The following is a 55,945-nucleotide window of genomic DNA, read 5'->3' as shown; positions in this document are numbered from 1 at the left end:
TCGCTCGCGGGGATGCGGGCGGCGCTGACCGCCTCGGGCTACCGAGCGATGGCGCTCGACTATCCCTCGACCCGCCACGCCCTGCCGGACCTCACGGCCTCACTCGGCCCCCGCATCGCCGAGATCGCGCGCGGGACCCCGGGGGATCTGCACTTCGTCGGGCATTCGATGGGCGGGCTCCTCGCCCGGGCCCTGATCGCCCAGGCGCGGCCGGAGCGGCTCGGCCGGCTGGTCATGCTCGGGCCGCCCAATCGCGGCAGCGAGATCGCGGACCGGCTGGGTCATCTCGGGCTCTACCGCCGGGTCTTCGGGCCGGCGGGTCTCACGCTCGGGACCCGCAGCGTCCCGGTCTGGCCCGATCCGGATTACCCGGTCGGCGTTATCGCCGGCACCCGCACCGTCGATCCGATCGGCTGGCTGATGCTGCCCCGGCCCAATGACGGCCGGGTCAGCGTGGCCGCGACCCGGATCGCCGGTCTGCAGGGTCATCTGGTCCTGCCGGTGAGCCACGCGCTGATGATGCATCATCCCACCGTCATCGCGCAGACTTTGCGGTTCCTGGCGGGCGGCGGATTCGGTACTGGCAGGTGAATGCAGAATGCCACCGCGAGCGCGCGAGGATCGATGGCCGTCACGCTGGAAGCCCCGGGATCGGCACCCGGGAAGAGCCAGTCGACGCGGGCGGCGGTGGCGGCCTTCGTGGGCACCACCATCGAGTGGTACGATTTCTTCATCTACGGCACCGCGGCGGCCCTGGTGTTCGGGCCGCTCTTCTTCACGGCGGAATCGCCCTACATCGCGACGCTTGCGGCCTTCGGCACGTTCGCGGTCGGCTTCCTGGCCCGGCCCCTCGGCGGGGTAATCTTCGGGCATCTCGGCGACCGCTTCGGGCGCAAGCGCGCCCTGGTGGCGACCCTGGTGATGATGGGCATCGCCACGTCCGGGATCGGGCTGCTGCCGACCTACGCGTCGGTCGGCCTGTGGGCGCCGGTGCTGTTGGTCGTGCTGCGGCTGGTGCAGGGTATCGCGGTCGGCGGCGAGTGGGGCGGGGCCGTGCTTATGGCCGCCGAGCACGCGCCGGCCGGGCGCAACACCTTCTTCGCCTCGTTCGCGCAGCTCGGCAGCCCCGCCGGGCAGATCCTGTCGCTCCTGGCTTTCCGGCTCGCCAGCCTGCTGGACAAGGAGACCTTCCTGGCCTGGGGCTGGCGCCTGCCGTTCCTGGTGAGCGTTCTGCTGCTGGGCGTCGGCCTCGCGATCCGGCTCGGCGTCGCCGAATCGCCCGCCTTCGAGAAGACCCGGGCCGCGGGTGGGCCGCCGCAGGCCCCCGTGCGCGAGGTGCTGTCGTCCTTCCTCAAGCCGGTGCTGCTGGCGGCCGGCGCCAACACCTTCGCGATCGCCTCGGTCTACCTGTTCAACACCTTCATGATCGCGTTCACGACGCAGTATCTCGGGATCGCCCGCGCGACGATCCTGGACGCGCTGCTGATCGCGGCCGTGGTGCAGCTGGTGATGACCCCGGTGGGCGCCCGTATCGCGGAGCTCATCCGCAACGAGCGGCTGTTCCTGCAGGGCGCGCTGGTCTGGGCGATGCTGGCCCCCTACCCGCTGTTCTGGCTGGTCGAGACCCGGTCGGTGAGCTTGATCATCCTCGGGCTCGCCCTGAACGTCGTCGGCACCGCGACCTTCTACGCGGTGATCGCCGGCTACCTCGCGGGCGCCTTCCCGGCCCGGGTGCGCTATACGGCGATCTCGATCGCCTACCAGTTCTGCGGGGCGCTGGCCGGTGGCCTGACACCGATCGTCGGCACGGTGCTGGCCGAGCGCTTCCAGGGGCATTGGTGGCCGATCGCCGTGTTCGGGACGGTCCTTGCCGGGATCTCCTTCCTCTGCGTGACGCTGATCGGCGGCTACCGGGCGCGCCAGCGCGGCTTTCAGGACGACTGAGGGTCCCGGGTTTTCACTCAAAGGCGGCGGATCCGGCTAACGCCGGATTCAAGGGCTCGCGTTAGAACGGTCGCATGAGCACCCTCGCCGCCACGGCCAGCCAGATGCTGGCGACGTCCCAGAACCAGGCGATCGGCACCGCGGTGGCGCGCCAGCAGATCGCCGCCGAGAAGGCGGTGGCCGGCTTGGTGGCGGAGACCGCCCAGGGCGGCGCCGCATCCGGGCCGCCGGCGCCTCCCGGCCAGGGCCAGCGCCTCGACCTACGGGTCTGAGATCGCCTACCCGAAGCCGTAGAGCCGGCGCGGGTTGTCGACGAAGAGCCGGCGGCGCCTGTCCGCGTCCGGCACCCACTCGGCCATCAGGTCGAGGAGGTCGGACAGGCGCGGCGGGCCGTCCCAGGCGGCGACGTGCGGCCAGTCCGAGCCCCAGACGCAGCGCTCGGGGGCGGCCTCGTTGAGGGCGCGGGCGAAGGGAATTGTGTCGGCATAGGGCGGCCCGGCCACCGAGTCCCGGAAGGCGCCCGACAGCTTCACCCAATGGCCGTCGCGCACGAGGCCGAGCAGGGTCTGGAAGCCTGGATGCTCCACCCCGGCCGAGGCCGGCATGTGGCCCATATGGTCGAACACCAGGGGCACCGGCAGCCGCGACAGGCGGCTCGCAATCGGCGGCAGGTCGCGGGCGTCGAGCAGGAACTGGAGGTGCCAGCCCATCTCGCGGGCCAGCGCCCCGTAGGCCTCCACCGCATCGAGGCCGATGCCGCCGCCGAACAGCACGTTGAGGCGCAGGCCCACCACCCCGGCCTCCTTCAGGGCGGCGAGGTCCGCATCGGGGAGGCCCAGCGGGATCACCGCGATGCCGCGCAGGCGCTGCCGGTTGGCCCGGAGCGTCTCCACCATCAGGCGGTTGTCGGTGCCGTGGACGCTGACCTGGACCAGCACGCCGTTGGCCATGCCGGTGGCGTCGAGCATCGCGAGGTACCGGTCCGCGGGGGCGGCCGGGGGCGTGTAGCTGCGGTCGGCCACGAGCGGATAGGCCGGTGGCAGGCCGATCACGTGGGCATGGGTGTCGACCGCGCCCTCCGGCACCCGGTAGCGCGTCGGGCCGCCGGGGTGCGGATCGGGGGCCGGGCAGTCTCTGATCTCCGCCATGATCAGGTATCCGCGTGCAGGACCCGGCCGCGGGTCTCGGGCAGCGCGAAGGCCGCCAGGAAGAAGATCCCGTAGGCGATGGCCGCGAAGATCGCGATGGCCGAGGCGAGGCCGGCGCGCTCGGCGAGGTAGCCGACGAGCGCTGGGAACAGGGCGCCGATGCCCCGGCCGAAATTGTAGCAGAACCCCTGCCCCGAGCCGCGCAAACGGGTCGGGTAGAGTTCGGTCAGGAACGCGCCCATTCCGGAGAAGTAGCCGGAGGCGAAGAAGCCGAGCGGGAAGCCCAGCACCCAGAGCACGCCGTTGGAGAGCGGGATCTGCGTGTAGGCGACGATCACCGCGATGGCGCCGAGCGAAAAGATCAGGAACAGCGGCCGGCGCCCGAGCCGGTCGGCCAGCCACGCGCCCACGAGATAGCCGGCGAACGAGCCGACGATCAGGGCCGCGAGGTAGCCCGTGGAGGACACCACCGACAGGCCGCGCTCCGTGGTCAGGAAGCGCGGCACCCAGGTGGTGATCGCGTAGTAGCCGCCCTGGCATCCGGCCGCCGCCAGCGAGGCGAGCAGGGTGGTCTTGAGGATCGGCCCGGAGAAGATCTCCCAGATCTTCGGCCGGTCGCCGGTCGCGATGGCCCGGGCACGAGTCTCGGCGGCGACCTGCGGCTCCTGGACGTAGCGGCGCAGGTAGAAGATCAGCAGGGCCGGGAGCGCACCGATCGCGAACATCCAGCGCCAGGCGATCTCGGGGGGCAGCAGCGAGAAGGTCACGGCCTGTGCGAGCACCGCCATGCCCCAGCCGATCGCCCAGCCGGACTGGACCGAGCCGACCGCGCGGCCGCGATATTCGGCCCGGATGGTCTCGCCGATCAGCACGGCGCCGGCCGCCCACTCGCCACCGAAGCCGAGCCCCAGGATCGCCCGGGCGATGAGCAGCTGCTCGAAGTTCTGCACGAAGGCGCAGAGCAGCGAGAACACCGAGAACCACAGGATGGTGATCTGGAGGGTGAGCACCCGGCCGATCCGGTCGGCGACGAAGCCCGCGAGCCAGCCGCCCAGGGCCGAGGCCAGCAGCGTCACCGTGGCGGCGAGGCCGGCCGTGCCGGAATCGACATGCCAGAGGGCCATGATCGTCCCGATCACCAGCGGGTAGATCATGAAGTCCATGCCGTCGAGGCACCACCCGGCAGCGCAGGCCCAGAAGGTGTGCCGCTCCGTCGACGTCATGGAGCGGTAGAAGGCCATCAGGCTGGCATCGCGGATTTCCACCGCCTCCACGCCCGGATGTCCCGGCCCTGCTTCCGTCCGCATCACACTCTCCCGTCAGCGGATACCAATATCGGCGCCAATAGCCGAGCTGTGCAACCGTGGGGAGGTGCTACGCAAGGAAAAGGCCGCCCTGAGGCGGCCTTTTCCGAGACGTTCCGGTTCAGGCGTCGCTCAGTAGCAGCGCTCCACCAGAACCCGGCGGTAGCCGTAGGGGGTCCAGCGCACCCGCGGGACCGTGTAGCAGCCGCCGCCGTAGCCGTAGTCGCCGGCGAAGCCGACCGGGGCGTAGCCGCCGCCATAGCCGTAGCCCGGATAGCCGTAGCCGCCGCCGTAACCGCCGTAGCCACCATAGAGGCCGCCGGCCGCCAGACCCAGGCCGACGCCGAGACCCAGGCCGCCGAGCCCGTAGCCGTAGCCGCCGCGATAGCCGTAGCCGCGGCCGTAGAAGCCCCGGCCGTAGCCACCGCGGAAGCCGGCGCCGCGGAACCCGCCGTAGCCGCCCCGGAACCCGCCGAAGCCACCGCCGCGGAACCCGCCGAATCCGCCGCCTCGAAACCCGCCGCCGAATCCACCACCGTGGAACCCGCCGCCGTGGAAGCCGCCTCCGCCGAAGCCACGCGCGTCGGCGCTGGCCGGCATCACGACCAGGGCACCCGCCGCCAGCATGGCCGAGCCAAGCACTGCACCCTTCATCATGTATCTCCGTGGATCTAGACCGCCCTCGTGGCTAAGAAACGCCGAGTACTGAAAACAGTTCAGCCGCCCCCCGCGGCGCGCCGCCGCTCCCGCAAGGCGCAAGCCCGGCGCCATCCTGACCGTGGACGGTGCGGTTCCGGACACCAAAATCGCCGTTTTCCCAGGTGAGAGCCCCTGCGTCGGCCCGCGTCTCCGCCTGTGGGCATCACGGAACCCTCGATGACGACGCGCCCGGTTCACGCCTTCTTGATCGCGCTCCTGGCGCTGGTCGCCCTCGGCCGCGGAGCCGCGGCGGCGCCGGCCGCCCCGGACCTCTGCCGCGCCGTCCAGGCGCAGGGCGAGAGCTTCACGGTCTGCACCGTCGACCTGCGGCGCCAGCGGGTGCGGCTGTTCTGGCTTCAGGAGGACGGCCGGCCCTACGGTGCCCTGGGGACCCTCGCCGAGAAGCAGGGCGGCCGCCTCGGCTTCGCGATGAATGCCGGCATGTACGACAAGGAGCAGGCGCCGGTGGGCCTCTACGTCGAGGACGGGCGCGAGATGAAGCACGTCTCGACCGCGGACGGGCCGGGCAACTTCCACCTCAAGCCCAACGGCGTGTTCTGGCTGAAGGGCGACAAGGCCGGCGTGCTCGACACCGGACATTATCTCCGGGCGAAGATCCGGCCCGACTTCGCGACCCAATCCGGCCCGATGCTGGTGATCGACGGCCAGATCCACCCGAAAATCTCGGCGGACGGGCCTAGCCAGAAGATCCGCAACGGCGTCGGGGTACAGGAGGACGGCCGCGTGGCGGTGTTCGCCATCTCCGAGCGCCCGGTGACGTTCGGGGCCTTCGCCCGCTTGTTCCGGGACGACCTCGGCTGCCGCAACGCCCTGTTCCTCGACGGAACGGTGTCCAGCCTCTACGCGCCGAATCTCGGCCGCTCCGACATCAGCCGGCCGCTGGGGCCGCTGGTCGGGGCGATGGCGCGCTGACGGCGCGCGCTCGGCATCCTGCGTCACCGCGGATCCGATCCCGGACCACATCACGGTACGCCCACGAGGCCCCACGTGGCCGGACACCGGCAGGCATGCGAGCCGGGGCCGTGAGGTCGATTGCCCGGCGGTCCGGAACCCCCGTCAGCGCTTGAACGCGCGCCCAACCCCGATATACTCAGACAAAATAAAGGGGGGCAACATGAGTCGGTCGAGGCTTTTCGGCAGCGTCGCAGCTGTGCTGATCGCGACGAGTTCGGCGGGGGCGCAAGTCCCGCAAACGATTCTGTACGGCGCGGCCTATTACGATGAGTATACGCCGGTCGATCGGGTCGACGAAGACGCCAGGATGATGAAGGCGGCGGGCATCACCGTCGTCCGGATCGCCGAATCCACGTGGGGCACGTTGGAGCCTCAGCCAAACGTCTTCAATTTCACCCCGATCGACAGGACCCTCGCGGCGATGAACCGTGAAGGCATCAAGGTCATCATCGGCACGCCGACCTATGCCGTGCCGACGTGGTTGGCGCGTCAGCACCCCGACATCCTGCTGCAGCCGGGCGCCTACGGTCCGCGGCAGAATATGGACATCACCAATCCCCATTATCGCGCAGCCGCCGAGCGCGTCATTGCGGCCCTGATCGCCCACGTGAAGGACGATCCGGCGGTCATCGGCTACCAGGTCGACAACGAGACCAAGTCGTTCGGAACCAGCGGCCCCAACGTCCAGGCCGCCTTCGTTGCGGCCCTGAAAAGAAAGTGGTCGAGCCTCGACGAGCTCAACAAGGCTTGGGGGCTCGACTACTGGAGCAACCGGATCAACAGCTGGGACGATTTCCCGTCGGTCAACGCGTCGATCAACGCCAGTTTGACGAACGCCTTCCAGGCTTTCCAGCGGGGGCTCGTGACCGACTTCCTCGCGTGGCAGGCTGATCTGGTCCGTCGTCACGCCCGTCCCGGCCAGTTCGTCACCCAGAATTTCGACCTCGACTGGCGCGGCTATTCCTACGGCATCCAGCCGGACGTCAACCATTGGGAAGCCGCCAAGGCGCTCGATGTGGCCGGCATCGACATCTACCATCCCAGCCAGGAGAAGCTGACCGGGACCGAGATCGCCTTCGGCGGCGACGTGGCCCGCTCGCTGCGCGGCGGCGAGAATTACCTGGTGATCGAGACTCAGGCGCAGGGATTCCCGGAATGGACGCCCTTTCCTGGCCAGCTTCGCCTGCAGGCCTTCAGCCACCTCGCCTCGGGTGCGAAGATGGTCGAGTACTGGCACTGGGCCACGACCACGAACGCGTTCGAGACCTACTGGCGCGGGCTGCTGACGCAGGACTACAAGCCCAACCCGGTCTACGACGAGGCGAAGACGATCGGCGCCGATCTCAAGCGGCTCGGGCCGAAGCTCGCCGACATGAAGAAGAAGAACCGCGTCGCCCTCTACGTCAGCAACGCCGCGTTGAGCGCCTTCGATTCGTTCAAGATCAACACGCACGACTTCAAGGCCAATGCCGATCGGAAGCCCGTCACCTACAACGAGGTGGTGCGAGGATTCTACGATGCGCTTTACCGGCAGAACATCGAGGTGGATCTGATCTCTCCGTCCTCCACGGTACCGCTCGATCAATACAAGCTGATCGTGGTGCCGGCGCTCTACGCGGCGAGCGATGCTGAGATCGCCAAGCTCAATGAATGCGCCAAGGCGGGCGCCCACGTGCTCTACAGCTTCAAGAGCGGCTTCTCCGACGAGAACACGAAGGTGCGCTTCGCGGCGCAGCCGGGCGGGATCGCGCAGGCGGCAGGGGTGACCTATCAGCTGTTCACGGTTCCCGAGGGCGTATCCCTCGCCGGCGACCCGTTCGGCGTCGGCGCTGTCGACAACAAGGCCCGCTGGTGGATGGAGATGTTGACCCCGACCACGGCAACGGTGGTGGCGCGCTACCAGAGCCCGTCCTGGCCCGCCGCCGCCGCGGTGACGCGCAACAGCTGGGGCGCGGGCGAGGTCACCTATGTGGGCTTCATGCCGACAGATGCCCTGGCGGAGAAAATCCTGGCGGATGCGGCCACGCGCGCCGGGATCGACGTTCCCGCGGCGCACTGGCCGATCGTCGTTCGCGGGGGCACCCTGTCGAACGGGCATCCGGTTCGCTACGTGTTGAACTACTCCGCGGCGGCACGGGCCACGCCCGCGATGATGAACGGCACCGAACTCCTCGGCGGTCGGGCGGTCACGCGCGGCAAGCCGATCGACCTGCCGGCTTGGGGCGTCGCGATCCTCGAAGGCGAGTCCGCGGCGCCCTGATCGACCCGCGCTCGGCTTCGGAGCCGGGCGCGGTCTGATCGGGAGCGGCGCCAGAGCCGCTCCCGATCGCGCTGCAATCCGGGACGGCTCTCAGTCCTCGATGCAACGCGATCGCTTGCGCCGAACCGGTAACTACGCCGGCTGCGCGCGCTCTAGCGCTGCCCGAACGCCGTATCCTTGAACAGGTCCTTGTATTCCCGCGGCTGCGAGCGCCAGTACTGCTTCGGGGCGTGCACCTTGGCGCCGAGCTCGGCCGCCGCGTGCCAGGGCCAGCGGGGGTCGTACATTATGGCCCGGGCCAGCGAGATCGCGTCGGCCTTGCCCTCGGCCAGGATCGTCTCGGCCTGCTGCGCCTCAGTGATGAGGCCGACCGCGATGGTGGTCAGCCCGGTCTCGGCCTTGATCCGCTCGGCATAGGGCACTTGGTAGCCCGGCCCGAGCTTGATCGCCTGCTTCGGCGAGACGCCACCCGTCGAGACGTGGAGCGCGGGTGAGCCGGCGCGCTTGAGCGCCTGTCCCAGGGCCACGGTCTCGTCGAGGTCCCAGCCGTCCTCGACCCAGTCGGTGGCCGAGACCCGCAGCCAGACCGGGCTGCCCGCCGGGACGACGTCGCGCACGGCATCGTAGACTTCGAGGGGGAAGCGCATCCGGTTCTCGAGGCTGCCGCCATAGGCATCGGTGCGCTTGTTGGCGATCGGCGATAGGAATTGGTGCAGCAGGTAGCCGTGGGCGCCGTGCAGCTCCACGGCCTCGATGCCCAGGCGCACGGCGCGCTTGGCGGTAGCCACGAACTGCTCGCGGACGCGCTTCAGGTCGGCGGCGTCGAGGGCGTGGGGCGGGACCTCGGCCTCGCCGTGCGCGACCGCCGAGGGCGCCTCCGTGCGCCAGCCATAGGCCTGCTCGGGCGGGATCTGCTGGCCGCCGGCCCAGGGCGCCTCGCTCGATGCCTTGCGGCCGGCATGGGCGATCTGGATGCAGATCGGGATCGGGGCGTATTCGCGCACCGCCTCGAGCACCCGGCCGAGCGCCCGCTCGCAGCCGTCATTGTAGAGGCCGAGGTCCCAGGCGGTGATCCGGGCCTCGGGCGAGACTGCGGTGGCCTCCAGGGTCAGCAGGCCGGCCCCCGACATCGCCAGCTGGCCGAGATGCATCATGTGCCAGTCTGTGGCCTCGCCGTCCCGGGCCGAATACTGGCACATCGGTGCGATCAGGATGCGGTTCTCGAGCGTGAGGGCGTCGAGGGTGAGCGGTTCGAACAGGCGGGCGGTCATGGGCGGCTCCGTTACGCGCCGGACCTATGTGGCGCAGGCGCGCGGCCGAGGCCAGCATCGGCATGTGCGCAAGCCCACCCGCCATGCGGCCACGGCACGGTCGCAAGGGAACCGACCACGCGTTCGGTAACTTCTGGCTGAATGACGGTCTGATACCGCCGATGCGAACCGCCTGAGGGGGCGAGATCGCGCGAGGTCCACGCCATGTTGCTCCCGAACCGTTCCACCCGATTTGCCGCCCTGGCCGCGGCTCCGTTCGCCCTGGCGGCGTTCCTGGCCGTCCCCGCCGATGCCCAGCCGGCGGCGTTCGGTGGCCCGAAGATCTTGATTCACGGCAACTATTGCGGCCCCGGCAACAACGCGCCGCTGCCGCCGATCGATGCCCTCGACGCCGCCTGCGCCCGCCACGACGCCTGCACGCCGGCAGGCGGTCTGCCGTCGCAGGCCTGCAACCTGCGCCTGCAGCACGACGCGGCGCTCGTCTCACGCGACCCGCGCCAGCCCGAGGATCTGCGGGCGCTGGCGGGCTTCGTCGCGGCAAGCGCGACGCTGATCCCCGCCGAGCCGGGCCCACGGCGCCTACCCGCCTCGGTCACGACCGCCACGATGCCGGGGGCCTATGCGCCGGCCCTGTCGCGGCCGGTCCCCTCGGCCGACCTCTCGGACGAGGCACCCGAGGGGGGTGAGGCCGACTGAACCTCGTCCCGCCCGGACGGTCAGGCTCGGCCACCCGCCTTGCGCGCATGGCCGAGGAAGAACCGGACCATCTCGGCGCTCGCATCCGGCCCGCGAGGCTCGGTGAACGAGCCGTCCGGGCTGCCGCCCGACCAAGCATGCCCGGCCCCGTGCAAGATCCAGTATTCCAGCTGGGTCCCGCCGGCGGCGTCCTTGCGGACCGTTCGGGTGTAGGCGACGCCCCCCGGGCTCGTGCCCCGGTCGACCGTCTCGGCGAGGCCCGTGGGCGCCATGGCCTGGGCGACCACCTGATCGCCGTTGGCCGGGTGCACGGTGCGATCGATGTCGCCGTGGAACACGATGGTCGGGACCGCCTGCCGGTTGCGGCCCGGGGCGCTGCCCTGCCCCTTCATGGCGGCGAAGGCCGAGGGAACGTCCCGGGCCGCGCCGCAGGCCAGGCCCGAATGGACGCCCACCGCCGCGAACAGGTCCGGATAGGTCGCCGCCAGGATCGCCGCCGTAGCACCCCCGGCCGAGAGACCCGCAGCGTAGACCCGGTTCGGGTCGGCCGAGAACTCCTCCACCACCGCCCGGGCGATGCCGGCGAGCAGGGCCGGCTCTCCGGCGTCGCGGGTCTGGTCGCTGGTGGCGTACCAGTTCCAGCAGCGCTGCATGTTTGCCGACTGGGGTTGCTCCGGATAGGCGACCAGGAAGGTCTGCGCCTCGGCGAGGCGGTTCATCCGCGTCCCGGCGGCGAAGTCGTCCGGGTTCTGGGTGCAGCCGTGCAGCATCAGGAGGACGGGCAGCGCCTGGCCGGTGTAGCCGCTCGGCACGAACACCTTGTAGCGGCGGCTGCCCGCGGCGGTCGTGAAGGTTCTGTCCTCGAACCGGGCGCCGGCCGGCACGGTCGCAGTGGCGGGCCGTCCGGGCTGCACGGGGGCTCCCGCGAAGCCCTCCGCGAAACCACCGGTGGAGAGTCCGCTCCGCGCGAGGCCGTCGCGCACGGTCCGCATCACCGCCGCGGCGATGTCGGCGGCGTGTGGGGACGTGTGGGGCGGCGTGGTCCGGCTCGGCACTCGGCTTGGGGGCCGTCCAGGCGTCGCCGGGGCCTGCGGCGCCTCCATGTCGATGATCGGGGCGCCCCCGGTCGTCTCGGCCGGGCGCTCGCGCGCCTCGGCCCAGCGGGCGAAGGCGTCGGCCTGCTGGCTCTGGAACCGGCCCATGGCGGCCGTCATCCGGGCGGCTCGGGCCGCGCGCTTGCCCTCGGCCTCGGCCGAGCCGGGGGCTCCGAACCCGCCGAGCTTCATCTTGGACAGGTCGAAGTTCAAAAAGTCCAGCTTGGGGAAGTGCTTCATCGGGTCGTTCCTTGCGGGCGGGGTTCGGACACGGCCGGCGGCTGCGCCCGGCTGTGCGGTCGGGAAATTCTTCAGGCGATCCGGTCGGCCAGGGCGGCCTTGACCGCGGGGCTGGCCTGGAACGCCCCCAGCACCTCCACGGAGGCGATGGCGGCGCGCGCCAATTCGGGTGTGACGTCCGTCGCCACCGTGGCGAGGCCGAGGACCTGGATGTGCAGGGGCACGCCGGCATCCCGGGCGGCCTCCAGGGCGGCGCGGGAATAGTGTGAGACGCCCAGGCGCAGCTGGCGGCGGGCCACGGATTGGCGCACCGCCTCCTCCTGCCGGTCCAGCTGGTTGCGCACCGCGGTGCGGATGAAGTCGGCGCGGTTGGCGTAGAACCCATCGCGGACCATCAGGTCGACCCGGCCGAGATCGACGAAGCCCAGGTTGATCGTGATCTTCTCGCTATCCGGCACCTTGGGCCGGAGTTCCGGTACGGTGTCTGCCATCGCCTCGCCCTCTCCAGCCCATCCGGTTGGATGGTTTAGAGATGGTGAGCGGATGCCGCAGCGCAAGATACGGTCGCGACGCGTCTCGAAACGGTCGCGGTTTCAAAGGGTCGGCGGCCCGTTGCGTGTCCGGGGCGGAGCCCTGGTGTCCGGCTTCGCCCGAGTTCGGGGCTGCGCCCCCCGAACCCCGCCGAAGGGCCTCGGGCCCTTCGGGAGCCCGTATCGCGACGCATCATCAGTCCGCGCCGATCCCCCGTCCCTTCAGGCTGGCGCCGATCTCGTCGAGGACGGAGGCGTCGTCGATGGTCGCCGGCATCGTCCAGGGCTCGTGGTCGGCGATGCGCTTCATGGTGGCGCGCAGGATCTTGCCGGACCGGGTTTTCGGCAGGCGCGGCACGGTGAGCGCCAGCTTGAACGCAGCCACGGGCCCGATCTCGTCGCGCACCTTGGCGACCAACTCGCGCTCGATGTCCTCGGGCGCGCGGTCGACCCGGGCCTTGAGCACCACGAAGCCGCAGGGCACCTCGCCCTTCAGCGCGTCGCGGATGCCGATCACCGCGCATTCGGCGACATCGGGGTGGCCGGCCAGCACCGCCTCCATGCCGCCGGTGGACAGGCGATGGCCCGCGACGTTGATGATGTCGTCGGTCCGCCCGAGCACGGTGATGTAGCCGTCGGCGTCGATCACCCCGGCATCCGAGGTGTCGTAGTAGCCCGGGAAGGTGGCGAGGTAGCTCGACTGCATCCGGGCGTCCGAGCCCCACAGGGTCGGCAGGCAGCCGGGCGGCAGGGGCAGCCGGATCGCGATGGTGCCCATCGTGCCGGGCGGGACCGGCTTGCCGCCCTCGTCCAGGACCGCGACCGCGTAGCCCGGCATCGGCACGCAGGTGCTGCCGTGCTTGACCGGCAGGAGGCCGAGGCCCAACGGGTTGCCGGCGATCGGCCAGCCGGTCTCGGTCTGCCACCAATGGTCGATGACCGGGCGATCCAGCGCCCGCTCGGCCCAGGCGACCGAATCCGGGTCGGCCCGCTCCCCGGCCAGGAACAGGCTGCGGAAGGCGGACAGGTCGTAGTCGCCCACCAGCGCCCCGGCCGGATCCTCCTTCTTGATCGCGCGCAGGGCCGTCGGCGCCGTGAACAGACAGACTACGCCGTGCTCGGCGACCACCCGCCAGAACGCCCCGGCATCGGGCGTGCCTACCGGCTTGCCCTCGTACAGGACCGTGGTGCAGCCGTGCAGCAGCGGCGCGTAGACGATGTAGGAATGGCCGACCACCCAGCCGATATCGGAGGCGCAGAAATAGGTCTCGCCGGGCCGGACGCCGTAGAGGTTCGGCATCGACCAGGCGAGCGCCACAAGGTAGCCGCCGGTATCCCGGACCACGCCCTTCGGCTTGCCGGTCGTCCCGGAGGTGTAGAGGACGTAGAGCGGGTCGGTGGCGGCCACCGGCACGCAGGCGGCGCGTTTTGCCCGCCGCCTCGGCGGCCGCGACGGCCTCGGCCCAATCGTGGTCGCGGCCCGCGACGAGCGTCGCGGCGCATTGAGGACGCTGCAGGATCAGGCAGGCGTCGGGCTTGTGCCGGGAGGTGGCGATCGCGAGGTCCAGCAGCGGCTTGTAGGCGACCACCCGGTTCGGCTCCAGGCCGCAGGAGGCCGCCAGCACCACCTTCGGGGCCGCATCCTCGATCCGCACCGCCAATTCGTTCGCCGCGAAGCCGCCGAACACCACCGAGTGGACGGCGCCCAGCCGGGCGCAGGCCAGCATGCCGAACAGGGCCTCGGGCACCATCGGCATGTACAGGATCACCCGGTCGCCCTTGCCGACGCCGAGATCGGCCAAGACGGCCGCGAGCGTCGCCACCGAATCGCGCAGGGCCCGGTAGCTGATGCTGCGCTTCGTGCCGGTGACGGGGGAATCGTACAGGATCGCCGCCTGCTCGGCCCGCGCCCCGTCGGCGTGGCGGTCCACCGCGTTGTGGCAGGCGTTGAGCGTCCCGTCCGGGAACCAGCGGCCGTAGGGCCCGGCGTCCGGCGCGAAGATCTGCTCGGGCGCGCGCGACCAGTCGAGCGCCCGGGCCGCCTCGCGCCAGAACGCCTCCGGGTCGCGGCGCGCCGCGTCATAGATCTCGGGATAGCGGCCCGGCAGGCTGGCGGTGGTCATGGGCGCGGCGTGTCCTCGGAGCCGCTCTCCGGCGGCATCCCGGAGAGATTAGCCGATTCTGATTTTTTTGCGCGCGCGAGCGGTCGTCCAAGTGGATGATAACGCGCTTATGGATCGCTACCGGGCTCAGCCGAAGAGCCGGCTTCTCCTACCCAGTCCCATCATTCTGATGTTCTGGACCGAAGCGGAGGCCTCGAAGGAGGGTTCCAGGGATCGCGGCTGCATCTGGAGGGCGCCTTCGAGGCTCAGTGGCGCGGGCGCCTCGCGACGGGGTCTCGGTTGGAAGAGCGTAAAACACGCGTGCAGAGAACCGCCGCACCGGGCGGACCGATACGGCGGTTCTCATCTTGAAAGTATGTTCGTGGGACAGTCAGGCGTCGCTCAGTGCAACGTATCGTTGCCGGCTTGCAGCCTTTTGATTTCGTCCTTGAGAAGAAGTTTCCGTCGCTTCAGTTCGGCAATGTGGAGGTCGTTCGCAGAAGGCCTGTGGATCGCCTCGTGAATCTCGCGCTCGAGGGCTTCGTGCTTCCGGGCGAGTTGGCTCAAATGCGTCTGCAGCGACATGAGTCGAATCTCCTGTCATTGTTCCGACACATGGAGACTGGCACAGGATGCCGCACCTGTCGAAGCCTTTTCTCCGGCCAAGCCTCACGAATGCTTGCACGGCCGGCTTGTCCCGCGGCGGGGCGTAACGCATGCTCTTCGATCTGGAACGGTCTTCGATCCCGCGGGTGATGATGGCGGACGAGTCGGGTGAGAGCGCGCAGTCGGACCTCGAGGCCGAGCTGAGTCGTCTGCGCGAGGAGCACCGGGGCCTCGACGGCGCCATCGAGGCGCTGGAGCGCAGCGTCGCCGGGGATCAGCTTCAGATCCAGCGCTTGAAGAAGCGCAAGCTGACCCTGCGCGACCGGATCTACCATATCGAGGATGCCCTCACCCCCGATATCATCGCTTAGAGCGCGCCGCCGAAGTGGATGCCGGTTCGGGGTGAGCGAGCGCAGCGCGTCGCACCGGAAGCCGGAAACCATCTTCCGGGACGGTCCACCGATGCCGGTGGACGCACTGGCCCGCCGCCTTGCCGCCGGGCCGCCTCGCCTGTAAGCGGCCTCTTTTGCCGGGACATACGATGGCGTCGCCTCCCGTCGCGATCATCATGGGCAGTCAGTCCGACTGGGCGACCATGCGGCACGCCGCCGAGACGCTCGATGCGCTCGCGGTGCCGTACGACGCCCGGATCGTGTCGGCCCACCGCACCCCGGACCGGCTCGTGGCCTTCGCCAAGGGCGCGGTGGCGGACGGGTTCAAGGTCGTGATCGCCGGTGCCGGCGGGGCCGCGCACCTGCCCGGCATGGCGGCCGCGATGACCCGCCTGCCGGTCTTCGGCGTTCCTGTGGAATCGAAGGCCCTGTCCGGCCAGGACAGCCTGCTGTCGATCGTCCAGATGCCGGCCGGCATTCCCGTCGGGACGCTGGCGATCGGCCGGGCCGGCGCGGTCAACGCGGCGCTGCTGGCGGCCGCGGTGCTGGCGCTTGGCGATCCGGGCCTGGCGGAGCGGCTCGAGGCGTGGCGCGCGGCCCAGACCGCGTCGGTGGCCGAGCGGCCGGTGACGGAAACGCATTCGTGACGGACACACCCCTGAAGCCCGGCTCCACCCTCGGCATCGTCGGCGGCGGGCAGCTCGGGCGCATGATCGCGCTCGCGGCGGCCGCTTACGGCCTGAAGGTGCACGTCTACGCGCCCGATCAGGACAGCCCCGCCTTCGACGTCTGCGCCCGGACGACCTGCGCGGCCTACGACGACCCGCAAGCGCTCGCCGCCTTCGCGCGCAGCGTCGACGCGGTGACCTACGAGTTCGAGAACATCCCGCGCGCCACCGCCGACATCCTGGCCCGGCACGCGCCCCTGCACCCGAACGCCGAAGCTTTGGCCACCACCCAGGATCGCCTCAGCGAAAAGGAATTCATCAACCGGCTCGGAATTCCGACCGCCCCGTTCCAGGCGGTCGACACGCCCGATGACCTCGACCGGGCGATCGCGGCGCTCGGCCTTCCGGCGGTGCTCAAGACCCGCCGGTTCGGCTACGACGGCAAGGGCCAGCGCATCCTGCGCGAGCGCGCCGAGGGCGACCGCAACGCGCTGTTCGCCGAGTTCGGCGGCGCGCCGCTGATCCTGGAGGGCTTCGTGCCGTTCGAGCGCGAGGTCTCGGTGGTCGCCGCCCGCGGCCGTGACGGCGGCTTCGCGGCCTTCGACCTGTGCGAGAACGAGCACCGCGACCACATCCTGGCGCTGACCCGGGTGCCGGCCCCCGGCCTGACGCCCGAGACCGCCCGCGCCGCCCTCGACATCGCCAAGCGGATCGCCGATGCGCTGGACTATGTCGGCGTGCTCGCCGTCGAGATGTTCCTGGTGCGCCAGGACGGAGCCGAGCGGCTGGTGGTCAACGAGATCGCGCCGCGGGTCCACAATTCCGGGCACTGGACCATCGAGGGGGCGACGACCTCGCAATTCGCCCAGCATGTCCGCGCGGTGTGCGGTTGGCCGCTCGGCGACTCGGCCCGGATCGGCGGGTTGCCGGTGGAGATGCGCAACCTGATCGGCGCCCAGGCCGACGATTGGTCGGGCCTGCTGGCCGAGCCCGGCGCCCACCTGCACCTCTACGGCAAGGGCGAGGCCCGGCCCGGCCGCAAGATGGGCCACGTCACCCGGCTGGGATCCGTTCCGATCCCCTGATCGAGCCCGGTTCTGCGGCTTCGGGAACACACCGGACCGGCCGCACGCGTGCCGGAGGCCGCCCCCGGACGCCTGCGCGCCGTCGAGCCATACCTTCGCCACATCCCGCCGCTTCCACCACATCGTGGGCGGTCACGGAACCGCGCGCCTTTAAGCCGGCATTCACCGCGATGCGCGACGGTGCCTCGGAGACGAGGGGCGCGGCGCGGGCCGGGCGACAGGACAATCGGGGGCGGGGTGCGCGCGAAGGCGGGCCGCGCCCCGGGAGAGTGGGGCGATGATCGTACGCAACGGGCTGGCACACAAGATCGCGCTGATCGGCGCGGCCACGCTCTCGGCCGCGGCCCTTGCGGGCTGTGAAACCGTCGGCAGTGCCGCCAGCCCGCGGCAATACGCGGTGGTGGAGACCGACACCACCGGCGCCACCAACGTCAACATCGCGTCGCTGACCGAGGTGATCCAGCGCAACCCGAACGACGCTGCCGCCTACAACACCCGCGGCGCCGCCTATGCCCGGGCCGGCCAGTTCAACGACGCCATCGCCGACTTCACAAAGGCGATCCAGATCGACCCGAATTCGGGTTCGGCCTACAACAACCGCGCGCTGGCCGAGCGCCAGGTCGGCCGCGACGCCGCCGCGCTGCAGGATTTCAGCAAGGCGATCAGCATCGACCCGAATTACGGGCCGGCCTATATCGGCCGCGCCAACGTCGAGCGCGCCCAGGGCAACGTCGACCAGGCCCTGTCCGACCTCAACGTCGCGATCCGGCTGATGCCCGAATCGGCCGAGGCCTACCATGCCCGCGGCCTGGTCCGGCAGAAGCAGGGACAGGACACCCAGGCGATCGCCGACTTCGACGCCGCGATCGACCGCAACCCGTTCGTGTCCGCGCCGTACGCGGCCCGCGGCCAGAGCCTGATCGCCACCAATCAGTACCCGAAGGCGATCGAGGACTACAACGCGGCGCTCAACGTCAACAACAAGGACGCCACCTCCTGGGCCTATCGCGGCCTCGCCTACGAGAAGTCCGGCCAGCGCAAGGAGGCGCTCGAGAATTACCAGCGTGCCGCCGTGATCGAACCCAACAACGCCGTCGCCCGCGCCGGCCTCGGCCGCGTGCAGGGCGGCGTGGGCTCGCTGTTCAACTGATCTCGCAGACGACCGAGACGGTCCAGGCCGGCGCCCTCCCCTCGGCATGAGCGGAGGGCGTACGTGTATGGCGTGGCGCGCGCCGGAACGTTCGAGCGCATGAGCCTCTCTGGCTCCACGGTCATTCCGGGGCCGCGAAGCGGAACCCGGAACCCGGAAACTCGACTCGTGCAGGACCCGGCACTGTCGGCGGCTCTCGATTGCCGCCGCGGGCGGCCCCTTCGGGTCCAGGCTCCCCTGCGGCGCCCCGGAATGACGGGGTACGTCCGTTTCTCACGCCGCCAGCAGGCCGTTCTCCCCTTGCGTGATCCGGCGCAGGTGGTGGGCGGTATCGCCGAGCTGGTATTCGATCATGGCGAGCCGCTTGAAGTGGTGGGCGCCGATATATTCGAGCGTCATGCCGATGCCGCCGTGGAGCTGCACCGCCTCCTGGCCGACGAACCGGCAGGCCTTGTTGATCTGCACCTTCACGGCCGCCAGCGCCGCCGCGCGCGCGGCCGGATCCTCCGCCTCCACCATCATGGCGGCGTAGAGGGCCATCGAGCGCGCCTGTTCGAGCTGGATCAGCATGTCCACGGCCCGGTGCTGCAGGGCCTGGAACGAGCCGACGCTGACCCCGAACTGCGTGCGGGTCTTGAGATACGCCACCGTGAGCTTGTGGAGCGCGTCCATCGATCCGACCGCCTCGGCGGCGAGCGCCGCGATCCCGTGCTCGGCCACCCGCTCCAGCAGCGGCAGGCCGCCCTCGGGATCGCCGAGCGCAGCGTCGGCCGGCAGCGCGACGTCCGAGAACGACACCTCCGCGGCCCGGCCGCCATCCTGGGTCGGGTAGGCCTCGATCGCGACCCCCGGGGCGTCCGCCGGCACCAGGAACAGGCCGATCCCGTGCGGGTCGCGCCGCTCCCCGGAGACCCGCGCCGAGACCACCATCAGCCCGGCCGCGTCGGCATTGGGCACGACGCTCTTGGCCCCGCTCAGGACGAAGTTTTCGCCCGAGCGCCGGGCCGTGGTCGCCACGTCGTGGAGGTCGTAGCGTGACTGGCGCTCGGTGTGGGCCAGGGTAAGCCGCAGGCTGCCGTCGATCACGCCGGGCAGGATCTTTTCCTTCTGCGCCGCGCTGCCGCCGAGCCGGAGCGCCGTCGCGCCGAGCACGAGGCTCGCGAACAGCGGCTCGACCACGAGATTGCGCCCCACCGCCTCCATGACCAGCATGGTTTCGACCGGGCCGCCGGCCAGCCCGCCCTCGTCCTCGGAGAAGGGCAGGCCGGTGACGCCGAGTTCGGTAAACGCCGCCCAGCCCGCCTCGGGGAAGCCCAGGGGCGCCTTCAGCCGGGCCTGCCGGCTCTCCAGCGACGGATACAGGTCCGCCGCCATCCGCTCGACGCTGTCGCGCAGGAGCGACTGGTCCTCGTTCAGGTCGAAATCCATGGTGGTGTCCTCTCGCGGAAGGTCACGGGCGCCGCGTTCATCCCACCCACACCCTCATCCTGAAGTGCCAGAGCGCAGCGGAGGCCTCGAAGGAGCCCTCCAGCCAGCCCCGCGACCCCTGGAGTTCTCCTTCGAGGCGGCTTCGCCGCACCTCAGGATGAGGGTCGGTGGGATCGGCGGGCGGCTTGCGGGCCCCCTGCCCTCACAACCCCAAGATCCCCTTGGCGATGACGTTGTGCTGAATCTCGTTGGAGCCGCCGTAGATCGAGACCTTGCGGTTGTTGAAGTAGCTCGGCGCCGCCGCATCGACCCAGTCGAAGCCGCCGGGCAGGTTGTTGGCTCCCGCCCCGCGGGCCGGTGCCGCGAGCGCGAACGGCCCGGCGAGCTCGACCAGCAACTCCGTCGCCGCCTGCTGGAGCTGCGAGCCGCGGATCTTGAGGAGCGAGGAAGCCGGATCCGGCTCCACCGAATCCGCGCGACCCTGCTTGGCCGCCACCCGCATCTGGGTGATCTCCAGCGCCTTCAACTCGACCTCGACCTCCGCGACCCGGCCGCGGAAGTCGCGGTCGTCCCACATGGTCCCGGAGCCTGCCGGCATCTCCTTGGCGAGGCGCTTGATCCGCTGAATGCGTTCCTTGGTGAGGCCGATCCGGGCGATGCCGGTGCGCTCGTTGGCGAGCAGGAATTTTGCGTAATCCCAGCCTCGGTTCTCCTCGCCGACGAGGTTCTCGAGGGGAACGCGCACGGAATCGAAAAAAACCTCGTTGACCTCGTGCCGGCCCTCGAGGGTCAGGATCGGCCGCACGGTGATGCCGGGGGTCTTCATGTCGATCAGGAGGAAGGAGATGCCGCGCTGCTTCTTGGCCTCGAAGGCGGTGCGGACGAGACAAAAAATCCAGTCGGCGTGCTGGCCCAGCGTCGTCCAGGTCTTCTGGCCGTCCACGACGTAGTGGTCGCCGTCGCGCACGGCCTTGGTCTTGAGGGAGGCGAGGTCCGAGCCGGCGCCGGGCTCGGAGAAGCCCTGGCACCACCAATCGTCGAGATTGGCCGCGCGGGGCAGGAAGCGCGCCTTCTGGTCCTGCCGGCCGAAGGTCGCGAGCACGGGGCCGAACATGTAGCAGTTGAACTGCTGCGGCAGCGGCACCGCGGCCTGGAACAGCTCCTCGGTGTAGATGTAGCGCTGGATCGGGGTCCAATCCCGGCCGCCCCATTCCTGCGGCCAGTGCGGCACCGCCCAGCCCTTGGCGTTGAGGATCCGCTGGCTGGCGACGATGTCCTCCTTGGCGAGGCTGCGCCCCTCCGAGACCTTCTTTCGTATGTCAGCCGGGATCTTCTCCCGGCAGAAGCTACGGACCTCGTCGCGGAACGCGATTTCGTCCGGCGTAAAGCGCAGATCCATCGTCAGCCTCCGATCTCGAACAGGCCGGCGCAGCCCTGGCCGCCGGCCACGCACATGGTCACCACGGCGTAGCGCGCCCCGCGGCGGCGGCCTTCCAGGAGGGCGTGCCCCACGAGCCGCGCCCCCGACATGCCGAACGGATGGCCGACCGCGATGGCGCCGCCGTTGACGTTGACCTTGTCCGGATCGATCCCGAGCGTGTCCCGGCAATAGACCGACTGGGACGCGAAGGCCTCGTTCAGCTCCCACAGGTCGATGTCGGCGACCGTGAGCCCCTGCCGCTCCAGCAGGCGCGGCACCGCGAAGACCGGGCCGATGCCCATCTCGTCCGGCCCGCAGCCGGCCGAGGCGAAGCCCCGGAAGGTGCCGAGCGGCGTGAGGCCGCGCCGGGCGGCCTCCTCGGCCGACATCAGCACGCTGGCGGCGGCCCCGTCCGAGAGCTGGCTGGCGTTGCCGGCCGTGATGAAGGCGCCCTCCCCGCGCACGGGCTTGAGCTTGGCGAGGCCCTCCGGCGTCGTGTCGGGGCGGTTGCCCTCGTCCTTGGTGAGCCGCGTCTCGACCTCCCGGGTCTCGCCGGTGGCCTTGTCGGTCACCGCCATCACGGCGCTCATCGGGACGATCTCGTCGTCGAACAGACCCCGCTCCTGCGCGGCGGCGGTGCGGCGCTGGCTCTCCGCCGCGAAGGCGTCCTGCACCTCCCGGGAGATGCCGTAACGCGCGGCCACGATGTCGGCGGTCTCGATCATCGGCATGTAGATCGCCGGCAGGTGCGCCTCCAGCCAGGCGTTGCGGGTCAGCTCCCGCTGGACCTTTGGCTGGACCAGGCTGATCGACTCGACCCCGCCGGCCACGGCCATTGGAACGCCATCGAGGATGATCCGGCGGGCGGCGCTGGCGATCGCCTCCAGGCCCGAGGCGCAGAAGCGCGAGACCGTGACGCCGGCCGATTCCACCGGGATCCCCGCCACCAGGGCGGCGTGGCGGGCGACGTTGCCGCCGGTGGCGGTCTCCGGATAGCCGCAGCCCAGCACCACCTCCTCGACGGCTCCCGGCTCGAGCCGGGCCCGGTCCAGGGCGCCCCGGATCGCGTGGGCCGCGAGGTCGGCGCCGCGGGTGAGGTTCAGCGCACCGCGATGGGCCTTGCCGATCGGCGTGCGGGCGGTCGAGACGATCACCGCGTCGGTCATGCCGGATTCCTCTTCGGTTCCGCACGGATGTGCAGGTCGGATGCTGGCACAGCATCGGCCGGATGCGGCGCGGGTCCCCTCTCCCGCACGGGAGAGGCGGCGCGGCGCGGGCTGCAGGAGCGACAGCGCCTGATGCCGGCGGGTTGGGGATCCCGAAGGGCGTCACGCCCTTTGGCGGGATGTCGGGGCAACGCCCCGAGGCGTCGGACCTCTCGAAACCGGGACGAAGCCCGTTCGAGCCGGCCGGCCATCAGGCCGTCGCCTTCCAGGCGGCGAAGGTGCCGCCTTCGTCCGCCAGCTTGCGCAGCAGCGGCGCCGGCTCCTGGCTGTCGTCGCCGGCCTCCCGGGCGAAGCGTGACAGCGCCTCGGCGACCGTCCTGAGCCCGACCGTGTCGGCCCAGTGCATCGGGCCGCCGCGCCAGGCCGGCCAGTTGTAGCCGTTGATCCAGATCGTATCGATGTCGCCGGGCCGGGCCGCGATCCCCTCTTCGAGGATCCGGGCGCCCTCATTGACCATCGGGTACATGAGCCGAGCGACAATCTCGTCGGGGCTGAACGTGCGACGTGCGACGCCGTGCTCGGCGGCGGTCTTCTCGATGAGCGCGTCCACCTCGGGATCGCGGGTCCCGGTCCTGGCGCCGTCCGCATACACAAAGAAGCCGCGGCCGGTCTTCTGGCCGAACCGGCCCATCTCGGCCAGTGCGTCGGCGACCGGGGCCCGGCCGCCGAAATCCTTGCGGGAGCGCCAGCCGATATCGAGGCCGGCGAGGTCGCTCATGGCGAAGGGGCCCATCCGGAAGCCGAAGGCGGTCACGGCGGCGTCGACCTCATGCGGCAGCGCGCCTTCGAGCAGCAGGCGCTCGGCGGCCCGGCTGCGGCGCTCCAGGATGCGGTTGCCGACGAAGCCGAAGCAGACGCCCACCGTCACCGGGAGCTTGTTGAGGCGCTTGGCCAGATCCAGCGCGGTGGCGAGCACGTCGGGCGCGGTCTTCCCGGCCCGGACCACCTCGACGAGGCGCATGACGTTGGCCGGGCTGAAGAAGTGCAGCCCCAGCACGTCCTGCGGCCGGCCGGTCACCGCCGCGATGGCGTCGATGTCGAGATAGGAGGTGTTGCTCGCCAGGATCGCCCCCGGCTTGGCGATGCCGTCGAGTTTGGAAAAGATCTCGCGCTTGACGCCCATGTCCTCGAAGGCCGCCTCGATCACGATATCGGCCTCTGCGGCGTTCTCCAGGCCGATCGCCCCGGTGATCCGGCCGACCCGCGCATCGCGCTGGGCCTCGGTGATCGAGCCGCGCTTGGCCGAGCCGGCATAGAGGGCCTTCACCCGGTCGAGGCCGCGCTCCAGGGCGCCGGCCTCGGTCTCGATCACGGTGACCGGGATGCCGGCATTGGCGAAGCACATACTGATCCCGCCGCCCATGGTGCCGGCGCCGATCACCGCGGCCGTCTCGATGGCGCGACGGGGCGTCTCCTTCGACAGGCCCGGGACCCGGCCCGCCTCGCGCTCGGCGAAGAAGGCGTAGCGCAGGGCCTTGGAGCGCGGATCCTCCACCAGCGTGCGGAACTCGTCCCGCTCGACGGCGACCGCCGCGTCGAACGCGGTCGGGTCAAGGCCGGCGCGCACGGCCCGGACCAGGGCACGGACGTTGGTCGCCTGCGGATCGCGCTTCACGGCCTCCTCGGCCAGCGCCTCGAAACTCTGCCGGGCCTCCGGCGTCAGCCTGTCCGCCCGGTCGCGCACCCGCGGCAGGGCGCCGGAATCGGCCAGTTCCAGGGCCCGGGTGCGGGCCGCCGGGACGAGGTCGCCCAGCACGACGGCATCGACGATGCCCCGCTCGGCGGCCGCATCGGCCGAGATTGGCGAGCCTGTGAGCATCATCGTGAAGGCGGCGTCCGGCCCGATCAGGCGCGGCAGGCGCTGGGTGCCGCCGGCTCCGGGGATGATCCCGAGCTTGATCTCCGGCAGGCCGAGCTTGGCCGCCGGCGCCGCGATCCGGCCGTGGCAGGCCATCGCCAGTTCCAGTCCGCCGCCGAGCGCCGCGCCGCCGATCGCCGCCACCACCGGCTTCCGGCCGGCATCGAGCCGCTCCAGCACGTCGGGCAGGCTCGGGGCCTGAGGCGGCTTGCCGAATTCCGAGATGTCGGCCCCGCCGACGAACACCTTGCCCTCGGCCGCCAGCACGATGGCGCGCACCGAATCGTCCGCCTCCGCCCGGGCCAGGGCGGCATCGAGGGCAGCCCGCAGCCCGGCGCCGAGCGCGTTGACCGGCGGGTTCGCCAGCGTGAGCACGGCCACGCCGCCATCGACCTCGTAACGAACCAAAGCGTGGCGCTCCCTGTTCTGCATTGCAGAATAATCGTTTGCAATTGGCCGGGATGTTGATCTGCGATCCCCGACTCGTCAAGGATGCGCGGGCATCGCCCGTGACCCGCGTCGTGGCGTTCCGCATTGCAGACGCCGCCCAGCTGAACGGTTTGACCGGTGCCGGACGCCATGCCATTCAGACCCGCCCCGGGCACGATTCCGACCCTGGCCCGCCCGGCCGGGTTCCATGGGAAGGGCCGCCCGATCGATCAGGGAGGATCGCCGTGCGCGGTATCGGCCAACAGCCCGGCAGCCTCCGATGAGCGACGGATCCGAACAGGGGCCGGCTAGCCGCCTGCCCGAGACCCTGCGCGGTCGCCTCGCCCTGCCGGTGATCTGCGCCCCGATGTTCATCGTGTCGGGGCCGGAACTCGTGATCGCGCAATGCCTGGCCGGGGTGGTCGGCGCGTTCCCGGCGCTCAACGCCCGGCCCGCCGCACTCCTCGACGAATGGCTTTCGACGATCACGCGGACCCTGGCTGAAGCGCGCGCGAAGGATCCCGCCCGCAAGATCGCGCCCTTCGCGGTCAACCAGATCGTCCACGCGTCGAACGACCGGCTGGCGCACGACGTCGAGGCCTGCGTCCGGCACCGGGTGCCGATCATCATCACGTCGCTGCGGGCGCCGGACGCGGTGATCCGCCCGGTCCACGGCTATGGCGGCGTGGTGTTCCACGACGTCACCACGGTCCGCCATGCCGAGAAGGCCCTGGAAGCCGGGGTCGACGGGCTGATCCTCGTCTGCGCCGGCGCGGGGGGCCATGCCGGCACGCTGAGCCCCTTCGCCCTCGTCGGCGAGATCCGGCGCTTCTACGACGGGCCGCTGATCCTGTCGGGGGCGATCACCACCGGCTCGGCGATCCTGGCCGCCCAGGCCATGGGCGCCGACCTCGCCTACATGGGCACCCGGTTCATCGCCACCCGGGAGGCGAACGCCGCGTCCGGCTACAAGGACATGATCGCCGGCAGTGCCGCCGCCGACGTCCTGTACACCCCCTACTTCACGGGCGTGCCGGGCAATTACCTGACGCCGAGCATCCGCGCCGCCGGGCTCGATCCCGAGGCCTTGCCGGTGCGCGACAAGACCGCGATGGATTTCGGCAGCGCCGGCGTGAAGGCCTGGCGGGACGTCTGGGGCGCCGGCCAGGGGGTCGGCACCATCGCGGACGCGCCGGCCACCGCCGACCTGGTGGCCCGGCTCGTTCGGGAATACGCCGCCGCCCGGGCCGGGCTCGGGGGCGTCGCCGCGGCCTATGCCGGCGAGGCCGTCCCGTGAGCCTCCGCGTCGCCGATCCCGAGCCCGGGATCCGGCTGGTCACCATCGACCGGCCGGAGCGCCGCAACGCCCTCGACCGGGCGACCTATGCGGGCCTCGCCGCCGCCTTCGCCGCGGCCGGCGCCGACGAGACCGTGCGCGCCGTGGTGCTCACCGGGGCGGGCGGCTGCTTCACGGCCGGCAACGACCTCAGGGACTTCCAGGATGTCGAGACCGACGGCGACAGCCCGGGCCTGACCTTCCTGAAGGCCCTGCGCGGCTGCCCGAAGCCCGTCGTCGCGGCGGTGGAGGGGCACGCGGTCGGCATCGGCACGACGCTGCTGCTGCATTGCGACCTCGCCTATGCCGGGGACGGCGCCCGCTTCCGCCTGCCGTTCACGGCGCTCGGGCTGAGCCCGGAAGGCGGTTCGAGCTACCTCCTCCCGCTCATCGCCGGCATCAAGCGGGCGGCCGAGCTGCTGATGCTCGGCGAGCCCTTCGGCGCCGCGGAGGCGGCGGCGGCCGGCCTGATCAACGCCGCCGTCCCGCAGGGCGCCGCCCTGGACACCGCCCTCGCCCGAGTCCGTGCCCTGGCCGCCCTGCCCCCGGTCTCGATCGCCGCGACCAAGCGCGCCCTGCGCCGGGGCCACGATGACGTGGTCGCCCGCACGCTCGCCGAGGAGGCGCAGGTGTTTCACGGGCTCCGCCGCGGCCCGGACGCGCAGGCGGCCTTCGCGGCGTTCCTGCGCCGATGAACGCCGTGGGTGAGGCCCTGCTGGGTGATCCCGAGGCGACGCCGGGCGACGGCGCCAACGAGCGTGGCGCCAAGGAGGATCGCCACTTCGTCACGGCGCTCGGCCGTGGCCTCGCGGTGCTCGCCTGCTTCGGGCCCGGCCGGACCAGCCTGGCCAACCACGACCTCGCGGCGGCCTGCGGCCTGCCGCGCTCGACCGTGTCGCGCCTCACCTACACGCTGACCAAGCTCGGCTACCTGCACCACACCGCCGAGACCGGCCGCTACCGACTGGGCCACGCGACCATCGCGCTGAGTTCGGCGGCCCTCGGCGGGCTCGACGTGCGCGGCATCGCCCGACCGGTGCTGCGGGCGGTCGCCGAGGCCGCCAACGCCTCGGTGGGGCTCGGAGTGCGCGACCGGTTGAGCATGCGCTACGTCGATTGCCAGCGCGGTCCGGCCGCGATCTCGCTGAACCTCGACACCGGCTCGCGGATCTCGCTCGCGCGCAGCGCCATGGGTCGCGCCTACGTGGCGGTCTGCCCGGAGCGCGAGCGCGAGAGCATCTACGAGGACCTGAAGGCCCTCGACCCGGTGGCCTGGCCCGCCCTGCGGGCCGGCCTCGACCGGGCCGTGGCCGAGCACCGCGAGCTCGGTTGCTGCACCTCGTTCGGCGAGTGGCAGGAGACGGTCTGCGCGATCGCGGTGGGATTTCATCCCGGCGGCGGCCTGCCGGCCATGTCGGTCAATTGCGGCGCCCCGACGATCATCACCGACGCCCGGTTCCTGATGGACGTGGTGCGGCCGAAGCTCGTCGCAGCCGTGCGCAGCCTCGACGGCGTGATGGGAGCATGAGGACCCGTTCCATGGAAACCGATCCATCCCAAGATCTCCCGCTCGCCGGCATCCGCGTCCTCGACCTGTCCCGGGTCCTGGCGGGGCCGTGGTGCGCGCAGGTGCTCGGCGATCTCGGCGCCGACGTGATCAAGGTCGAGCACCCGGAGCGCGGCGACGACACGCGGGACTGGGGCGTGGCGACCAGCCCCGGCAACACCTCGTATTTCGACAGCGTGAACCGCAACAAGCGCTCGATCGGCGTCGATCTCGCGACGCCCGACGGGCTGGCGATCGTCAAGGCGCTGGCCCGCGAGAGCGACGTGCTGGTCCAGAACTTCAAGACCGGCGGGGCCGAGAAGCTCGGCCTCGGCTACGCGGCGCTTTCGGCCGAGAATTCCGGGCTGATCTACTGCTCGATCGCCGGCTACAGCTCCGACGGCTCGGAGGCCGGACGGCCCGGCTACGACCTCGTGGTGCAGGGCGAATCCGGCGTGATGGCGCTGAACGGCGAGGCCGGCGGGCCGCCCCTGAAGTTCGGGGTCGCGGCGGTGGACCTGTTCACCGGGCAATACGCGGCCCAGGCCGTGCTGGCGGCCCTGTTCCAGCGCGAGCGCACCGGGCGCGGCAAGGCGATCGACCTCGCCCTGTTCGATTGCGGCGTGGCGCTGACCTCCTATTACGGCCTGGAGGCGCTGGCCCGGGGCATCGATCCGCCGCGCTACGGCAACGCCCATCCGTCGATCGTGCCCTACGGGGTGTTCGAGGCGGGAGACGGGCCGGTGGTGATCACGGTCGGCAACAACGCCCAGTACCGCCGGTTCTGCGAGCAGGTGCTGGAGCGGCCGGACCTGTGCGCCGACCCGCGCTTTGCAACCAACCTCGACCGCTCGAAGAACCGCGCCGCCTTCATCCCGATCCTGGATGCCGAACTCGCCAAGTGGGAGCGCGCGCCGCTGATCGCGCGCCTGCGCGCGGCCGGCATCCCCTGCGGCGAGGTGATGGGCCTGCGCGAGGCGCTGACCTGTCCGCGCGCCCGGGAGGCCGGTCTGGTGGTCGAGGGCGCCGACAACGCCCACGTCATCGCCCCGCCCTACCGGCTCGACGGGCGCCGGCTGCCGGTGCGCCGCATGCCGCCGGGCCTCGGGGATTCGAGCGCCGAGATCCTGGCCGAGCGGCTGGATGTGTCGGCGCAGGCGCGGGACGCGCTGGTGGCGAAGGGCGTGGTCCGGTAGCGCGCCTTCAGCCCTCGACGTCGCCCAGCCGGGCGCGGGCATCGTCCAGCACCCGGGTCAGGGCGTCGTCCCAGGCGACCCGCGGCTGCCAGCCGGTGGCGTCGTGCAGGCGGGTGGAATCGCCCGCCGCCAGCGGGATCTCGTTCGGGCGCACCCGCTCGGGGGCGATCCGGATCTCGAACGGCACCCGGGCGCGGGCGCGCAGGCCGTCGAGGACGCTGGCGATCGTGCGGGGGACGCCGGAACTGATGTTGAACACGCTCCCGTCCGCCAGGGCTTCGGACCGGCCGATCAGGTCGGCATAGGCGCCCGCGACGTCGGCGACGTCGAGGAAATCGCGGTACGAGGACAGGTTGCCGACCTCGAGGAGCGGTGCCGCAAGGCCGGCCTCGATCCGGGCGATCTGCCCGGCGAAGGAGGCCACGACGAAGCGCTCGTCCTGGCCCGGGCCGATATGGTTGAACGGCCGCAGCACCACGAGCTTCACGCCGATCCGGGGCAGCAGGTCGCGCAGCAGCTGCTCGCCGACCCATTTCGACCGGGCGTAGGTGTTGCGCGGCAGGGGCTCGGCCGCCTCGGACAGCGCGTGGCCGGCCAGGAAGGCACCGCCATAGACCTCGCCCGAGCTGACGAAGAACAACGTGCAGCCCGGCACCGCCTCGACGGCCGCCACGAGGTTCATCAGGCCGTTGACGTTCACCCGCCAGGTCTGCCCCGGCCCGGTGGCGGACTGGCCCACCGAGGCGAGGCCGGCCAAGTGGAGGATCTCGGTTGGCCGGAAGCGCGCCACGAAGGCGCCGAGGGCCGCCTCGTCCAGGAGGTCGATGCGCGCGTAGGTGACGCCCTCCGGCAGGCTCGGCGCTTCCCCGCGGCCGATGCCGACCACCCGGGCGCCCGATCCGGTCAGGAGCGGCAGCACATGGCCGCCGACGAAGCCCGCCGCGCCGGTGACGAGGATGCGTCTCACGCCAGGCCTGCCGATCCGTTCCACGGGGTCATCATCATCGTGCAGTCCCGGACGAGATCAGGCGTTGTCTCCCTCAACGAGAAGGCAGCGATATGAACCCGCGCACCGGCAAGGAAATGGGATCCCGAAAGGTACGAGACCCTTCGGCAGGGTGCAGGGCTCCGCCACGCACCCATAAGGGGTCGAAGAGCTTTCGAAACCCTGGCTCGTCAGTTCATCGTCCGGGTGCCCCAGCGGGTGCCCATGCGGCTCTGGGCGCTGCCGGGGGAACTGCCCGCGTCGGCGCCGATCGCCGGCCCGGACGCGGTCTGCGGCCTGTGCTGGGAGCCGGCTGCCATGGGCGTCGAGGCCACCATGTCGGGCACCTCGGCGAGGTGTTCCTCGTCGCGATCGGTGGCGAACTGGCCGGCCTTGCGGAACGGCCAGAGATAACCCGGAACCACCGCCTCGGCCGCGGTCGGGCTGATGCCGAGCGCCTCGATGGTCCGGCCCTCGGCCTTGGCGGCCTCGGACACGACGTTGTCGTTCTGGAGCAGGATCACCTGATCGCGGGTGAGCTTCAGGCTGTCGGGCAGCAGGCCGAAGGTCAGGGTGTCGGCGACCTCCAGGAACCGGGCCTGGAGCTTGGCCACCGGCAGCGGCAGGTCCACCACCGCGCGCTTCCGCTGGATCGTCTTCAGCATGTAGCGGACGAGGTGCTCGAGCGTCGCGACTTCGGGGCCGCCGAGCTCGTAGACCTTGCCGCCCGGCACCGCGCCATCGACAGCCCGGGCGATCGCCTCGGCGACGTCGCCCACGAAGACCGGCTGGAAGCGCGACTGGCCGCCCGCCAGCGGCAGGACCGGCAGCGCCCGGGCCAGCCCGGCGAAGCGGTTGAAGAAGCTGTCGCCCGGCCCGAAGACCAGCGAGGGCCGGAACACCACCGCGTCCGGACAGGTGGCGAAGATCCGGGCCTCGCCCTCCGCCTTGGTGCGGGCGTAGTGTGACGGCGAGGCCGGATCCGCCCCGATCGCCGAGACGTGGATCATCCGGGCACCCTGCCGGGCTGCGGCGCGGGCGATCTCGGCCGCGCCTTCGACCTGCAGGCGTGCGAAGCTCTGCGAGCCGGTCTCCTGCAGGATGCCGACGAGGTTGATCACCACGTCCGAGCGCTCGGCCGCGCGGGCCACCGATTCGGGGTAGCGCAGGTTGGCCTGGACGGCCACGATCTGGTTGACCTTGCCCAGCGGCTGCAGGAACAGCGCCAGGTCCGGCCGGCGCACCGCGACGCGGATCCGGTAGCCGCGTTTGGCGAGCGCCCGCACCACGTGCCGGCCCAGGAAGCCGGAGCCGCCGAAGATCGTCACGAGCTGGGATTGCGGGCGCAGGGGGCCCGTTGCTGCGGTGGATGCGGGCATGCTGTCCTGAGGCGTGTTCTGTGGGCCGGTCATCGCCGTGGTCTCGGGCTCCTCGCGCGCCCCGGGGCGCCGTCATGCGGGCCTACTTAGCCTAAGTTCGGCGCCTTGGGAGCCGCCCATGCGCGTCGCGGCGCGATTACCGTGTCCTGGCGCCGGATGCGACCGGGAACGGGCACCGCGCCCGCGCATTTCCACGGACGACTTCGCCGGGCCGTGCGCCGGCCGGGACGCGCCGGGGACCACGATGATTCTAGGGATGCTCGTCTCGGCGGTGATCGCCGTCTTCGGACTGCTCGTCGCGCTGGGCCTGATCGGCCACCCGATCGATGCGCAGCTCGTCACCAATTACGGCTGGAGCATCCTGACCATCGGCGTCGCGCTGTTCGTCCTGTTCGCCTATCGCCGGTTCAGCCGGACGCGGGGCCGGCGCTCGGTCTGACCAACGGGATCAGGCGACCTTGATCCGGCGGCGGATCTCCCGCGCCACCGCCGGCCGGCCGTCGGCGCCCCGGCTCACCGAACGCGGCGCGCCGACCGTGATGCTCTGGCTCTCGCGGGCGATGAAGGCGGTGGGCATCTCCGCCTTGAGGTCCGCCTCCATGTCGCGCAGCGCCGTATCCGAATGGGCCGGATGCAGGTGGATGATCGCCAGCGCCTTGACCCCGGCCGTCCGGGCCAGCTCGACGCCCTTCTGCCAGGTGGAGTGGCCCCAGCCGCGGCAGGTCGGATACTCGCCGTCGGTGAACATGCCGTCGTAGACCATCAGGTCGGCGCCTTCGACGAACCGCGCCAGCTCGGGATCCGGCCAGGGGTCGCTGTGCTCGATGTCGCTGATCAGGCACAGGCGCTGGCCGCCATGCTCGAAGCGATAGCCCACCGAGCCCTGCGGGTGGTTCAGCAGGATCGTGTCGACCCGGGCGCCATCCGGGAACGTCAGGGACTGCCCGGCCTCGAAGCCGTGATGGTTGAACGTGCAGCACAGCCTGTCGAGCGTAACCGGGAACAGCGGCGGCGCGAACAGACGATCGAGCGTCGGGCCGGCCGATTCGCCGCCGAGATTGCCGCAATAGGTGTTGATCACCCGGTCGCAGTCGAGGACTGCCGGCTTGAAGAACGGGAGGCCCGCCGTGTGGTCGAGGTGCAGGTGGCTGAACAGGAGGTCGACTTCCCGGGGGAGATCGGTGCGGTGGCCCTGACCGAGGTTGTAGATGCCGGAGCCGGCATCGACCACGAACATCCGCTCCCCGCAGCGCACCTCGAGGCACGGCGTGTTGCCGCCGAATTCGGCGTATTGCGGACCGCTGACCGGAGTCGAGCCACGGACGCCCCAGAATCGGAGGACGAGGCCCTCGTCGGCCGCACGGATAGTCGGCTCGGAACACTTGGACATGGCGATCACGAATCTGCGGACAGTCGGTCCCGATCCGTTACGATCGAAACCCCGTCGCCGTTCCGGGAAGGTAGCGCTGATTACGGCAGGCCGACGGGACAGGAGTACCGCTCATCCCCTGCCTTACAATGAATTGGGGGGTCGCAGGCCGTCGTGATGTGCGTCCGCGCACACGGACGGGCCGCGCCCCGGCCCTGCGGCTCCCTTAGAACCGCGCGGCGGATGCGACAAGCCCGGCGTTGGCGCTGCCGGGAATCAGCGGCCCGCCGACCGCGCCCGGGGCCCAACCCAGGCCCGCCGCCAGCATCGCGGGCAGGCCGTCGCCGTAGCGCGCCGGGAGCCGGCCAGCCAGCGCCCCGAACGGGTCCGGGGCCCGGTCGTAGACCGGGACGAAGCCCGCCATTCGCCGCAACGCGAGGGCGGAATCGGGGGCGGCCCAGGCGGCCCACACCGCCTCCGGCACCGGCCGCGGCGCCCGGTGACCCGGCACGACCACCACCTCCTGGCCGGCGAAGGCCAGCGCCTCGGGGCGGCTGACGTCGCCGACCGCGCCGCCCCGGGCGGTGTAGGCCGCCCAGAAGGCGTGCTGGCCGCCGTCGGAATAGGTGGTGCGCACGGCCGGCTCGCCGGATTCGGCGAGCGCCGCCATCCGGGCTTCCTCGATGGCGCGGTGGGTCGCGACGGCGGCTTCCCGCGCGGGGTCCCGGGACGGCGCGAAGGCGTAGCGGCCGGCGACGACCGAGACCTGCAGCTCCTCCTTGCTCGCCTCGAACCGGTCCGAGCCGGCCTTGAGCTCGCGCCAGAACCCGATGTTCGGGTCGGTGCGGTGGCGGGCCATGTTCTCGGCACTCATCCGGAACGGGTAGGACTGGAACTGGAACGCCGCCTGCCCGCCGTTCAGGGCCTCGCGGGCGATGGCGTAGATCTCCCCGACCGTGCCGTCGGTCATGGCGAAGCAGCCCATCGACGAGCAGATGCCGTGCACCATCACGGCCGAGCCGGTGCCGCCATGGGCGCGATCGTAGGCGTTGGGGTAGCCGACATCGAAGGACAGGTAATAGTGCGAGTTCGGGTTCATCTGGCGCCGGGGCACCGAATAGAACCCCTCCGGGGTCTGCCGGTCGCCGCTCTTGCGCTTGGGGCCGAGCTGGCCGGACCAGCGGCAGATCGGGAAGGTCTTGATGTGGACGTACCCGGCCGGGCCCTTCTTCCAGACCTCGATCTCGGATTCCTTCTTGTAGGCCCGGAACAGCACCGGGGCGGCGGCACTGGTGCCCTTCTGCGCCATCAGGGCGAGCGTCGCGGCCGGGATCGGCGCGTCGGCCTTCCCAGCCTGCGCCGCGACGGAACCGCAGACGGTCAGCAGCACGAGGCCGGCGGCGAGGGATCTCGGTATCGGGAGGGGCATGAACCGTCCGCGCCGCATCGGCCGGAGGGGAACACGGCCGTGCACGGTCCGCGGAGGCTGACCGGGCATTGCGGCCGTCGTGAGGCCGTCGCGCCCGTGACGACCGCCGGTCACGCCAGGGCTGGCTCCGCGCCGACGGCGCCCGCGGCCTCGATGGCCTGGGGGGCGACCACGGCGCTGTTCTCCACCGCGATCACCGCGTCGAACGGCGCGATCCCGTCGGGTACCCCCGATTCGGGCAGGCAGACGATGAAGCCGCGCCCGGCCCGGGCCTGCCGGAGCTGGGCGAGGCGCTCGCGCACGCCCTCGACCTTGCGCTCGTCGGGCGCCACCGCGACCACCAGGATGTCGGGCTCGCGGGCGAGGCAGCGCCCCAGCTCGATCGCGACGCGCTCCCGGGCGTTGATCGCCCCGTCGGCCAGCGCGCCGGTGCTCGGCTGGATCTCGACCTTGCTGTCCAGGCCGAGCCCGTAGACCGAGGCTTCGAGGCCCTCGTCGGCGAGCACGCGCTGCACCAGTGCCCGCACCCGGGGCTCCGCGTTGGCCTCGCCGAGGCTGATCCGGCCGAACAGCAGGTTCTCCTCCAGGCTGGCGGCCGGATTGACCCGGCCGGGATCGTGGAACTCGACGGCGCCGGCGAGGTGGGGCGGCAGCATCCGGGCGAAGGAGCGGCGCGCCTGAACCAGCCGCTGCTCGAACGCGGCGTCGATCAGCCCGAAGCGGTGGCGGGATTCGCTGTAGCGCAACGCTAGGCCGATCAGCCGGGTGCGGTCGCGCTGGCCGGCCGACCCGCGGCGCAGGCTCGCGGCATTGGGCAGGCGGACCACCAGATCTTCGAAGTAGCCGCGCTCCGAGGCCTGGAACAGCGAATAGTTGTCGAAGAGCGAATGATCGTTGGGTAGATCCGCGAAGATTTCCACCGTGCTGCGCGCCACCGACAGGCCGATCTCGGTGAGCGGCCGCACCAGCTCCTCGGCCTCCAGCACCGCCCGCAGGTACGGGTGGCGGGCGAACCGCAGGGGCGCGAAGGCCCCGCCGACCGGTTCGCCGAACAGGATGTTCTCGCCGATGCTCGCCTGATGGTTGTAACGGGCCGGGTCGAAAGGCTCGACCAGGCGCTCGGCCCCCTTGGCGGCGAGGGCCGCCCGCATGGTTCTGCGGGCCGTGACGATCGCCGCCGCGAGCCGGGGCTGGCTCGCCGGGTCGAGGCGGCCCGTCAGGCCGCGGGCGTAGACGAAGCCGTCGAGCCCGGCGAGCCGGCTGATCCCGATCAGCCCGATGTCGTCGGGGGCGTTCGCCGGCTCGGTGCCGTAGAGCAGGTTCTGCCGGAGCGAGCCCTCGATCAGGATCGCCTCCCCGGCCGCGAAGGCGATGCGGCGGGCGCGCTCCGCGGCATCGAAGCCGCGCAGGTCGGAGCCCGCGTAGGTGACCGCGCCCGCCGTCGGCTCGACCTGGCCGGCCAGCACGGCCGCCAGCACCCGGGCGCCGCTGCCCCGGCTGCCGGTGATTGCCACGTGGCCCGGCATGGTGACGGCGACGTCCACTCCGGTCAGGCGCTCGCCGGTCGCCGCGTCGAAGGCGCCGACGCCCTGGGTCGCCAGGATTCCGGACCGGGGCAGCGGCTGCGGTGCGAGCCCCGGCCTGGGCGCCCGGGCCTGCCGCCCCTCGAGCAGGGCTATGATGCGGGCGAGGTCGCGGAAGCGCGGCCGGACGGATTTGCGCACCGTCCAGAGCCGGGCGCAGATGCCGGCGAGCCAGCCGGCGAGGCCGAACGCCCCGGTGGCCGCGAGCAGGGCGGCTGGATCGACCGGCGGCGCCGGGGGCCGCCGGTCTCTGCGGAGCGCCACAGGGCGGTGCCGATGGCGATGGCCGGGAGGATCACCGCCAGGGCCAGCGCCGGGGCCCGCGCGTAGGCCAGCCGTGCCTCGGCCCGGGCCACCTTGGCGCGCGTCGCCGCGACCCGGGCCGCGATGCGTGTCCGTTCGAGGGCGGCGGCTCCGTGGACGCGAACGGCCGGCAGCCGTCGGACCAGGTCGTTCAGGTTCGTCTCGGCCCGGGCGCTGGAACGCAGGCGCAGGTCCTGCCGGTCCCGGGCGCGTTCCAGGACCAGCCCGTAGGCGAGCCCGATCGCCGCCAGGCCGACCGCCGCGGCCGGGATCAGGCGTGGGGCCGCGAGCGCCGCGAAGCCGAGCGCCAGGAGCAGCGCGGCGAGCGTCATCGCCGGCAGGACGATGCCGGCGGCGAGCAGCCGGTCGCCCCGGCCCAGCACCTCGCCGACCAAGCGGGCCAGGCTGCGGGCCTCGTCGCGGGCTCCGGCCGGCGCGTCGAGGATCGCCTGCAGGACGCTCTCCCGGACCGCGTCCGCGGCCCGGTTCTGAGCCTTGAAGCACAGGCGCGCCACGATCCAGCCGATTCCGGCCAGGGCCAGCGCGCAGGCGGCGATGCACAGGAAGGCGGCGAGCTCCAGCTCCGCCGGGCGCATCGGGACACCGTGCGTCAGCACGACGTCGCGGCCCGGCAGCGACAGGGCGAGCCGCAGGAACGGCAGCGTCGGCGCCTCGTCGCGCGGCAGCACCGCGACGAGATCGCGCAGACACAGCAGGGCGAGCGCGCAGAGCGGGGCGCCGACCCCGACAGCGAGGCCGGCCGCAATGGTGTGCAGGCGCCGCGCCGCGCGCCAGGTCAGGACAATGGGGTCGGAATCCATAGGGGTCCGAGGCAGGTCCGGGGTGGGGCGGCGACGGGATCGGGCCGCCGCGCCCGACAGGTCAGGCAGCGCATAGGCCTTCGCGCCGCCGGCGGGAAGTGTCGCGGGCTCGGCACGAGAGGCGCCCGGCATGGTGATCCATGTTCTAGCCCCCGTCTGGAAAAGCTCTAGGTTCCTGGGTGAGGGCCGGCCGCTTTGGTCGCATTGCGCGGGCGGACCGGTGCACCGCACACTTCAACCTGGGATCAACGGTGGGGCGACGCTTGCGGCGAGGGGGTGAGCAGATCGAGCCCGGCGACCGAACCCGCCTGCCCGGCGGGTTTTGCGGCTCGTTGCGCGGGCGCATCTGCCTCCTACGCGGGAGCGCCTGCCCCCTGCGCGGGGCCGCCTGATGGCGCAGCTTTTCACCCCCGGCGCGGACGCGACCTACCGGCTCGCCCTGATGACCGGTGTGGCCTGCCTGGTCGGCCTGCCCGTGTTGGCGGCCGGGATCGTGCGCTCGAACTACGTTACTGGCGTCGGCATCGCGCCGGCCCAGCCCCTGCCGTTCAGCCACAAGCACCATTCCGGCGAGCTCGGCATCCAATGCCGGTATTGCCACACCACCGTCGACAAGGAGGCCACCGCCGGCATCCCGCCGACCCATACCTGCATGACCTGCCACTCGCAGATCTGGACCGGGTCGACGATGCTCAAGCCGGTGCGCGACAGCTACGCGCAGGACAAGCCGCTGGAATGGGTGCGGCTGAACAAGCTGCCGCAATACGTTTACTACAACCACTCGGTGCATGTGACGAAGGGCATCGGCTGCTCGACCTGCCACGGCGACGTGACGTCGATGCAGATGACCTATCGGGCGAACGCCTTCGAGATGCAGTTCTGCCTCGATTGCCACCGGGCGCCGGAGAAGTACGTGCGCACGCCCGATCAGGTCTGGAACATGACCTGGAAGCCGCCGGCCGACCAGGCGACGCTGGGTCCGAAGCTGGTGGCCGAATACCATATCCGCGGCGGTGCGCGGCTCACCGAGTGCGGGATCTGCCACCGATGACGCACACTCCCGACATCGCGGCGTTGCGCGCCAAGCTCGCCGGCGGCGACGGCCCCCGCTTCTGGCGCAGCCTCGACGCCGTCGCCGACAGCCCGGAATTCCGCGACTACCTCGCGGCCGAGTTCCCCTCGGCGGCCCGCCTCGCCGCCGCCCCGGAGCGGCGCGGATTCCTCAAGCTGATGGCGGCGTCCTTCGCGCTCGGCGGCCTCACGGCCTGCGGCGCGGAGGGCGGGCGCGATTACGAGGTGCCCTACGTCAACCAGCCCGAGCGGATCGTGCCGGGCACGAACCTGTCCTACGCCTCCTCGGCCGTGTTCGACGGGTTCGGCAACGGGATCCTGGTCACCACCCGCAACGGTCGGCCGCTGAAGATCGAGGGCAATCCCGATCACCCCTGGAGCCGCGGCGGCACCGACGTGCTGGCCCAGGCCTCGGTGCTCGGCCTCTACGACCCGTTCCGCTCGCAGGCGGTTCAGCACCTCGGCAAGCCGAGTTCCTGGGCGGCGTTCCGGACGGCCCTGCAGACGCAGATTCCGGCCTGGCGCGAGGCCGGGGGTGCGGGGGTGGCGCTGCTGACCGGACCGGTGACGTCGCCCACCGTCGCGGCGCAGATCGCCCGGATGCGGGCCGCCTACCCGGCGCTGCGCTGGTATGTCGGCGCCGGCACCGGCCGCGACGCGATCTACGAGGGCGCCCGCCTGGCCTATGGCCGGCCGCTGGAGACGCAGCCCGATTTCGGCCGGGCGCGCACGATCGTGTCCCTGGACGGCGACTTCCTCGACCTCGGCCCCGGCCAAGTCGGCCTGTCGGGGCGCTGGAGCGCGGCCCGTCGCGCCGCTTACGCCGAGGGCCGCCTGTTGAACCTCCACGCCGCGGCCCCGACCCCGACCCTCACCAGCGCCAAGGCGGATCACGGCGTCCCCGTCTCGGCCGGACGCCTCGAAGCCCTGGCGCGGGATTTTTTGGCGGTGACTTCAGGCGCCGCGGCGCCGGCCGGCGACGATCCGGTCTCCCGCTGGACGCGCCGCGCCGCCAAGGCCCTCACCGAGGCGCGCGGCGCCGGCATCGTCACAGCCGGGCTGACGGCGAGCCCGGACCTGCACGCCCTGGTCCACCGCCTCAACGGCGCGCTCGGCAATACCGGGGCGACCCTGCGGCACACGATGCCCGTGGCCGAACAGGGCTCCGGGACGCTGGCGGACCTGGCGGAGGCGATGGAGCGCGGTGCCGTCAAGGTCCTGATCGTGCTCGGCGGCAACCCGGTCTACGACGCCCCGGGCGCCCTCGACTTCGCCGCCCGGATGGAGCGCGTGCCGCTCAAGATCCATGCCGGGCTCTACTACGAAGAGACCGGCGCGCATGCCGACTGGCACCTGCCCGCCGCCCATCCGCTGGAGAGCTGGGGCGACGTCCGGTCCCTCGACGGCACGGTCGGGCTGATCCAGCCCACGGTGGCGCCGCTCTACAACGGCCGCACCCTCCAGGACATGCTGGCCTTCCTCACCGACGGACGCGGCGGTGAGGAAGGCGCCGACGCGCTCGCCCTGCTCAAGGCGCGCTGGCGGACCGAGGGCGAGGACGCGGCGGCGTTCGAGGCGCGCTTCTCCGATGCCCTGCGCCGGGGGTTCTGGCCGGACAGCGCGGCTGCGACCGAGGAGGTCGCGCTCACGCAGGAGGCCGGCGGCGCCGAACCTTCTGCCGAACCCTCTGCACAGCCCTTTGCCCAGCCCCCCGCCCGATCCTCTGCCGAGGCCGGGATCGAGGTGGTGTTCCGCCCGGATCCCACGGTCTGGGACGGTACCCATGCCGACCTCGCCTGGTTGCAGGAACTGCCGAAGCCGCTCACCAAGGTGGTTTGGGAGAACGTGGTCGCGCTCAGCCCGCATCTGGCCGAGCGGGAGGGTGTCGCGACCGGCGACATCGTGCGGGTCGAGGCGGAGGGGCGCGCCGTCGAGGGCGCCGCCTGGATCCTGCCGGGCCAGGCCGCCGACACCGTGACGCTGAGCCTCGGCTACGGCCGCAGCGTGCCCGACCACCTGTCCAGCGGCCTCGGCTACGACGCCGCCACCCTGCGCCCGGCCGGGACGCCGTGGCGGCTCTCCGGCGCGCGGCTGACGAAGACCGGACGGCGCCGCATGCCGGCGACCACCCAGCATCTCGGCACGATGGAGGGGCATGACATCGTCCGCGTCCAGGCCGTCGGTTCCGCGCCGGTGGGCGATCCCAAGGGCGCGCCGGCGCCGGCCTCGTTCTACCCGCCGCCGGAGAGCCAGGACCGCTGGGTCGCGGCGCAATGGGGCATGGCGATCGACCTCGACGCCTGCATCGGCTGCAACGCCTGCGTCACCGCCTGCCAGTCGGAGAACAACATACCGGTGGTCGGGCGCGCCGAGGTCGAGCTCGGCCGCTGGATGGGCTGGCTGCGGGTCGACCGCTACTACGCGGGCGGGCTGGACGCGCCGACGACGCATTTCCAGCCGGTGCCGTGCATGCATTGCGAGCAGGCGCCCTGCGAGGTCGGTTGCCCCGTGGAGGCGACCCTGCACGACAGCGAGGGCCTGAACCTGCAGGTCTACAACCGCTGCGTGGGCACCCGGACCTGCCAGAGCTACTGCCCGTACAAGGTCCGCCGCTTCAACTACCTGGACTACACCGGCGGCATGACCCCGGTGCAGCAGCAGCAGCGCAACCCCGAGGTCACGGTCCGGGCCCGCGGCGTCATGGAGAAGTGCACCTACTGCATCCAGCGCATCACGGCGGCCCGGATCACCTCGGCCAAGGACGCCCACGCGCCGATCCCGGACGGCGCCGTCGAGACCGCCTGCCAGGGGGCCTGCCCGACCCGGGCGATCACCTTCGGCAACGTCGCCGACCCGGGAAGCCAGGTCTCGGCCGCCCGCACGGACACGCGGGAATACGCGCTGCTCGGCCACCTCAACACGCGCCCGCGCACCACCTACCTGGCGGGGCTCGCCCCCGCCGCCGATCCGGCCGGACGGGAGGGCTGAGCATGTCCGGCGCGCTCGCAGGCGGTTCGCTGATCCGGCCGGAGGAAACCCTCCAGGGCATCGGCGGCGCGGTCACCGCGATCCCGCTGACGCATCCACGCAACCGGCGCTGGTGGATCGCCTTCGCGGGGGCTGCGGCGCTGCTCGGCGTGTTCGGCTTGACCCTCGGCTACCTGCTCTACGCGGGGCCTGGGATCTGGGCCAACAACAACGCCGTCGTCTGGGCGCTGGACATCGCCAGCTACGATTGGTGGATCGGCGTCGCCTCCGGCAGCCTGCTGGTCTCGGCGGTGCTGCTGCTGCTCGGGGCCGAGTGGCGCGGGGCGGTGAACCGCATCGCCGAGACCCTTGCGCTGCTCGCCACCGCGGCGGCCGGCCTCTATCCGATCATCCATCTCGGTCGGCCGTGGTTCTTCTTCTGGAACCTGCCCTACCCCAACACCTACAACCTGTGGCCGCAGTTCCGCTCGCCGCTGCTGTGGGACGCGATCGACATCGTGGCCTTCCTGGTGATCTGCGTCAGCCTCTGGTTCATCGGCCTGCTGCCCGACCTCGCCACTCTGCGCGACCGCGCCTTCGGGGAGGCGATGCGCCAGGCCGACGCGAAGGCGCCGACCCGCCGGCTCGCCCTGCTGCGCGCCCAGGTCTACGGCATCGTCGCCTCCGGGTGGCGCGGGTCCGCGGCCCATTGGCAGATCTGGGTCCAGGCCTACCGCACGGTGGCGCTGCTCGGCGTGCTGCTGGTGGTCTCGGTCCAGACCGGCGCCTCGGTGATGCTGGCGGGCTCGCTGATGCCGGGCTGGCACAGCACGCTGCTGCCGGTGAGCTTCCTGGTGAACGCGGTCTATTCCGGCGTCGGCATGACGGCGGCGATCGTGGTGCTGATCCGCGTCGTCTACGGCCTCGACGCCCTGGTGAGCGTGCGCCACCTCGACGTGCTCGGCCGCCTGCTGCTCGGCCTCGGCTGCGCCAGCGCCTATTGCTACGCGGCCGAGTATTTCGACACGTTCCTCAACGGCGACCCGGAGGCGCGGGCGGTGCTGGCGCGGCGCATGACCGGCGACCACGCGCTGGTCTCCTGGATGGCGATCCTCCTGTTGGTCCTGCCCGCTCAGGTGCTGTGGTCGGCCCGGGCCCGCACGGCGCCGCTCGCGCTCGCCGCGGTCGGGCTCCTGGTGGCGGCCGGCGCCTATGCCGACCACGTCATGGTGTTGGTCGTCACCCTGACCCAGGACTTCCTGCCGTCCTCGCGGCTGCCCTACGGGGTGGATCCCTGGGGCGTGGCCACCTTCGCGGGCTCGCTCGGCCTGTTCCTGACCCTGCTGCTGCTGTTCCTGCGCTACCTGCCGGCGGTCTCGATCATCGAGAGCCGCCGCCTCTCGCGCGCCCGGGCACCCAGGCCGCCGCCGGAGGCCGTCTCGCACGCCGCCCCCGCCCGGAGGAGGATCGGGGCCGGCGCCGCTCTGGGCGTGTCCGCCACCTTCGCCAGCCAGGCCGACCTCGCCGCCGCGCTCCAGGCCGTGTCCGGGATCAGCCCCCCGGACCAGGTCCATCTCGACGGGCACGGGCCGGTGCCGATGCCGCGGACCCTGCGGTCCCTCGGCCTGGAGGGGCGCTCGATCCTGCCCTACGCGCTCGCCGGTGCGCTGCTCGGCGGCGCGGGCTTCTACGCGATGTGCATCTACGCCACGGCCTACGACTACGTGTTCCTGATCGGCGGGCGTCCGCGCCTGTCCTGGCCGTCCTTCGTGGTGCCGAGCATCTCCTTCGCGATGATGACCGGCTGCATCGCGATCCACCTCGCATTGCTGGTGCTCAACCGCTTGCCGCGGCTGAACCACCCGGCCTTCAACATCCCGGGCTTCCTGCGCGCCTCGGACGACCGCTTCTTCCTCTCCGCGGAGGCGCGCGACGACCGCTTCGACGCAGGCCGGTTCGAGCGCCGGCTCGCGGGCCTGGCGGCCGGGCCGGGCGCCCCTCGAGATCCGCAGGATCCCGCGATGAGCGCGCTGCCAGCTTCCTCCTGGTCGCGGCTTTGCCGGGTCTCTCGGCCTGCGGCGAGGCCAACATGGACGACCAGGCCCGGGCCAAGACCTGGGACCGCAACCCGTTCTTCCCCCGCCAGATCACCATGCGCCAGCCGGTGCCCGGGACCGTGCCGCGGGTCGATCCGGCCCGCGAGGCGCCGCAGCCGCAGACGATCAGCCGGGACCTGATCGACCGGGGCCGGGAGCGCTACGGGGTGTTCTGCACGCCCTGCCACGGCCAGGATGGGCGCGGCGGGGGCATGATCGTGGCCCGCGGCTTCCCGCCCGCCGGCGACCTCACCGCCGAGCCGCTCCGCCGGGCCCCGGCCGCCGAGATCTACGGCGTCATCGGCAACGGCCGGCGCGCGATGTTCGGCATGGCCCAGATGATCCCCTCGGCCGACCGCTGGGCGATCGTCGCGTATGTCCGGGCGCTCCAGCTCAGCCAGGACGCCGTGGTGGCGGGCCTGCCCCCGGACGACCGGGCCCGCCTGGAGGCGACCCGATGAGCCGGCCCGTGCTGATCGGCCTCCTCGGGTTTCGGCCTGCTCGCCGCCTGCTGGCTCGCGGGCGGCTGGCGCGGCGCGGCGTCCTCCTACCTGGCGGCCTGGCTCGTCCTGCTGGCGCTGCCGGTCGGCGCCCTGCCGGTGACGATCGTGGCCGAACGCTTCGGCAAGCGCGTGCGCGAGCGCGGCGGGATCGAGATGCTGGCGGGCCTGCGCCGGCTCATGGCGCTGATGCCGGTGGCCGCGCTGCTGGGGCTGCCCCTGCTCGCCGCGGTGCCGGTGCTCTACCCGTGGGTCGGGGCGGCGCCCCGCACACCGCTGGCGGCTTTCTGGTTCATCACGCCGTTCTTCGTGGCCCGGGTGATCGCGTATCTCGCCGCCTGGACCTGGCTGTCGATCCGGTTCGCGCGGCCCTTCGACGAGCCGGGCGAGGGCCGCACCGTGCCGGCGGTGGGCCTCCACGCGGTGGTCGGCACGCTGTTCACCTCCGACGTGATCGCCTCCCTCGACCCGAGGCTCGACTCGACCCTGCTCGGCCTGTTGGTGATGACCGCCTGGAGCGGGCTGGCCTTCGCGGCCGCGATCCTGCTCGCCTGGGAGGAGCCGGAGCCGGTGGGCCGCGGGCGGACGGCGCCCGGGCGCGGCCGGCTGGTTCCCCTGGTGGTCCTGCTCGGGCTCTGGGCGTTCATGCACTTCGTGCAGTTCCTGATCGTCTGGTCCGCCAACCTGCCCCGAGGTGGCCTGGTACTTCGCCGGGCGGCAGCCTCGGGCGCGGGATCGATCGGCGCCGGGGCCGTGGTGGTGCTGGCCGGGCTCGCGACCCTGCGGCCGGGCCGTCCGACCACGCGGGTCCTGGCCGGCGCGGCGCTCGCGGTGCATGCCCTCGAGATGTTCTGGCTGGTCACCCCGGCCCTCCGCGACCGGTTCGTGCTCCGCCCGGTCGACGGGTTCGCGGCCCTGGCGGTGGCCTGCCTTGCCGCCGCGCTCCATCCGCTGTTGCGCGCGGCGCCAGGCGCCCGGCGCGCCGGGAGGTCGGCATGAGCGCGCGTCCCGGTCCCGGCCTGATCCCGGCGATCCTGGCCGGCTTGACCCTGCGCGGCAGCGGCCTGCTCGGTGGTCGCTCGGGTCGCGCCGCCGCGCCGGGCACGCCTGCCAACGCCCCGCGCGACCCCGACGATCCCGGCTATGAGACCCGGGACGTCAAGGTCCGCAACACCACGCTGGTGATGGCGGGCCTGGCGCTCTCCGTCCTGACGGTGATCGGCACGATGGTCTGGATGAGCGCCGCGTTCAGCGCGAGCCAGCGCCGGGCCCTGCCGCCCCTGACGCCGCAGCAGACCGCGACGCTGACGCCGCCGCCCCCGAACCTCCAGGCGGATCCCTACGCCGACCTCGACCGCCAGCGGGCCGCGACCGGGGCGCGGCTCTCCGGCTACGGCTACAGCGATCCGGCCCGCACCCACGCCCGCATCCCGGTCGATCGGGCGATGGACCTCGTCGTCGGCCGCTCCCTCGACGCGCCGGAACGGTAGGCAGGATGACGCCGAACCACGCAGCCCTGGAGCTTTGGCCCGCCGCGGTCTCGGGCACCGCGACCGAGACGGACCTGCTCATCCTGGCCTTCACGGTCCTGACCCTGCTGCTGACCGTGCCGGTCTTCGTGGCGATCACCTATTTCGCCCTGCGCTACCGCGAGGGTTCGGAGGCGGATCGCAGCCCCTCCGGCATCCGCTCCAACCTCATCGAGATCAGCTGGATGCTGATCCCGTTCCTGCTGACGCTGATCTTCTTCGTCTGGGGCGCCCGGGTGTTCATCGCCTCCAAGAACGCCCCGCCGGACGCCATGGTGATCGAGGCGATCGGCCGGCAATGGATGTGGAAGTTCCAGCATCCCACCGGTCAGGCCGAGATCAACGACCTGCACGTGCCGATCGGCCAGCCGATCCGCCTGCGCATCATCAGCCAGGACGTGATCCACGCCCTCTACCTGCCGGCCCTGCGCCTGCAGGTGGCGGCGCTCCCCGACCGCTACACCGATCTGTGGTTCAAGGCCGACAAGATCGGCACCTACCACCTCTATTGCTCGGAATATTGCGGCACCGACCATTCGGTGATGGGCGGCGAGATCAGCTTCATGAATCCCGGCGACTACCAGGACTGGCTGACCCATTCCGGCGCGCAGCAGGGTAAGGTCGCGGCCGGCCGCACCCTCTACGAGGCCTATGGCTGCGCCGGCTGCCACGATCCCGGCTCCTCCGTGAAGGCCCCGAGCCTGGCCGGCCTCTACGGCAGCCCGGTGAAGCTCGCCGACGGCCGCACGGTGACGGCCGACGACGCCTGGCTGCGCGAGAAGATCCTGAACCCGAACGGCGACCGCCTCGCCGAGGGCTACAAGCAGGTGATGCCGAGCTTCGCCGGTCGGATCCCGGAGGGCGAACTCGGGACGATCATCGATTTCCTCAAATCCTACACGGCGCCGGCCTCCGGCAAGGCCGCGCAGGCCACTCCATGACGGCCAATCCATGACGGCGACGAGGGCGACACCATGAGCGCATCGGGCAGCGTCGGCGGCACGGCCCGCCGCGAGCCGCACGCGCCGGAGGCCACCCTCGGGCGCAAGGCCGACTACCTTCACGCAGATTCGACCCTGCGCTCGTGGTTCCTCACCACCGACCACAAGCGCATCGCGATCCTGTACCTGGCCTCGATCACCGGCTTCTTCGTGATCGGGGCGGTCGCGGCCGGCGTGGTCCGGCTGGCGCTGATCGTGCCCAACGGCGCGATCATGACCAACGACACCTACAACAAGGCTTTCACCATCCACGGCGTGGTGATGGTGTGGTTCTTCCTGATCCCGTCGATCCCGGCGACCTTCGGCAACTTCCTGATCCCCCTCATGATCGGGGCGAAGGACCTGGCGTTCCCAAAGCTCAACCTGACGAGCTGGTACGTGTTCATGGCCGGGGCGTTCTTCACCCTGGTCTCGCTGGTTCTCGGCGGGGTCGACACCGGCTGGACCTTCTACGCGCCGCTCTCCACCGCCTTCTCGAACACCTGGGTCCTGCCGGCCCTGATCGGCGTCACCATCGTGGGCTTCTCGTCGATCCTGACGGGGCTCAACTTCGTGGTCACCATCCACACCATGCGGGCACCCGGCATGACGTGGTTCAAGCTGCCGATCTTCGTCTGGGCGCACTACGCCACCAGCCTGATCTTTCTGCTCGCCACGCCGGTGATCACGACCGCGCTGATCCTGCTGATCATGGAGCGGGGCTTCCACATCGGCGTGTTCGACCCGGCCTATGGCGGCGACCCGGTGCTGTTCCAGCACCTGTTCTGGTTCTACTCGCACCCGGCCGTGTACATCATGGTCTTGCCCGGCATGGGGGTGATCTCGGAGATCGTCCCGGCCTTCGCGCAGAAGAAGCTGTTCGGCTACCGGTTCGTCGCCTACGCGTCGATCGGGCTGGCCTCGGTGACCTTCTTCGTCTGGGGCCACCACATGTTCGTCAACGGCCAGAGCGACTTGGCCTCGCTGGTGTTCTCGGCCCTGTCGTTCGCGGTGGCGGTGCCGTCGGCCGTCAAGGTCTACAACTGGACCGCGACGATCCATAAGGGGAGCTTACGGCTCGATACGCCGATGCTCTACGCGATGGGCTATATCGGGCTGTTCGTGCTCGGCGGCCTCACCGGGCTCTACCTCGCGACGCTCGCCATCAACCAGCACATCCACGCGACCTACTTCGTGGTCGCCCACTTCCACTACATCATGGTCGGGGGCACGGTGCTGGCGTTCCTGGGGGGGCTGCACTTCTGGTGGCCAAAATTCACCGGGCGGATGTACAGCGAGCCCTGGGGCCGGGTCTCGGCGATGCTGATCTTCATCGGCTTCAACGTGACCTTCTTCCCGCAGTTCATCCTCGGCTATCTCGGGATGCCCCGGCGCTACGCGACCTATCCGGTCGAGTTCCAGCTCCTCAACGTGCTGTCCTCGGCCGGCGCCACGATCCTGGCCGCCGGCTACATCTTCCCGATGCTCTATCTGGTCTATTCCCTGTGGTTCGGCTGCAAGGCACCCGCCAACCCCTGGAACGCCAAGGGGCTCGAATGGGAGACCGGCTCGCCGCCGCCGAAGCACAACTTCCTCTCTCCGCCGGCGGTGCCGCGCATCCCCTACGATTACCCGATCCAGGCCCAGGAAGCCCAGGACCAGCACGGATGAGCAAAGGGCTGGCAGACGGCGTCGGGGTCGCCCGCGCCGGGCATTTCGAGACGGTGGCCCAGCAGCGCGCCGCCGCGACGCTGGGCATCTGGGCCTGGCTGATCACCGAACTGCTGCTGTTCTCGGCCCTGTTTCTGGTGGCGCTGATCGTCCGGATCCAGCACCCGGAGGCGACCGTCGCGGCGGCCAAGCACCTCAAGTTCTGGATCGGCGCCACCAACACCGTGGTGCTGATTTGCTCCAGCTTGACCATGTCGATGGCGATCGAGTTCTCGCGGATCGGCTGGCAGCGCGCCATGGTCCGGGCGATGCTGGCCACCGCGGCGCTGGGCGGCCTGTTCCTGGTGCTCAAGGGCTACGAGTATTACGCGGACTGGGACGAGCACATGATGCCGTTCCTGGGCAGCCGGCCCTTCGCGCTGGCCGAGACACCGCCCGCGCGGCTGTTCGTGAACCTGTATTACGTCGCCACGATCCTGCACGCGGTGCACCTGTTCACCGGCATCGCGCTCCTGCTCGGCATGACTTGGATGGCCGCGAAGGCCGGCTTCCTGTCCCGGCACCAGAACTGGATCGAGGTCTACGGCCTGTACTGGCACTTCATCGATCTGGTCTGGGTCCTGGCCTTCCCGATCCTCTACGTGGTCAACCGGTAGGATGCGCAATCCCCTCGCTGCCTTGAGCGCCGACGACCGCGCCCTGCTCCGGCGCCGGCTGCGCACGCCGGTGCTGACCTTCCTGGCGCTGCTGGCGCTGCTGGCCGTCAACGTCACCCTGGGCGCCACCCTGCCCTTCGCCCAGGTCTGGATCGTCGAGCTCCTGGTCGTCGCCGTGATGGTGGCGCTGATCCTTCTGGTCTCCATGGAGGTGATCCACGAGCCGCCGCTGATCCGGCTGTTCTCGGGGATCGGCTTCTTCTGGGTCGCCATCATGTTCGGCATGACGCTGACGGATTACCTGGCGCGGTGACGCCCATGAATTCCGTCGTCCGGGCGTCAGGCGGCGCCAACACAGTGTCGTGATCCGGTCCGATGCACCGAGCCGGCTTCCACTTCGGCGCCACGCACTCTAAACGTCGCCCCGTCCCCGCTCGGCTCCGGCTTTATCCTGATGTGCGAATTGCTCGGCATGAGCGCCAACGTGCCGACCGACATCCGCTTCTCGTTCGCCGGGTTGGCCAGGCGTGGCGGCGAAACCGGCCCGCATGCCGACGGCTGGGGCATCAGCTTCTACGACGGGCGGACCTGCCGCAGCTTTCACGAGCCGGAGCCGAGCTCGCGGTCGCAGCTGGCCCGGCTGCTGCGCGACATGCCGATCAAGAGCCGCATCGTCGTCGCCCACGTGCGCAAGGCCAATCGCGGCCGGGTCAGCCTGGAGAACACCCATCCGTTCGCCCGGGAATTGTGGGGCCGCCGGTGGACCTTCGCGCATAACGGCCAGCTCAAGGGCGTGAAGCGTCTGCCGCTCGGCGGGTTCATGCCGATCGGCTCGACGGACAGCGAGCACGCCTTCTGCTGGATGCTCGGCCGCCTCCAGACCCGGTTCCAGGCCCTGCCCCGTCCCGCCACCCTGGACCGCGCCGTCGCAGACCTCGCGGGCGACCTGCACGCCATGGGCGTGTTCAACATGCTGCTGACCGACAGCCGCACCCTCTACGCCCATTGCGGCAAGCGCCTGTGCTACCTCACCCGCCGCGCCCCGTTCGGCACCGCCACCCTGATCGACGAGGATTGGCAGGTGAATTTCGCGCAGGAGACCTCGGAAAGCGACGTGGTCACGGTCGTCGCCACCCAGGCGCTCACCCGCGACGAGCGCTGGACCGACCTCGCCCGCGGCGACGTCCTGACCCTGCGGGACGGGGCGATCCGCCTGTTGAGGCCGGCCGGAGCGTCTTAAGTCCTACTTGAGCGAGGGTGCATGCCGCCCCCCGATGCGCTAGAACGACCGTAACAGGAGCGCATCGGCCGGGCTTCAGGGGAGTTCGGCCGGCAAGCGATCCGCCTCGACCGTCCCGGACCGCAGGTCGAGCCACGATAAGCTGACGAGCGCGATACGCATGACCCGCGACGACACCGACACCGCCCTGTCCCACGAGGACGGGCTTCGGGATGCGCTTCGGGATGGCCGCCCGAATCTCGCCCCGAACATCCGCACACATCTCGGCGAGCACCTGCGCACGGTCTACGAGCGGATCGGCGAGGAGGTGCTGCCCTCTCGCTTTGCCGACCTGATCGAGAAGCTGGAAGAGGCTCTGCGCGCCCGCGGCGAGGCGATCGAGCCGGAGTTCCGCAACGGCCTGCTCGCGGCCGTCCCGTCCTTGCGCGCCTTCGCGCTGTCGCTGACCTCGAACCCCGCCCGCTCCGACGACCTCGTCCAGGACACCCTGCTCAAGGGCTGGCAGCATCGCGCCCGGTTCCAGCCGGGGACCAACCTCAACGCGTGGTTGTTCACGATCCTGCGCAACATCTTCTACTCCGATCATCGCAAGCGGGTCCGCGAGGTCGAGGACCAGGACGGCTCCTACGCGGCGCGGTTGGCCACGGCCCCGCACCAGGGCGACCGGCTCGATGTCGAGGACCTGCAATCGGCCCTGGCCAAGCTGCCGCCGGACCAGCGCGAGGCGCTGGTGCTGGTGGGTGCCGAGGGCGTCTCCTACGAGGAGGCCGCCACGATCATGGGCTGCAAGGTCGGCACCGTGAAGAGCCGGGTCAGCCGCGCCCGCGGCCGCCTGGCGGAGCTGCTGGGCTACGACGAGGAGGATCTCGGCTCCGATCGGTTCATCCAGTCGGCGATGCCCAAGGACGCGTAGGGCAAGAACGCGTAAGGATCGCGCCGGGCGGTCCGTCCCCGCCCCGAAAAAAGATGCATCCGAATCCGAGGATCGGACGTTACCGGCCCGAGCTTCGTCGCCTCGCTGCGGCGGAACGCCACGGAACGGAGATGTCCCGCATGACCTTCAAGACCCTTATCGCAGCCTCGGCTCTGGCTCTGTCGCTGCCCCTCGCCGCCCAGGCCCAGGGCACCATCCCGGGTGCCGAGCGTGGCGCTGCCGCCGGCAACGACGCGGCCGGCCCGATCGGCGGGATCGTCGGCGGTGCCGTCGGTGCGGCCACCGGCACGGTGGGCGGAATCCTCGGCGTCGACATGGCGCCGCGCTTCCGCAGCTACGTCCGCGAGCGCAACGTCCGCTCGTACGATTACGACGGCCGCGTCGCCGTCGGCTCGACCCTGCCGTCCTCCGGCGTCACCTACTACGATGTCCCGAACGAGTACCGCGTGCAGCCGGGCTACCGCTACACCGTCGTGAACGACCGTCCGGTGCTGGTCGATCGCGGCCACCGGATCGTTGAGGTCATCGACTGATCGCACGGGCCGGTCCCGCGCCGGCCCCTCGGGCCCCGGAGCGACCCGCTCCGGGGCCCGTCCTCGATCCGCAGGACGACGGAGGCGCAACGGTTCTCCGGCGAAGCCGTTGATCCGCCACGTGAACCATGAGGCGACCATGAGCCAGGATCCGAGCGACCCCGGCGCGACACTGCCGGAACCGGTGCGCGATCACCTCGGCCAGCAATTGCGCGGCGTCCTGCCGGTCGGGACCGACAAGCCCCGCTTCCTCGGGGACGATCCGGTGCCGGACGCGTTCGAGCCGCAGATCCGCCGGCTCGAGACCCGGTTGAAGACCCATGAGGAGGGCACGGAGGCGGTTGGCCAGGCCCTCGATCAGATCCTCGATGCCCTCGGCGTGAAGCCGGACGGCGCCGACAAGCCTCAGGTTTAAACGCCAAGTCCCGGGTTTGAAACGCGATGCCGTGTCAGACCCGCGGCTTCTCGGCCAGCAGATCGCGGATCTCCGACAGGAGCTTCACGTCCGCCGGGACTTCGGCCACCGCCTCGGGCTTCTTGGCCTCGGCGTTCTGCAGCTTGTTCATGGCCCGGATCACCAGGAACAGCACGAAGGCCACGATCATGAAGTTGATGGTCAGCGATAGGAACTGGCCGTAACCCAAGACGGCGCCTTGCTTCTTGGCGTCCACATAGGGCAGCCCGGCCTGCACCTTCGACGAGAGCGGGATGTAGTAGTTCGAGAAATCGAGCCCGCCCGTGATCGCCCCGATCGCCGGCATGAACAGGTCCTGCACGGCGGAATTGACGATCGCCCCGAAGGCCGCGCCGATGATCACGCCGACCGCGAGATCGACGACGTTCCCGCGCAGGGCGAACTTCTTGAATTCCTCGAGCATGCACAGTCCCCCGCCGATCCCGGGGGCAGACTACGGAAGATCGCTCGGAAAGCCAGCGCGGCGCCCGCCTATCCCCCGCTGATCGTCGGCGCTGCCGGCTCGTCGACCGCGGTGGCCGCCTCGGCCTTGGCGCGACGGCGGTATTGCGCAGCGACCACCGGGATGGTCAGCAGGTAGCCGCCGCTCACCGCCACCAGCGCCTCGAACGGATAGCTGATCAGGATGCCGAACGCGGCGACGCCGAGCAGGAAGATGGGCAGGACGAGGCTGCGCGGCACCCGCTTGCCCATGGTCTTCCCCGAGAAGGTCGGGACCGTGGACACGACCAGCAACGCGATGGCGAGCACGTAGATCAGGATCGCCGAGGCGATCCAGCCCTCGGCGCTGAAGCCGAGGAAGTGCAGGTAGAGCGGCAGCATCGCGGTCAGCGCGCCCGCAGGGGCCGGCATGCCGACGAAGAAGTCCTTCTTCCATTCCGGCCGGTTCGGATCGTCCAGCATGGCGTTGAAGCGCGCGAGCCGCAGGGCCATGGCGATGGCGAAGATCAGCGCTACGATCCAGCCGGCGGATTTGAGGTGGAACAGCGCGAACCCGTAGAGGATCAGCGCCGGTGCGCAGCCGAAATTCACGAAGTCGGCCAGCGAATCGAGCTCGGCCCCGAAGCGCGAGGTGCCCTTGAGCAGCCGCGCCACCCGCCCGTCGATGCCGTCGAGCACGCCGGCCGCCACCACGGCGATGACGGCGGGCTCGAACTTGCCCTCGAAGGCCAGCCGGATCGCGGTCAGCCCGAGGCAGAGCGCCATCAGGGTGATCATGTTGGGCGCGATCATCCGGAACGGCACCGGCTTGAACCGGCGCGGGCGCGGCTCGTTCGGATCCGGCGCGAAGGGCGGGAACAGGTCGTCCATGGCCGTCTAGATCCGCTTGAACTGCCGTCCGGGGCCACCGCCAAGGTCGGCCAGCACCGTCTCGCCGGCCACGGCCTTCTGGCCGAGTCCGACCAGCACGGTGGCGCCCGCCGGCAGGTAGACGTCCACCCGGGAGCCGAACCGGATCAGGCCGAACCGCTCGCCCACCGACAGCACGTCGCCGGCCGAGACGAACCCGACGATCCGCCGCGCCACCAGGCCGGCGATCTGGACCACGCCGACGCGCTTCGCCTGCCCGGCATGGCTGGTCTCGATGACCATCCCGTTGCGCTCGTTGTCGTCGCTGGCCTTGTCGAGCTCGGCGTTGAGGAACAGGCCGGGCGTATAGTGGATCTGGCCGATTCGCCCTGAGACGGGCACCCGGTTCACGTGGCAGTCGAACACGTTCATGAACACCGAGACCCGCAAGGTGGGCACCTGCGGCAGGTCGAGCTCGGGCGGCGGCAGCACGGTGGCGATCAGGTTGACGCGCCCGTCCGCGGGCGAGACCACGAGCCCGTCTTCCACCGGGGTGATCCGCTCCGGATCGCGGAAGAAGTAGCAGACCCAGAGGGTGAGGATCAGGAAGATCCAGCCGAAGAACTGCGAGAAATAGCCGGCCAGCACCGTGAGCACGATGCCGATCAGGATGAAGGGATAGCCCTCCTTGTGGATCGGCACGAGCGTCCGACGGATCGTCTCGATCAGGTCTGTCATCGTGTTCCGGACTCAACGGCGCCGCGGGCGGGCGGACATGTCGGACGCGCGGATGGCAGCCCGCCGGGCCGGCGTCAACGTGTCGGGGCGTTCCGTCTCTCTATCAGACATGCGTCATCGTCCCCACCCGCCCGCGGCGGCCAGGCATGGTCCAGCAAACCCGACCCAGGGGATGCGGGACGCCGCGAAGACCCTGGCGTCGACCATAGCTGCACGGCATCCACGATTGCGCCCTCTGCCGACACCTCTGATACAGTTCTCCCCTGATGGGCAGGCTGCGCACGCGACGACGGCGTGAGCCGAGCGCGGCCGCCCAGGATAGTGCCGCCGGTCCGGTCCGCGGCCGCAATGGAGGAAGCCGCCCGGTGCAGAAGCTCGCCATCCTCGGCCTCGGCGCCATGGGCCACCCGATCGCCCGCAACCTCGCGGCCAAGCGCCTGTCCGATTCCGAGACCGTCGTGGCGGTGGATTCCGACCCGGCGCGCCTGGCCGGGCTCGACGCGCCGGGCCTCGTCGCGACGGCGGATCGTGCGGCGGTCGACGGCGCCGCGGTGCTGTTCCTGTGCCTGCCGAACGGCGACGTGGTCGAGGCGGCCCTGTTCGGCGCGGATCGCCTGGTCGAGCGGCTGGCGCCGGGGGCGATCGTGGTGGATCTCAGCACCATCGCGCACGCCAAGGCGCTCGCGATCGGGCGCGCCGTGGCCGCGACCGGGCGGTGTTTCGTCGATGCCCCGGTCTCGGGGGCGCCGGCGGGCGCCGAGGCCGGGACGCTCACGGTGATGTGCGGCGGCGACCCGGAGCGCGCGGCAGCGGTCCGGCCGCTGCTGGAGCGGATCGGCACCAGCGTCCTGCATATGGGGCCGGCGGGATCCGGCCAGCTCACCAAGACGATCAACAACGTGCTCTACGACATCAACATCGCGGCGCTGGCCGAGGTGCTGCCGATGGCGGTGGCCATGGGGCTCGACCCGGAGCAGATCGCCCAGGTGGTCACCACCGGCACGAGCCGGAGCTACGCGGCGCACTATTTCGTGCCGCGCATCCTCCAGGGCCGCTTCGACGAGGGCTACCCGATGGGCGCGGCCTACAAGGACCTCGTCGCGGCCGCAGCGATCTCGGCCGAGGGCGGCTATCCCATGCCGGTCACGGCCGCCGCCACGGCGACCTACCAGACTGCGCTACGCCAGGGCCACGGCGACCGCGACAAGGGCGCGATGGTGCTGCCGTTCGAAGCCTTGCTGGGGGTGAAGGTCCGCTCCGGCGGTTGAGCCCCTGCCCTCGCGGCTGCGCTCCGTGAAAGGCTTCAATCCACCGCCGGCGCGTGCAGCTCCGCGTCGGTGAACCGAGCCTGCTCCTCCATCACCAGCTGGCCCAGCTCGCGCTTGATGGCATTGAAGTCGGCGCTCGCCGGGTCACGGGGCCGGGGGATCGGCACGGTGACGTCGCGCTTGATGCGCCCGGGCCGGTAGGTCATCACGAGGATCCGGTCGGCCAGGTAGATGGCCTCCTCAATCGAGTGGGTCACGAACACGATCGTCTTGCGGGAATCGGCCCAGATCCGGAGCAGTTCGTCCTGCAGCGTGCGGCGCGTCAGGGCGTCGAGCGCCCCGAACGGCTCGTCCATGAGCATCACCGGCGGGTCGAGGGCGAGGATGCGGGCGATGGCCACGCGCTGGCGCATCCCGCCCGACAGGTCCTTCGGGTAGCGGGTGCGGAAATCCGACAGGCCGAGCGTCGCAGTGATGCGGTCGACCGTCTCGGCGGCCTGGGCGCGCGGCACGCCCTTGATATCGAGGCCGAAGCGGACGTTGTCCTCGACGCTCATCCACGGGAACAGGGCGTATTCCTGGAACACCATGCCCCGGTCCGGGCCGGGATCGACCACCGGCTTGCCGCCTACCGTGATCGTGCCCGAGGTGAGCGGGCTGAAGCCGGCCATCGCGTTGAGCAGGGTGGACTTGCCGCAGCCCGAGGGCCCGAGCAAACACAGGAACTGGCCCTCCGGCACCGTCGCCGAGATGTCCTGAAGGGCGGCGACGCCCGAAGCGCCGCTGCCGAACACCTTGACGGCGTTCGCGACCACGATCTCTGCCGACATCGTCCGGGTTACCGCTCCAGGCCGCGATGCCAGCGCAGCAGGTGATCGTTGAGGCGGCTCATCGCCCCGTCGATGATCAGGCCGAGGATGCCGATCGTCAGCATGCCGCCGATGATCTTGTCCGACCACATGTATTCCCGGGCCTCGAGGATCCGGTAGCCGAGCCCGTCCGAGACCGCGATCATCTCGGCGACGATCACCACGATGAAGGCGGTGCCGATGCCGATGCGCATGCCGGCGAGCACGAACGGGCTCGCGGCCGGCAGGATCACCCGGCGGAACATCGTCCAGGAGCCGGCGCCGAGGTTGCGGGCGGCGCGGATGTAGATCGAATCGACCTGGCGCACCCCCGCGATGGTGTTCACCAGGACCGGGAAGAAGGTCCCGAGCGCGATTAGGAACAGGGCCGGCGGGTTGCCGAGCCCGAACCACACGATGGCGAGCGGGATGTAGGCGATCGGCGGGATCGGGCGCAGCACCTGGAGCAGCGGGTTGAACAGGGCGTAGAGCCCGTCGTTGGTGCCGAGCACCAGGCCGACCGGGACGGCGAGCCCGGCCCCGATCAGGAAGCCGGAGACCACCCGGGACAGGCTCGACGCCGCGTCGTGCGGCATCTCGCCGGAGAACAGCCAGGACAGATAGCTCTCCTGGCCCGGATCGTACGGCAGGGCCGGCAGCAGGCCGGACCACCATTT

The 55,945-nt window shown here is 71.1% G+C and carries 50 protein-coding genes and 2 pseudogenes (2 of these 52 cut by a window edge); 30 read left to right on the top strand and 22 right to left on the bottom strand.

The window, feature by feature from the left end; translation table 11 throughout:
* The 3 genes from FVA80_RS05480 to FVA80_RS05470 all read left to right on the top strand — a co-directional run.
* Positions 1-591, top strand: the 3' portion of a protein-coding gene (locus tag FVA80_RS05480; protein WP_147908873.1) for an alpha/beta fold hydrolase. 51 nt of this gene lie to the left of the window's left edge; 591 of the gene's 642 nt are visible here — the last part of the coding sequence; its start codon lies off the left edge, out of view; it ends in the stop codon at positions 589-591.
* 33 nt (positions 592-624) lie between these two features.
* A complete protein-coding gene (locus FVA80_RS05475; RefSeq protein ID WP_147908874.1) occupies positions 625-1,944 on the top strand; it encodes an MFS transporter in 1,320 nt (439 codons plus the stop codon).
* 74 nt (positions 1,945-2,018) lie between these two features.
* Entirely contained in the window at positions 2,019-2,216 is a 198-nt protein-coding gene (locus FVA80_RS05470; RefSeq protein ID WP_147908875.1) for a hypothetical protein, read from the top strand.
* 6 nt (positions 2,217-2,222) lie between these two features.
* Here the strand turns inward: FVA80_RS05470 and FVA80_RS05465 are convergent, their stop codons facing one another.
* From FVA80_RS05465 to FVA80_RS05455, 3 genes are all read right to left on the bottom strand, one after another.
* The gene (locus FVA80_RS05465; RefSeq protein ID WP_147908876.1) at positions 2,223-3,092 is read right to left on the bottom strand and encodes an amidohydrolase family protein; all 870 of its coding nucleotides are present in this window, start codon (positions 3,090-3,092) and stop codon (positions 2,223-2,225) included.
* A gap of 2 nt (positions 3,093-3,094) precedes the next feature.
* Positions 3,095-4,399, bottom strand: a complete 1,305-nt coding sequence (locus tag FVA80_RS05460) for an MFS transporter (RefSeq protein ID WP_147908877.1) — start codon at positions 4,397-4,399, stop codon at positions 3,095-3,097.
* 129 nt (positions 4,400-4,528) lie between these two features.
* On the bottom strand, positions 4,529-5,050 hold the full coding sequence (locus FVA80_RS05455) for a hypothetical protein (protein ID WP_147908888.1): 522 nt from the start codon (positions 5,048-5,050) through the stop codon (positions 4,529-4,531).
* 222 nt (positions 5,051-5,272) lie between these two features.
* Between FVA80_RS05455 and FVA80_RS05450 the strand changes: the two genes are divergently transcribed.
* A complete protein-coding gene (locus FVA80_RS05450) occupies positions 5,273-6,028 on the top strand; it encodes a phosphodiester glycosidase family protein (RefSeq protein WP_147908878.1) in 756 nt (251 codons plus the stop codon).
* Positions 6,029-6,230: 202 nt separating this feature from the next.
* Positions 6,231-8,330 (top strand): beta-galactosidase, encoded by a 2,100-nt coding sequence (locus FVA80_RS05445; protein WP_147908879.1) that lies wholly within the window; start codon positions 6,231-6,233, stop codon positions 8,328-8,330.
* A 152-nt stretch (positions 8,331-8,482) separates the two neighbouring features.
* On the opposite strand, the gene FVA80_RS05440 is transcribed toward FVA80_RS05445, so the two are convergent.
* Positions 8,483-9,601, bottom strand: coding sequence for an NADH:flavin oxidoreductase/NADH oxidase (locus tag FVA80_RS05440; protein ID WP_147908880.1), 1,119 nt, complete (start codon positions 9,599-9,601; stop codon positions 8,483-8,485).
* A 204-nt stretch (positions 9,602-9,805) separates the two neighbouring features.
* Here FVA80_RS05440 and FVA80_RS05435 point away from each other — a divergent pair, with 204 nt between their 5' ends.
* Positions 9,806-10,297, top strand: coding sequence for a hypothetical protein (locus FVA80_RS05435; RefSeq protein ID WP_147908881.1), 492 nt, complete (start codon positions 9,806-9,808; stop codon positions 10,295-10,297).
* A gap of 20 nt (positions 10,298-10,317) precedes the next feature.
* Here the strand turns inward: FVA80_RS05435 and FVA80_RS05430 are convergent, their stop codons facing one another.
* The 4 genes and pseudogenes from FVA80_RS05430 to FVA80_RS05415 form a co-directional block, all read right to left on the bottom strand.
* Positions 10,318-11,631, bottom strand: coding sequence for a PHB depolymerase family esterase (locus FVA80_RS05430; RefSeq protein WP_147957786.1), 1,314 nt, complete (start codon positions 11,629-11,631; stop codon positions 10,318-10,320).
* A gap of 71 nt (positions 11,632-11,702) precedes the next feature.
* On the bottom strand, positions 11,703-12,122 hold the full coding sequence (locus FVA80_RS05425) for a CopG family transcriptional regulator (protein ID WP_147908882.1): 420 nt from the start codon (positions 12,120-12,122) through the stop codon (positions 11,703-11,705).
* A gap of 235 nt (positions 12,123-12,357) precedes the next feature.
* A pseudogene (locus FVA80_RS05420) lies at positions 12,358-14,284 on the bottom strand (propionyl-CoA synthetase).
* Between the two features lie 381 nt (positions 14,285-14,665).
* Positions 14,666-14,848: a DUF465 domain-containing protein gene (locus FVA80_RS05415; RefSeq protein ID WP_058190671.1), complete on the bottom strand. Its 183-nt coding sequence runs from the start codon at positions 14,846-14,848 to the stop codon at positions 14,666-14,668.
* Between the two features lie 131 nt (positions 14,849-14,979).
* Between FVA80_RS05415 and FVA80_RS05410 the strand changes: the two genes are divergently transcribed.
* The 4 genes from FVA80_RS05410 to FVA80_RS05395 all read left to right on the top strand — a co-directional run bounded on the left by FVA80_RS05410 (position 14,980) and on the right by FVA80_RS05395 (position 18,164).
* Positions 14,980-15,240, top strand: coding sequence for a DUF465 domain-containing protein (locus tag FVA80_RS05410; RefSeq protein WP_246692274.1), 261 nt, complete (start codon positions 14,980-14,982; stop codon positions 15,238-15,240).
* Between the two features lie 170 nt (positions 15,241-15,410).
* Complete coding sequence (gene purE, locus FVA80_RS05405; RefSeq protein ID WP_147908884.1) at positions 15,411-15,908, top strand: 5-(carboxyamino)imidazole ribonucleotide mutase; 498 nt, start codon at positions 15,411-15,413, stop codon at positions 15,906-15,908.
* Entirely contained in the window at positions 15,905-17,014 is a 1,110-nt protein-coding gene (locus tag FVA80_RS05400) for a 5-(carboxyamino)imidazole ribonucleotide synthase (protein WP_147908885.1), read from the top strand. The genes purE and FVA80_RS05400 overlap by 4 nt, the downstream gene beginning before the upstream one ends.
* A gap of 277 nt (positions 17,015-17,291) precedes the next feature.
* Positions 17,292-18,164: a tetratricopeptide repeat protein gene (locus FVA80_RS05395; RefSeq protein WP_147910976.1), complete on the top strand. Its 873-nt coding sequence runs from the start codon at positions 17,292-17,294 to the stop codon at positions 18,162-18,164.
* A gap of 273 nt (positions 18,165-18,437) precedes the next feature.
* Here FVA80_RS05395 and FVA80_RS05390 read toward each other — a convergent pair whose 3' ends face one another.
* The 4 genes from FVA80_RS05390 to FVA80_RS05375 form a co-directional block, all read right to left on the bottom strand.
* On the bottom strand, positions 18,438-19,592 hold the full coding sequence (locus tag FVA80_RS05390) for an acyl-CoA dehydrogenase family protein (RefSeq protein WP_147910975.1): 1,155 nt from the start codon (positions 19,590-19,592) through the stop codon (positions 18,438-18,440).
* Positions 19,593-19,794: 202 nt separating this feature from the next.
* Entirely contained in the window at positions 19,795-20,991 is a 1,197-nt protein-coding gene (locus FVA80_RS05385; RefSeq protein WP_147908304.1) for an acyl-CoA dehydrogenase family protein, read from the bottom strand.
* 2 nt (positions 20,992-20,993) lie between these two features.
* Positions 20,994-22,178 (bottom strand): acetyl-CoA C-acyltransferase, encoded by a 1,185-nt coding sequence (locus FVA80_RS05380; protein WP_147908305.1) that lies wholly within the window; start codon positions 22,176-22,178, stop codon positions 20,994-20,996.
* A gap of 250 nt (positions 22,179-22,428) precedes the next feature.
* Entirely contained in the window at positions 22,429-24,528 is a 2,100-nt protein-coding gene (locus FVA80_RS05375) for a 3-hydroxyacyl-CoA dehydrogenase NAD-binding domain-containing protein (protein WP_210249195.1), read from the bottom strand.
* 277 nt (positions 24,529-24,805) lie between these two features.
* On the opposite strand from FVA80_RS05375, the gene FVA80_RS05370 reads away from it, so the two are divergent.
* The 4 genes from FVA80_RS05370 to FVA80_RS05355 are packed head-to-tail and all read left to right on the top strand — an operon-like array spanning position 24,806 to position 28,603.
* Positions 24,806-25,822: a nitronate monooxygenase family protein gene (locus tag FVA80_RS05370; protein WP_147908307.1), complete on the top strand. Its 1,017-nt coding sequence runs from the start codon at positions 24,806-24,808 to the stop codon at positions 25,820-25,822.
* Positions 25,819-26,556 carry an enoyl-CoA hydratase-related protein gene (locus FVA80_RS05365; RefSeq protein ID WP_147908308.1) on the top strand — a complete coding sequence of 246 codons (738 nt, stop codon included), beginning with the start codon at positions 25,819-25,821 and terminating at the stop codon, positions 26,554-26,556. Before FVA80_RS05370 ends, FVA80_RS05365 begins: the two co-directional genes overlap by 4 nt.
* On the top strand, positions 26,553-27,389 hold the full coding sequence (locus FVA80_RS05360) for an IclR family transcriptional regulator (RefSeq protein ID WP_147908309.1): 837 nt from the start codon (positions 26,553-26,555) through the stop codon (positions 27,387-27,389). Before FVA80_RS05365 ends, FVA80_RS05360 begins: the two co-directional genes overlap by 4 nt.
* Positions 27,390-27,400: 11 nt before the next feature.
* The gene (locus FVA80_RS05355) at positions 27,401-28,603 is read left to right on the top strand and encodes a CaiB/BaiF CoA-transferase family protein (RefSeq protein WP_147908310.1); all 1,203 of its coding nucleotides are present in this window, start codon (positions 27,401-27,403) and stop codon (positions 28,601-28,603) included.
* 7 nt (positions 28,604-28,610) lie between these two features.
* On the opposite strand, the gene FVA80_RS05350 is transcribed toward FVA80_RS05355, so the two are convergent.
* Together FVA80_RS05350 and FVA80_RS05345 are read right to left on the bottom strand one after the other, a co-directional pair.
* Complete coding sequence (locus tag FVA80_RS05350) at positions 28,611-29,570, bottom strand: GDP-mannose 4,6-dehydratase (protein ID WP_147908311.1); 960 nt, start codon at positions 29,568-29,570, stop codon at positions 28,611-28,613.
* A 209-nt stretch (positions 29,571-29,779) separates the two neighbouring features.
* A complete protein-coding gene (locus tag FVA80_RS05345) occupies positions 29,780-30,967 on the bottom strand; it encodes a complex I NDUFA9 subunit family protein (RefSeq protein WP_147908349.1) in 1,188 nt (395 codons plus the stop codon).
* A 244-nt stretch (positions 30,968-31,211) separates the two neighbouring features.
* Between FVA80_RS05345 and FVA80_RS05340 the strand changes: the two genes are divergently transcribed.
* The gene (locus FVA80_RS05340) at positions 31,212-31,406 is read left to right on the top strand and encodes a hypothetical protein (RefSeq protein WP_147856793.1); all 195 of its coding nucleotides are present in this window, start codon (positions 31,212-31,214) and stop codon (positions 31,404-31,406) included.
* 9 nt (positions 31,407-31,415) lie between these two features.
* On the opposite strand, the gene FVA80_RS05335 is transcribed toward FVA80_RS05340, so the two are convergent.
* The 3 genes and pseudogenes from FVA80_RS05335 to FVA80_RS05325 all read right to left on the bottom strand — a co-directional run bounded on the left by FVA80_RS05335 (position 31,416) and on the right by FVA80_RS05325 (position 36,472).
* The gene (locus FVA80_RS05335) at positions 31,416-32,357 is read right to left on the bottom strand and encodes an MBL fold metallo-hydrolase (protein ID WP_147908312.1); all 942 of its coding nucleotides are present in this window, start codon (positions 32,355-32,357) and stop codon (positions 31,416-31,418) included.
* A gap of 205 nt (positions 32,358-32,562) precedes the next feature.
* Complete coding sequence (locus FVA80_RS05330; RefSeq protein ID WP_147908313.1) at positions 32,563-33,765, bottom strand: murein L,D-transpeptidase family protein; 1,203 nt, start codon at positions 33,763-33,765, stop codon at positions 32,563-32,565.
* Between the two features lie 110 nt (positions 33,766-33,875).
* Positions 33,876-36,472: pseudogene (locus FVA80_RS05325) on the bottom strand (ABC transporter ATP-binding protein).
* Positions 36,473-36,863: 391 nt separating this feature from the next.
* Between FVA80_RS05325 and FVA80_RS05320 the strand changes: the two are divergent.
* The 14 genes from FVA80_RS05320 (at position 36,864) to FVA80_RS05255 (ending at position 51,064) form a co-directional block, all read left to right on the top strand.
* Positions 36,864-37,523 (top strand): cytochrome c3 family protein, encoded by a 660-nt coding sequence (locus FVA80_RS05320; RefSeq protein ID WP_147908315.1) that lies wholly within the window; start codon positions 36,864-36,866, stop codon positions 37,521-37,523.
* Positions 37,520-40,531 carry a TAT-variant-translocated molybdopterin oxidoreductase gene (locus FVA80_RS05315; RefSeq protein ID WP_147908316.1) on the top strand — a complete coding sequence of 1,004 codons (3,012 nt, stop codon included), beginning with the start codon at positions 37,520-37,522 and terminating at the stop codon, positions 40,529-40,531. Before FVA80_RS05320 ends, FVA80_RS05315 begins: the two co-directional genes overlap by 4 nt.
* Positions 40,532-40,533: 2 nt before the next feature.
* On the top strand, positions 40,534-42,747 hold the full coding sequence (locus FVA80_RS05310; RefSeq protein WP_246692273.1) for a DUF3341 domain-containing protein: 2,214 nt from the start codon (positions 40,534-40,536) through the stop codon (positions 42,745-42,747).
* On the top strand, positions 42,687-43,067 hold the full coding sequence (locus FVA80_RS05305; protein ID WP_246692272.1) for a cytochrome c: 381 nt from the start codon (positions 42,687-42,689) through the stop codon (positions 43,065-43,067). Before FVA80_RS05310 ends, FVA80_RS05305 begins: the two co-directional genes overlap by 61 nt.
* Before the next feature lie 147 nt (positions 43,068-43,214).
* Positions 43,215-44,105 carry a hypothetical protein gene (locus FVA80_RS05300; protein WP_246692271.1) on the top strand — a complete coding sequence of 297 codons (891 nt, stop codon included), beginning with the start codon at positions 43,215-43,217 and terminating at the stop codon, positions 44,103-44,105.
* A complete protein-coding gene (locus FVA80_RS05295) occupies positions 44,102-44,596 on the top strand; it encodes a hypothetical protein (RefSeq protein ID WP_147908320.1) in 495 nt (164 codons plus the stop codon). Before FVA80_RS05300 ends, FVA80_RS05295 begins: the two co-directional genes overlap by 4 nt.
* A 5-nt stretch (positions 44,597-44,601) precedes the next feature.
* On the top strand, positions 44,602-45,576 hold the full coding sequence (gene coxB / locus FVA80_RS05290; protein ID WP_147908321.1) for a cytochrome c oxidase subunit II: 975 nt from the start codon (positions 44,602-44,604) through the stop codon (positions 45,574-45,576).
* Positions 45,577-45,609: 33 nt separating this feature from the next.
* A complete protein-coding gene (locus FVA80_RS05285; protein WP_147908322.1) occupies positions 45,610-47,286 on the top strand; it encodes a cbb3-type cytochrome c oxidase subunit I in 1,677 nt (558 codons plus the stop codon).
* On the top strand, positions 47,283-47,942 hold the full coding sequence (locus FVA80_RS05280; RefSeq protein WP_147908323.1) for a cytochrome c oxidase subunit 3: 660 nt from the start codon (positions 47,283-47,285) through the stop codon (positions 47,940-47,942). Before FVA80_RS05285 ends, FVA80_RS05280 begins: the two co-directional genes overlap by 4 nt.
* Position 47,943: 1 nt before the next feature.
* Positions 47,944-48,255: an oxidase gene (locus FVA80_RS05275; protein WP_147908324.1), complete on the top strand. Its 312-nt coding sequence runs from the start codon at positions 47,944-47,946 to the stop codon at positions 48,253-48,255.
* Between the two features lie 141 nt (positions 48,256-48,396).
* Positions 48,397-49,182, top strand: coding sequence for a class II glutamine amidotransferase (locus FVA80_RS05270; protein WP_147908325.1), 786 nt, complete (start codon positions 48,397-48,399; stop codon positions 49,180-49,182).
* A gap of 160 nt (positions 49,183-49,342) precedes the next feature.
* Positions 49,343-50,095, top strand: a complete 753-nt coding sequence (locus FVA80_RS05265) for a NepR family anti-sigma factor (protein ID WP_147855899.1) — start codon at positions 49,343-49,345, stop codon at positions 50,093-50,095.
* A 140-nt stretch (positions 50,096-50,235) separates the two neighbouring features.
* Positions 50,236-50,649, top strand: coding sequence for a DUF1236 domain-containing protein (locus FVA80_RS05260; RefSeq protein ID WP_147897179.1), 414 nt, complete (start codon positions 50,236-50,238; stop codon positions 50,647-50,649).
* A gap of 139 nt (positions 50,650-50,788) precedes the next feature.
* Positions 50,789-51,064, top strand: coding sequence for a hypothetical protein (locus FVA80_RS05255; RefSeq protein ID WP_147908326.1), 276 nt, complete (start codon positions 50,789-50,791; stop codon positions 51,062-51,064).
* 34 nt (positions 51,065-51,098) lie between these two features.
* Here the strand turns inward: FVA80_RS05255 and mscL are convergent, their stop codons facing one another.
* The 3 genes from mscL to FVA80_RS05240 form a co-directional block, all read right to left on the bottom strand.
* Entirely contained in the window at positions 51,099-51,527 is a 429-nt protein-coding gene (gene mscL, locus FVA80_RS05250) for a large conductance mechanosensitive channel protein MscL (protein WP_147908327.1), read from the bottom strand.
* Positions 51,528-51,595: 68 nt separating this feature from the next.
* The gene (locus tag FVA80_RS05245; RefSeq protein WP_147908328.1) at positions 51,596-52,435 is read right to left on the bottom strand and encodes a phosphatidylcholine/phosphatidylserine synthase; all 840 of its coding nucleotides are present in this window, start codon (positions 52,433-52,435) and stop codon (positions 51,596-51,598) included.
* 6 nt (positions 52,436-52,441) lie between these two features.
* Positions 52,442-53,152: a phosphatidylserine decarboxylase gene (locus FVA80_RS05240; RefSeq protein WP_147857019.1), complete on the bottom strand. Its 711-nt coding sequence runs from the start codon at positions 53,150-53,152 to the stop codon at positions 52,442-52,444.
* Positions 53,153-53,517: 365 nt separating this feature from the next.
* On the opposite strand from FVA80_RS05240, the gene FVA80_RS05235 reads away from it, so the two are divergent.
* A complete protein-coding gene (locus tag FVA80_RS05235; protein ID WP_147908329.1) occupies positions 53,518-54,420 on the top strand; it encodes an NAD(P)-dependent oxidoreductase in 903 nt (300 codons plus the stop codon).
* 35 nt (positions 54,421-54,455) lie between these two features.
* Here FVA80_RS05235 and FVA80_RS05230 read toward each other — a convergent pair whose 3' ends face one another.
* Together FVA80_RS05230 and FVA80_RS05225 are read right to left on the bottom strand one after the other, a co-directional pair.
* Entirely contained in the window at positions 54,456-55,250 is a 795-nt protein-coding gene (locus FVA80_RS05230) for an ABC transporter ATP-binding protein (RefSeq protein ID WP_147908330.1), read from the bottom strand.
* A gap of 8 nt (positions 55,251-55,258) precedes the next feature.
* Positions 55,259-55,945 carry the 3' portion of an ABC transporter permease gene (locus FVA80_RS05225; RefSeq protein ID WP_147908331.1) on the bottom strand. The gene runs 123 nt beyond the window's last position, so the window shows 687 of its 810 coding nt (coding positions 124-810); its start codon lies beyond the right edge, outside the window — the gene reads right to left on this strand; it ends in the stop codon at positions 55,259-55,261.

The sequence above is a fragment of the Methylobacterium sp. WL1 genome (assembly GCF_008000895.1).
Taxonomy (GTDB): Bacteria; Pseudomonadota; Alphaproteobacteria; order Rhizobiales; family Beijerinckiaceae; genus Methylobacterium.
The sequence above is the reverse complement of the archived record's forward strand: the minus strand, read 5'-3'. Positions and strand labels throughout refer to the sequence as shown.

What these genes read in the sequence shown, in the direction of transcription:
- FVA80_RS05385 (WP_147908304.1), bottom strand. Translation starts at nt 20,991, where the DNA reads ATGGATCTGCGCTTTACGCCGGACGAAATCGCGTTCCGCGACGAGGTC.
- FVA80_RS05230 (WP_147908330.1), bottom strand. Translation starts at nt 55,250, where the DNA reads ATGTCGGCAGAGATCGTGGTCGCGAACGCCGTCAAGGTGTTCGGCAGC.
- FVA80_RS05265 (WP_147855899.1), top strand. Translation starts at nt 49,343, where the DNA reads ATGACCCGCGACGACACCGACACCGCCCTGTCCCACGAGGACGGGCTT.
- FVA80_RS05390 (WP_147910975.1), bottom strand. Translation starts at nt 19,592, where the DNA reads ATGGATTTCGACCTGAACGAGGACCAGTCGCTCCTGCGCGACAGCGTC.
- FVA80_RS05260 (WP_147897179.1), top strand. Translation starts at nt 50,236, where the DNA reads ATGACCTTCAAGACCCTTATCGCAGCCTCGGCTCTGGCTCTGTCGCTG.
- FVA80_RS05445 (WP_147908879.1), top strand. Translation starts at nt 6,231, where the DNA reads ATGAGTCGGTCGAGGCTTTTCGGCAGCGTCGCAGCTGTGCTGATCGCG.
- FVA80_RS05315 (WP_147908316.1), top strand. Translation starts at nt 37,520, where the DNA reads ATGACGCACACTCCCGACATCGCGGCGTTGCGCGCCAAGCTCGCCGGC.
- FVA80_RS05245 (WP_147908328.1), bottom strand. Translation starts at nt 52,435, where the DNA reads ATGGACGACCTGTTCCCGCCCTTCGCGCCGGATCCGAACGAGCCGCGC.
- FVA80_RS05435 (WP_147908881.1), top strand. Translation starts at nt 9,806, where the DNA reads ATGTTGCTCCCGAACCGTTCCACCCGATTTGCCGCCCTGGCCGCGGCT.
- FVA80_RS05285 (WP_147908322.1), top strand. Translation starts at nt 45,610, where the DNA reads ATGAGCGCATCGGGCAGCGTCGGCGGCACGGCCCGCCGCGAGCCGCAC.
- FVA80_RS05270 (WP_147908325.1), top strand. Translation starts at nt 48,397, where the DNA reads ATGTGCGAATTGCTCGGCATGAGCGCCAACGTGCCGACCGACATCCGC.
- FVA80_RS05470 (WP_147908875.1), top strand. Translation starts at nt 2,019, where the DNA reads ATGAGCACCCTCGCCGCCACGGCCAGCCAGATGCTGGCGACGTCCCAG.
- FVA80_RS05410 (WP_246692274.1), top strand. Translation starts at nt 14,980, where the DNA reads ATGCTCTTCGATCTGGAACGGTCTTCGATCCCGCGGGTGATGATGGCG.
- FVA80_RS05335 (WP_147908312.1), bottom strand. Translation starts at nt 32,357, where the DNA reads ATGTCCAAGTGTTCCGAGCCGACTATCCGTGCGGCCGACGAGGGCCTC.
- FVA80_RS05440 (WP_147908880.1), bottom strand. Translation starts at nt 9,601, where the DNA reads ATGACCGCCCGCCTGTTCGAACCGCTCACCCTCGACGCCCTCACGCTC.
- FVA80_RS05255 (WP_147908326.1), top strand. Translation starts at nt 50,789, where the DNA reads ATGAGCCAGGATCCGAGCGACCCCGGCGCGACACTGCCGGAACCGGTG.
- FVA80_RS05395 (WP_147910976.1), top strand. Translation starts at nt 17,292, where the DNA reads ATGATCGTACGCAACGGGCTGGCACACAAGATCGCGCTGATCGGCGCG.
- FVA80_RS05330 (WP_147908313.1), bottom strand. Translation starts at nt 33,765, where the DNA reads ATGCCCCTCCCGATACCGAGATCCCTCGCCGCCGGCCTCGTGCTGCTG.
- FVA80_RS05375 (WP_210249195.1), bottom strand. Translation starts at nt 24,528, where the DNA reads ATGCAGAACAGGGAGCGCCACGCTTTGGTTCGTTACGAGGTCGATGGC.
- FVA80_RS05455 (WP_147908888.1), bottom strand. Translation starts at nt 5,050, where the DNA reads ATGAAGGGTGCAGTGCTTGGCTCGGCCATGCTGGCGGCGGGTGCCCTG.
- FVA80_RS05310 (WP_246692273.1), top strand. Translation starts at nt 40,534, where the DNA reads ATGTCCGGCGCGCTCGCAGGCGGTTCGCTGATCCGGCCGGAGGAAACC.
- mscL (WP_147908327.1), bottom strand. Translation starts at nt 51,527, where the DNA reads ATGCTCGAGGAATTCAAGAAGTTCGCCCTGCGCGGGAACGTCGTCGAT.
- FVA80_RS05415 (WP_058190671.1), bottom strand. Translation starts at nt 14,848, where the DNA reads ATGTCGCTGCAGACGCATTTGAGCCAACTCGCCCGGAAGCACGAAGCC.
- FVA80_RS05240 (WP_147857019.1), bottom strand. Translation starts at nt 53,152, where the DNA reads ATGACAGACCTGATCGAGACGATCCGTCGGACGCTCGTGCCGATCCAC.
- FVA80_RS05430 (WP_147957786.1), bottom strand. Translation starts at nt 11,631, where the DNA reads ATGAAGCACTTCCCCAAGCTGGACTTTTTGAACTTCGACCTGTCCAAG.
- FVA80_RS05360 (WP_147908309.1), top strand. Translation starts at nt 26,553, where the DNA reads ATGAACGCCGTGGGTGAGGCCCTGCTGGGTGATCCCGAGGCGACGCCG.
- FVA80_RS05320 (WP_147908315.1), top strand. Translation starts at nt 36,864, where the DNA reads ATGGCGCAGCTTTTCACCCCCGGCGCGGACGCGACCTACCGGCTCGCC.
- FVA80_RS05425 (WP_147908882.1), bottom strand. Translation starts at nt 12,122, where the DNA reads ATGGCAGACACCGTACCGGAACTCCGGCCCAAGGTGCCGGATAGCGAG.
- FVA80_RS05465 (WP_147908876.1), bottom strand. Translation starts at nt 3,092, where the DNA reads ATGGCGGAGATCAGAGACTGCCCGGCCCCCGATCCGCACCCCGGCGGC.
- FVA80_RS05450 (WP_147908878.1), top strand. Translation starts at nt 5,273, where the DNA reads ATGACGACGCGCCCGGTTCACGCCTTCTTGATCGCGCTCCTGGCGCTG.
- FVA80_RS05275 (WP_147908324.1), top strand. Translation starts at nt 47,944, where the DNA reads ATGCGCAATCCCCTCGCTGCCTTGAGCGCCGACGACCGCGCCCTGCTC.
- FVA80_RS05345 (WP_147908349.1), bottom strand. Translation starts at nt 30,967, where the DNA reads ATGCCCGCATCCACCGCAGCAACGGGCCCCCTGCGCCCGCAATCCCAG.
- coxB (WP_147908321.1), top strand. Translation starts at nt 44,602, where the DNA reads ATGACGCCGAACCACGCAGCCCTGGAGCTTTGGCCCGCCGCGGTCTCG.
- FVA80_RS05460 (WP_147908877.1), bottom strand. Translation starts at nt 4,399, where the DNA reads ATGCGGACGGAAGCAGGGCCGGGACATCCGGGCGTGGAGGCGGTGGAA.
- purE (WP_147908884.1), top strand. Translation starts at nt 15,411, where the DNA reads ATGGCGTCGCCTCCCGTCGCGATCATCATGGGCAGTCAGTCCGACTGG.
- FVA80_RS05355 (WP_147908310.1), top strand. Translation starts at nt 27,401, where the DNA reads ATGGAAACCGATCCATCCCAAGATCTCCCGCTCGCCGGCATCCGCGTC.
- FVA80_RS05280 (WP_147908323.1), top strand. Translation starts at nt 47,283, where the DNA reads ATGAGCAAAGGGCTGGCAGACGGCGTCGGGGTCGCCCGCGCCGGGCAT.
- FVA80_RS05380 (WP_147908305.1), bottom strand. Translation starts at nt 22,178, where the DNA reads ATGACCGACGCGGTGATCGTCTCGACCGCCCGCACGCCGATCGGCAAG.
- FVA80_RS05340 (WP_147856793.1), top strand. Translation starts at nt 31,212, where the DNA reads ATGATTCTAGGGATGCTCGTCTCGGCGGTGATCGCCGTCTTCGGACTG.
- FVA80_RS05475 (WP_147908874.1), top strand. Translation starts at nt 625, where the DNA reads ATGGCCGTCACGCTGGAAGCCCCGGGATCGGCACCCGGGAAGAGCCAG.
- FVA80_RS05295 (WP_147908320.1), top strand. Translation starts at nt 44,102, where the DNA reads ATGAGCGCGCGTCCCGGTCCCGGCCTGATCCCGGCGATCCTGGCCGGC.
- FVA80_RS05370 (WP_147908307.1), top strand. Translation starts at nt 24,806, where the DNA reads ATGAGCGACGGATCCGAACAGGGGCCGGCTAGCCGCCTGCCCGAGACC.